55 protein-coding genes (1 of these 55 only partly in view) are annotated in these 57,168 nt (G+C 45.9%); 24 read left to right on the top strand and 31 right to left on the bottom strand.

Annotated features, from left to right (window positions below; all coding sequences use genetic code 11):
- The 7 genes from atpB to mioC form a co-directional block, all read right to left on the bottom strand.
- Positions 1-671: the 5' portion of a F0F1 ATP synthase subunit A gene (atpB, locus tag Q4Q52_RS17185; protein WP_106648792.1), read on the bottom strand. 124 nt of this gene lie to the left of the window's left edge; 671 of the gene's 795 nt are visible here — the first part of the coding sequence; the start codon lies at positions 669-671; its stop codon lies beyond the left edge, outside the window.
- 12 nt (positions 672-683) lie between these two features.
- Positions 684-1,067 (bottom strand): ATP synthase subunit I, encoded by a 384-nt coding sequence (locus tag Q4Q52_RS17180; protein ID WP_126493379.1) that lies wholly within the window; start codon positions 1,065-1,067, stop codon positions 684-686.
- A gap of 225 nt (positions 1,068-1,292) precedes the next feature.
- Positions 1,293-2,171: a ParB/RepB/Spo0J family partition protein gene (locus Q4Q52_RS17175; RefSeq protein ID WP_006084765.1), complete on the bottom strand. Its 879-nt coding sequence runs from the start codon at positions 2,169-2,171 to the stop codon at positions 1,293-1,295.
- 9 nt (positions 2,172-2,180) lie between these two features.
- On the bottom strand, positions 2,181-2,969 hold the full coding sequence (locus Q4Q52_RS17170) for a ParA family protein (RefSeq protein WP_006083836.1): 789 nt from the start codon (positions 2,967-2,969) through the stop codon (positions 2,181-2,183).
- A 73-nt stretch (positions 2,970-3,042) separates the two neighbouring features.
- Positions 3,043-3,663 (bottom strand): 16S rRNA (guanine(527)-N(7))-methyltransferase RsmG, encoded by a 621-nt coding sequence (gene rsmG, locus Q4Q52_RS17165; RefSeq protein ID WP_006083835.1) that lies wholly within the window; start codon positions 3,661-3,663, stop codon positions 3,043-3,045.
- 117 nt (positions 3,664-3,780) lie between these two features.
- Positions 3,781-5,670, bottom strand: coding sequence for a tRNA uridine-5-carboxymethylaminomethyl(34) synthesis enzyme MnmG (mnmG, locus tag Q4Q52_RS17160; protein ID WP_311989230.1), 1,890 nt, complete (start codon positions 5,668-5,670; stop codon positions 3,781-3,783).
- A 439-nt stretch (positions 5,671-6,109) separates the two neighbouring features.
- Complete coding sequence (gene mioC / locus Q4Q52_RS17155; RefSeq protein WP_261273093.1) at positions 6,110-6,550, bottom strand: FMN-binding protein MioC; 441 nt, start codon at positions 6,548-6,550, stop codon at positions 6,110-6,112.
- 250 nt (positions 6,551-6,800) lie between these two features.
- On the opposite strand from mioC, the gene Q4Q52_RS17150 reads away from it, so the two are divergent.
- On the top strand, positions 6,801-8,354 hold the full coding sequence (locus Q4Q52_RS17150) for an oligopeptide:H+ symporter (RefSeq protein ID WP_311991185.1): 1,554 nt from the start codon (positions 6,801-6,803) through the stop codon (positions 8,352-8,354).
- Positions 8,355-8,435: 81 nt separating this feature from the next.
- Here the strand turns inward: Q4Q52_RS17150 and mnmE are convergent, their stop codons facing one another.
- The 5 genes from mnmE to rpmH form a co-directional block, all read right to left on the bottom strand.
- On the bottom strand, positions 8,436-9,797 hold the full coding sequence (mnmE, locus tag Q4Q52_RS17145) for a tRNA uridine-5-carboxymethylaminomethyl(34) synthesis GTPase MnmE (protein ID WP_012588973.1): 1,362 nt from the start codon (positions 9,795-9,797) through the stop codon (positions 8,436-8,438).
- 127 nt (positions 9,798-9,924) lie between these two features.
- Positions 9,925-11,550, bottom strand: coding sequence for a membrane protein insertase YidC (yidC, locus tag Q4Q52_RS17140; RefSeq protein WP_311891285.1), 1,626 nt, complete (start codon positions 11,548-11,550; stop codon positions 9,925-9,927).
- Positions 11,551-11,553: 3 nt separating this feature from the next.
- Positions 11,554-11,808, bottom strand: coding sequence for a membrane protein insertion efficiency factor YidD (gene yidD, locus Q4Q52_RS17135; RefSeq protein WP_006083829.1), 255 nt, complete (start codon positions 11,806-11,808; stop codon positions 11,554-11,556).
- The gene (rnpA, locus tag Q4Q52_RS17130) at positions 11,775-12,131 is read right to left on the bottom strand and encodes a ribonuclease P protein component (protein WP_006083828.1); all 357 of its coding nucleotides are present in this window, start codon (positions 12,129-12,131) and stop codon (positions 11,775-11,777) included. Before rnpA ends, yidD begins: the two co-directional genes overlap by 34 nt.
- 15 nt (positions 12,132-12,146) lie before the next feature.
- Positions 12,147-12,284 (bottom strand): 50S ribosomal protein L34, encoded by a 138-nt coding sequence (gene rpmH, locus Q4Q52_RS17125; RefSeq protein WP_006083827.1) that lies wholly within the window; start codon positions 12,282-12,284, stop codon positions 12,147-12,149.
- Between the two features lie 446 nt (positions 12,285-12,730).
- On the opposite strand from rpmH, the gene dnaA reads away from it, so the two are divergent.
- The 4 genes from dnaA to gyrB all read left to right on the top strand — a co-directional run bounded on the left by dnaA (position 12,731) and on the right by gyrB (position 18,957).
- Positions 12,731-14,119 (top strand): chromosomal replication initiator protein DnaA, encoded by a 1,389-nt coding sequence (dnaA, locus tag Q4Q52_RS17120; protein ID WP_006083826.1) that lies wholly within the window; start codon positions 12,731-12,733, stop codon positions 14,117-14,119.
- 19 nt (positions 14,120-14,138) lie between these two features.
- Complete coding sequence (gene dnaN, locus Q4Q52_RS17115) at positions 14,139-15,239, top strand: DNA polymerase III subunit beta (RefSeq protein WP_006083825.1); 1,101 nt, start codon at positions 14,139-14,141, stop codon at positions 15,237-15,239.
- 201 nt (positions 15,240-15,440) lie between these two features.
- Entirely contained in the window at positions 15,441-16,523 is a 1,083-nt protein-coding gene (gene recF, locus Q4Q52_RS17110) for a DNA replication/repair protein RecF (protein WP_311991184.1), read from the top strand.
- A gap of 16 nt (positions 16,524-16,539) precedes the next feature.
- Positions 16,540-18,957, top strand: coding sequence for a DNA topoisomerase (ATP-hydrolyzing) subunit B (gyrB, locus tag Q4Q52_RS17105; RefSeq protein ID WP_220776523.1), 2,418 nt, complete (start codon positions 16,540-16,542; stop codon positions 18,955-18,957).
- A gap of 81 nt (positions 18,958-19,038) precedes the next feature.
- Here gyrB and Q4Q52_RS17100 read toward each other — a convergent pair whose 3' ends face one another.
- Positions 19,039-19,701, bottom strand: a complete 663-nt coding sequence (locus Q4Q52_RS17100; protein WP_311991183.1) for a glutathione S-transferase family protein — start codon at positions 19,699-19,701, stop codon at positions 19,039-19,041.
- Between the two features lie 240 nt (positions 19,702-19,941).
- Here Q4Q52_RS17100 and Q4Q52_RS17095 point away from each other — a divergent pair, with 240 nt between their 5' ends.
- Genes Q4Q52_RS17095 through Q4Q52_RS17080 form a run of 4 tightly spaced genes read left to right on the top strand, consistent with a single transcriptional unit; the run spans position 19,942 to position 22,187 of the window.
- The gene (locus Q4Q52_RS17095) at positions 19,942-20,244 is read left to right on the top strand and encodes a cytochrome c (RefSeq protein ID WP_006084774.1); all 303 of its coding nucleotides are present in this window, start codon (positions 19,942-19,944) and stop codon (positions 20,242-20,244) included.
- Between the two features lies 1 nt (position 20,245).
- A complete protein-coding gene (locus Q4Q52_RS17090) occupies positions 20,246-21,472 on the top strand; it encodes a sulfite oxidase (protein WP_311991182.1) in 1,227 nt (408 codons plus the stop codon).
- Positions 21,472-21,855: a cytochrome C gene (locus Q4Q52_RS17085; RefSeq protein ID WP_311991181.1), complete on the top strand. Its 384-nt coding sequence runs from the start codon at positions 21,472-21,474 to the stop codon at positions 21,853-21,855. Before Q4Q52_RS17090 ends, Q4Q52_RS17085 begins: the two co-directional genes overlap by 1 nt.
- Positions 21,852-22,187: a c-type cytochrome gene (locus Q4Q52_RS17080; protein ID WP_311991180.1), complete on the top strand. Its 336-nt coding sequence runs from the start codon at positions 21,852-21,854 to the stop codon at positions 22,185-22,187. Before Q4Q52_RS17085 ends, Q4Q52_RS17080 begins: the two co-directional genes overlap by 4 nt.
- An 80-nt stretch (positions 22,188-22,267) precedes the next feature.
- Here Q4Q52_RS17080 and Q4Q52_RS17075 read toward each other — a convergent pair whose 3' ends face one another.
- Positions 22,268-23,188, bottom strand: a complete 921-nt coding sequence (locus tag Q4Q52_RS17075) for a biotin-dependent carboxyltransferase family protein (RefSeq protein ID WP_311991179.1) — start codon at positions 23,186-23,188, stop codon at positions 22,268-22,270.
- 334 nt (positions 23,189-23,522) lie between these two features.
- On the opposite strand from Q4Q52_RS17075, the gene Q4Q52_RS17070 reads away from it, so the two are divergent.
- Positions 23,523-24,563 (top strand): HDOD domain-containing protein, encoded by a 1,041-nt coding sequence (locus Q4Q52_RS17070; RefSeq protein ID WP_311991178.1) that lies wholly within the window; start codon positions 23,523-23,525, stop codon positions 24,561-24,563.
- A gap of 87 nt (positions 24,564-24,650) precedes the next feature.
- Here the strand turns inward: Q4Q52_RS17070 and glyS are convergent, their stop codons facing one another.
- Together glyS and glyQ are read right to left on the bottom strand one after the other, a co-directional pair.
- Complete coding sequence (gene glyS, locus Q4Q52_RS17065) at positions 24,651-26,720, bottom strand: glycine--tRNA ligase subunit beta (RefSeq protein WP_311991177.1); 2,070 nt, start codon at positions 26,718-26,720, stop codon at positions 24,651-24,653.
- Between the two features lie 10 nt (positions 26,721-26,730).
- Positions 26,731-27,636, bottom strand: coding sequence for a glycine--tRNA ligase subunit alpha (gene glyQ, locus Q4Q52_RS17060; protein ID WP_006083814.1), 906 nt, complete (start codon positions 27,634-27,636; stop codon positions 26,731-26,733).
- A 117-nt stretch (positions 27,637-27,753) separates the two neighbouring features.
- Between glyQ and Q4Q52_RS17055 the strand changes: the two genes are divergently transcribed.
- Entirely contained in the window at positions 27,754-28,356 is a 603-nt protein-coding gene (locus tag Q4Q52_RS17055) for a DNA-3-methyladenine glycosylase I (RefSeq protein WP_311991176.1), read from the top strand.
- A 202-nt stretch (positions 28,357-28,558) separates the two neighbouring features.
- Here the strand turns inward: Q4Q52_RS17055 and Q4Q52_RS17050 are convergent, their stop codons facing one another.
- From Q4Q52_RS17050 to fadB, 7 genes are all read right to left on the bottom strand, one after another.
- A complete protein-coding gene (locus Q4Q52_RS17050; protein WP_311991175.1) occupies positions 28,559-31,747 on the bottom strand; it encodes an amidohydrolase family protein in 3,189 nt (1,062 codons plus the stop codon).
- A gap of 263 nt (positions 31,748-32,010) precedes the next feature.
- Positions 32,011-32,457 carry an MOSC domain-containing protein gene (locus tag Q4Q52_RS17045; RefSeq protein WP_107403092.1) on the bottom strand — a complete coding sequence of 149 codons (447 nt, stop codon included), beginning with the start codon at positions 32,455-32,457 and terminating at the stop codon, positions 32,011-32,013.
- A gap of 48 nt (positions 32,458-32,505) precedes the next feature.
- Positions 32,506-32,751: a sulfurtransferase TusA gene (tusA, locus tag Q4Q52_RS17040; protein ID WP_006083810.1), complete on the bottom strand. Its 246-nt coding sequence runs from the start codon at positions 32,749-32,751 to the stop codon at positions 32,506-32,508.
- 170 nt (positions 32,752-32,921) lie between these two features.
- Positions 32,922-33,614, bottom strand: coding sequence for a GGDEF domain-containing protein (locus tag Q4Q52_RS17035; RefSeq protein WP_311991174.1), 693 nt, complete (start codon positions 33,612-33,614; stop codon positions 32,922-32,924).
- Entirely contained in the window at positions 33,565-34,083 is a 519-nt protein-coding gene (locus Q4Q52_RS17030; protein WP_311991173.1) for a protoglobin domain-containing protein, read from the bottom strand. Before Q4Q52_RS17030 ends, Q4Q52_RS17035 begins: the two co-directional genes overlap by 50 nt.
- A gap of 242 nt (positions 34,084-34,325) precedes the next feature.
- The gene (fadA, locus tag Q4Q52_RS17025; protein ID WP_014609502.1) at positions 34,326-35,489 is read right to left on the bottom strand and encodes an acetyl-CoA C-acyltransferase FadA; all 1,164 of its coding nucleotides are present in this window, start codon (positions 35,487-35,489) and stop codon (positions 34,326-34,328) included.
- Between the two features lie 22 nt (positions 35,490-35,511).
- Positions 35,512-37,662, bottom strand: coding sequence for a fatty acid oxidation complex subunit alpha FadB (gene fadB, locus Q4Q52_RS17020; RefSeq protein WP_063883865.1), 2,151 nt, complete (start codon positions 37,660-37,662; stop codon positions 35,512-35,514).
- A gap of 490 nt (positions 37,663-38,152) precedes the next feature.
- On the opposite strand from fadB, the gene pepQ reads away from it, so the two are divergent.
- From pepQ to hemG (Q4Q52_RS17000), 4 genes are all read left to right on the top strand, one after another.
- A complete protein-coding gene (gene pepQ / locus Q4Q52_RS17015) occupies positions 38,153-39,475 on the top strand; it encodes a Xaa-Pro dipeptidase (protein WP_311991172.1) in 1,323 nt (440 codons plus the stop codon).
- A gap of 27 nt (positions 39,476-39,502) precedes the next feature.
- Positions 39,503-40,117: a YigZ family protein gene (locus Q4Q52_RS17010; RefSeq protein ID WP_071939879.1), complete on the top strand. Its 615-nt coding sequence runs from the start codon at positions 39,503-39,505 to the stop codon at positions 40,115-40,117.
- Between the two features lie 77 nt (positions 40,118-40,194).
- Positions 40,195-41,652 carry a TrkH family potassium uptake protein gene (locus Q4Q52_RS17005; RefSeq protein ID WP_006083804.1) on the top strand — a complete coding sequence of 486 codons (1,458 nt, stop codon included), beginning with the start codon at positions 40,195-40,197 and terminating at the stop codon, positions 41,650-41,652.
- A gap of 2 nt (positions 41,653-41,654) precedes the next feature.
- Positions 41,655-42,179, top strand: a complete 525-nt coding sequence (gene hemG / locus Q4Q52_RS17000; protein WP_011981997.1) for a menaquinone-dependent protoporphyrinogen IX dehydrogenase — start codon at positions 41,655-41,657, stop codon at positions 42,177-42,179.
- A gap of 63 nt (positions 42,180-42,242) precedes the next feature.
- Here the strand turns inward: hemG (Q4Q52_RS17000) and Q4Q52_RS16995 are convergent, their stop codons facing one another.
- Positions 42,243-42,551 carry an ArsR/SmtB family transcription factor gene (locus Q4Q52_RS16995; protein WP_006083802.1) on the bottom strand — a complete coding sequence of 103 codons (309 nt, stop codon included), beginning with the start codon at positions 42,549-42,551 and terminating at the stop codon, positions 42,243-42,245.
- A gap of 200 nt (positions 42,552-42,751) precedes the next feature.
- Between Q4Q52_RS16995 and hemG (Q4Q52_RS16990) the strand changes: the two genes are divergently transcribed.
- The gene (gene hemG, locus Q4Q52_RS16990) at positions 42,752-43,303 is read left to right on the top strand and encodes a menaquinone-dependent protoporphyrinogen IX dehydrogenase (protein ID WP_311991171.1); all 552 of its coding nucleotides are present in this window, start codon (positions 42,752-42,754) and stop codon (positions 43,301-43,303) included.
- Between the two features lie 75 nt (positions 43,304-43,378).
- On the opposite strand, the gene Q4Q52_RS16985 is transcribed toward hemG (Q4Q52_RS16990), so the two are convergent.
- From Q4Q52_RS16985 to def, 5 genes are read right to left on the bottom strand one after another with little or no spacing between them, the layout of a single operon-like run.
- A complete protein-coding gene (locus tag Q4Q52_RS16985; protein WP_300482294.1) occupies positions 43,379-44,821 on the bottom strand; it encodes a TrkH family potassium uptake protein in 1,443 nt (480 codons plus the stop codon).
- 19 nt (positions 44,822-44,840) lie between these two features.
- Complete coding sequence (gene trkA, locus Q4Q52_RS16980; protein ID WP_006083799.1) at positions 44,841-46,250, bottom strand: Trk system potassium transporter TrkA; 1,410 nt, start codon at positions 46,248-46,250, stop codon at positions 44,841-44,843.
- A gap of 15 nt (positions 46,251-46,265) precedes the next feature.
- Positions 46,266-47,552 (bottom strand): 16S rRNA (cytosine(967)-C(5))-methyltransferase RsmB, encoded by a 1,287-nt coding sequence (rsmB, locus tag Q4Q52_RS16975; protein ID WP_311991170.1) that lies wholly within the window; start codon positions 47,550-47,552, stop codon positions 46,266-46,268.
- A gap of 1 nt (position 47,553) precedes the next feature.
- Complete coding sequence (fmt, locus tag Q4Q52_RS16970; protein WP_311991169.1) at positions 47,554-48,510, bottom strand: methionyl-tRNA formyltransferase; 957 nt, start codon at positions 48,508-48,510, stop codon at positions 47,554-47,556.
- An 8-nt stretch (positions 48,511-48,518) separates the two neighbouring features.
- The gene (gene def, locus Q4Q52_RS16965) at positions 48,519-49,031 is read right to left on the bottom strand and encodes a peptide deformylase (protein WP_311991168.1); all 513 of its coding nucleotides are present in this window, start codon (positions 49,029-49,031) and stop codon (positions 48,519-48,521) included.
- 125 nt (positions 49,032-49,156) lie between these two features.
- On the opposite strand from def, the gene Q4Q52_RS16960 reads away from it, so the two are divergent.
- The 6 genes from Q4Q52_RS16960 to hemF all read left to right on the top strand — a co-directional run bounded on the left by Q4Q52_RS16960 (position 49,157) and on the right by hemF (position 54,173).
- Positions 49,157-50,287, top strand: a complete 1,131-nt coding sequence (locus tag Q4Q52_RS16960; RefSeq protein ID WP_006084796.1) for a LysM peptidoglycan-binding domain-containing protein — start codon at positions 49,157-49,159, stop codon at positions 50,285-50,287.
- Positions 50,288-50,370: 83 nt separating this feature from the next.
- Entirely contained in the window at positions 50,371-51,387 is a 1,017-nt protein-coding gene (gene dprA / locus Q4Q52_RS16955; RefSeq protein WP_012586345.1) for a DNA-processing protein DprA, read from the top strand.
- 2 nt (positions 51,388-51,389) lie between these two features.
- Positions 51,390-51,863 (top strand): DUF494 family protein, encoded by a 474-nt coding sequence (locus Q4Q52_RS16950; RefSeq protein ID WP_006083793.1) that lies wholly within the window; start codon positions 51,390-51,392, stop codon positions 51,861-51,863.
- Positions 51,864-51,982: 119 nt separating this feature from the next.
- Positions 51,983-52,546, top strand: a complete 564-nt coding sequence (locus Q4Q52_RS16945; protein ID WP_311991167.1) for a topoisomerase DNA-binding C4 zinc finger domain-containing protein — start codon at positions 51,983-51,985, stop codon at positions 52,544-52,546.
- Between the two features lie 126 nt (positions 52,547-52,672).
- Positions 52,673-53,239: an L-threonylcarbamoyladenylate synthase gene (locus Q4Q52_RS16940; protein ID WP_311991166.1), complete on the top strand. Its 567-nt coding sequence runs from the start codon at positions 52,673-52,675 to the stop codon at positions 53,237-53,239.
- Positions 53,240-53,264: 25 nt separating this feature from the next.
- Positions 53,265-54,173, top strand: coding sequence for an oxygen-dependent coproporphyrinogen oxidase (gene hemF / locus Q4Q52_RS16935; RefSeq protein ID WP_259583129.1), 909 nt, complete (start codon positions 53,265-53,267; stop codon positions 54,171-54,173).
- A gap of 34 nt (positions 54,174-54,207) precedes the next feature.
- Here the strand turns inward: hemF and Q4Q52_RS16930 are convergent, their stop codons facing one another.
- Positions 54,208-54,642, bottom strand: coding sequence for a group II truncated hemoglobin (locus Q4Q52_RS16930; RefSeq protein ID WP_259583128.1), 435 nt, complete (start codon positions 54,640-54,642; stop codon positions 54,208-54,210).
- Positions 54,643-54,794: 152 nt separating this feature from the next.
- Here Q4Q52_RS16930 and aroE point away from each other — a divergent pair, with 152 nt between their 5' ends.
- Positions 54,795-55,643, top strand: coding sequence for a shikimate dehydrogenase (aroE, locus tag Q4Q52_RS16925; RefSeq protein ID WP_311991189.1), 849 nt, complete (start codon positions 54,795-54,797; stop codon positions 55,641-55,643).
- 5 nt (positions 55,644-55,648) lie between these two features.
- Positions 55,649-55,924 (top strand): DUF1488 domain-containing protein, encoded by a 276-nt coding sequence (locus tag Q4Q52_RS16920; protein ID WP_006083787.1) that lies wholly within the window; start codon positions 55,649-55,651, stop codon positions 55,922-55,924.
- A 119-nt stretch (positions 55,925-56,043) separates the two neighbouring features.
- Here Q4Q52_RS16920 and Q4Q52_RS16915 read toward each other — a convergent pair whose 3' ends face one another.
- On the bottom strand, positions 56,044-56,592 hold the full coding sequence (locus Q4Q52_RS16915; protein ID WP_311991165.1) for a gamma carbonic anhydrase family protein: 549 nt from the start codon (positions 56,590-56,592) through the stop codon (positions 56,044-56,046).
- Positions 56,593-57,168 lie beyond the last annotated feature (576 nt).

Here is a 57,168-nt window from a genome sequence, read left to right as displayed (position 1 = left end):
GATAATAACAAGTTGGTACCATACATCAGCGCAATAAGGATGAAGATCAACTCACCTGCGTACAAATTACCAAAGAGTCGCAATGCCAATGAAATTGGCTTAGCTATCAAAGTAACTGTCTCTAATAGGAGGTTGACGGGTATCATTGCCTTATGGTTAAAGGGCTGTAGTGTCAGTTCTTTAACAAACCCAGACACACCTTTGACCTTAATGCTGTAGAAAATAATCAGCACGAACACACCAATAGCTAAGCTAAAGGTAATGTTAACGTCAGTCGTCGGAACCGCTTTAAGATATGGAATACCCATTAAACTTGCTGCGTGAGGCAGCCAATCTACCGGGATCATATCCATGAAGTTCATCATGAATACCCATACAAAAATGGTCAGAGCTAAAGGTGCGATCAGAGCATTGCGACCATGAAAACTTTCTTTCACGCTGTTATTTACGAACTCAACGATCATCTCAACAAAACATTGCAGTTTGCCAGGAACACCGGAAGTCGCTTTTTTACCAACGCTGCGGAAAATCCACAGGAACAGAACACCAAGACCAACCGAAAAGAACAACGAATCAATGTGCCATGTCCAAAAGCCTTCACCAACACTTAAGTTGGTAAGGTGATGTTGGATATAGCCCTGCGGTGTTAACGCTTCACCAGTTGCAGCCATGATTCATCCCACTTAACTTTGCTTGAAGTATAAAGGAGCTGTCCAATGCACGATTAGCGTCAGCACATAACAAACAAAAAGCGGCATAAAAGCGACCTTAATATTGATAAATACAAACGAAAACATTGCGATGGTTAACAGCAACTTTACCGCTTCCCCCCAGTAAAAAGTCTTTATGACTTTTGCAGCTGAACTTGCTCCCGTGTGGGAGAAAGCGAGGGTTGCGAATACAAAATTAGGGAGCACAGCGATTGAACCACCTGCTAACGCAGAATAGCCAAACTGAACTCCCCACACGGCGAAAAAGAGAATTGAAGCACCCCCAGCGACCGCCGCCTGCATCATCACCAATTTATAGGCTGACCACCGGCCACGACGCGCTAAAACCTTACTCAATTCATCCTCTCCGCATTCATACTTTTTGTTTCGATGACCGGATGACAAATACCCGTATTTATGTCGATGCACAAAAAGCTTGCGAAAGTATACCTTTTCACGCCTTCATTGCAACTTTGAGATAAGGAAAAACAACACTTTTAACGTGATCTAGCGCCAAACGAGTTAAAATGTAAGATTAGCATCTGTCACAAATTTACATTAAAAACTGTTAATCTACAGACATTAATGAATTTTACTAAGAATTCCGTCTAATTCAGCCAGATTCTGATAGTTAATTACAATTTTACCTGTGCCCTTACTGCTATGAGCGATAGAAACCTTGGCACCTAATCTTTCAATTAACTGCTGCTCTAAACGACAAACATCTTGATCTTTAGTCGTAGTTTCGGCTTGTTTAGGCGGATTTAAGGTTTGATTAATTAATCGTTCAGTTTCGCGAACGGTTAATTCCTTAGCGGCCACTAATCTCGCAAGATTTGTTTGTTCTTCTCCCTCAATTGCTAACAAAGCGCGAGCATGACCCATATCGATGTCGCCATACTCGAGTAGACGTTTTACTGGCTCATTTAAGCCGTTTAAACGTAACAAGTTAGATACACTCGCTCTGGATTTTCCCACAACATCGGCAACCTGTTGGTGAGTCAGTTCAAATTCTTGCATTAAACGTTGTAATGCTATGGCTTCTTCCATGGCATTTAAATCTTCACGCTGGATGTTTTCAATCAAAGCGATAGCAACGGCGGCCTCATCGGGTACTTGTTTGACTATGCAGGGAATTTTATTTAAGCCAGCAAGTTGAGAAGCACGCCAGCGACGTTCACCCGCAATGATCTCATACATGTCGTTTGCCACTTGTCTTACAACGATGGGCTGAATAATGCCTTGGTTGCGGATAGAATGCGCCAGTTCTTCCAACGCTTCGGGAGACATGTCTTTACGAGGTTGATACTTACCCGGTTGTAATAAGTCTAAATCGAGATGGATAAGCTCTTCTTTTTTATCGACAACATTAGCTTCGTCAGTGTGTTTTTTACTGGCGGCATGGCTGTTACTCAGTAGGGCATCTAACCCTTTGCCTAATCCTCTTTTCTTTAACGTCATGGTGATCCTTTACGCTTGCTTAGCCTGAGTTTGTTGTTCTGAACGACGGATCATTTCACCCGCAAGCGCTAGATACGCCTTAGCGCCGGCACTCGATTTATCGTAATACATAGCAGGCGCACCAAAACTTGGCGCCTCAGCCAGCCTCACATTACGTGGGATCACAGTACGATATACCTTGTCACCAAAATGCTGTTTTAGCTGATCGGACACATCATTAGATAAACGATTACGCGGATCGTACATAGTGCGTAAAATGCCTTCAATGCCAAGCCCTGGGTTAACCATAGCGGCAAGTTTAGTGATGGTATCAATCAGCGCCGTTAAGCCTTCTAGGGCATAGTATTCGCACTGCATAGGCACGAGCACAGAGTCAGCCGCTGACATAGCGTTCACAGTCAACATGTTCAATGAAGGAGGGCAGTCGATAAAGATATAATCATATTGATCTTTTATCGGTGCGAGCGCGTTACGCAAACGGATCTCACGCGCAAAAAACTCCATCAGTTTGATCTCTGCCGCTGTCACATCACCGTTACTGGCGATCAGATCATACTTACCCGCAGTGTTTTTAATGACGATCTCGTCGAAGGTTTTTTCTTCGACCAATAATTCGTAGGCCGTATTTTCGACCTCGTATTTATCGACACCACTACCCATAGTGGCATTACCTTGGGGATCGAGATCGATCAATAATACTTTACGTTTTGTTGCTGCTAACGAAGCGGCGAGGTTAACGCAAGTAGTTGTTTTTCCTACGCCACCTTTCTGGTTAGCCACGGCAATCACTTTACCCACAATATCACCCTGTATGTAAATGCTGGTTTATTGCCCTTACTTAAAAATGATTTATTCATCACTTTTAAGCCTGTTATTCTTTGATTATTTTCAATAAATGTCTTTGTTCATCGAGTTTAGGTACCTTAAGTTCGATGACTTCTTTCACTGCAAATCCACTTGGAATATGTTGCATTTCTTCATCATTTAACTGGCCTTTAAGCGCATAAAACTGCCCATGTTCGGCGGGTAAATGATGGCACCAAGTGAGCATATCTTGGATTGAAGCAAATGCACGACTTAATACGCCGTCGAATTTTTGCTCAGGTTGATAAGCTTCTACGCGGCTTTCAACTGAGCTGATGTTATGAATGCCTAATTCAAAGGACACTTGTTTTTGAAAACGAATGCGTTTACCTAAGCTGTCCAATAACACAAATTGTTTATCGGGATTCATAATCGCTAACGGGATCCCAGGTAAACCGGGTCCTGTGCCCACATCGATAAAACGTTCACCTTGTAGATGTTTTGAAACTACTAAGCTGTCCATGATATGGCGGATCAACATGGCTTCGGGATCTCTCACCGATGTCAGGTTATAGGCTTTATTCCATTTGTTGAGCATGCCAACAAAATCAATTAGTTGTTTTTTTTGCTCGGCGGTTGCGGGCAAATTAATTTCGGCTAAATAAGCCTCTAACTGGGCAGATAACACTGAGCAACCTCAACAAAGATACGATTATGAACGCGAAGGCTATTATGAAGCCCGAAAACGATGAAGGGAAGCCTGAATGCTTCCCTTCTATGACCTAAGCAGCGATTAAGCTAGCTTTTACGCACTCTTACGTAATAAGCCACGCTTTTTAAGGTGAACCAACAAAATTGAAATAGCCGCAGGGGTAATACCAGAGATCCGTGACGCTTGGCCTATAGTTTCTGGTTTGTGGTTATTTAACTTAGCAATCACTTCGTTCGACAAGCCCGGTACTTCTTTGTAATCGAGCGTCAAAGGTAAACCTGTGTTCTCATTACGCACGGCTTTGTTGATCTCTTCCTGCTGGCGTTGAATATAACCAGAGTACTTCACTTGGATCTGAACTTGTTCAGCTGCTTGTGGATCTTCAAGCCCAGGACCAAAACCTTCAATCTGCATTAACTTGCTGTAATCCATTTCTGGACGACGCAGTAACTCTTCAAATGACGCTTCGCGCGAGATCGGCGTATTCAAATGTGGATTCAACGCATGGATCAAAGGTGAATTTGGATGCACCCATTGGCCACGCAGTCTTTGCAGTTCAAGTTCAATGGATTCTAACTTCTCACTAAATGCTGCCCAGCGAGCGTCGTCGACTAAACCGAGTTCGCGACCTTTTGCCGTTAAGCGAATGTCGGCGTTATCTTCACGGAGTAACAAACGGTATTCGGCACGGCTAGTAAACATGCGGTACGGTTCTTTGGTACCCAGAGTCGACAGATCGTCAACCAGTACTCCAAGATACGCTTCATCGCGACGTGGACACCAAGCTTCTTTGCCTTGCACTTGCAAAGACGCATTCATGCCCGCTAATAAACCTTGAGCACCGGCTTCTTCATAACCTGTAGTACCGTTTATTTGGCCAGCAAAGAATAACCCGTTGATCGTTTTGGTTTCTAGTGAGTTTTTCAGATCCCTTGGATCGAAATAATCATATTCGATCGCATAACCTGGACGCACTATTTCGGCGTTTTCCATACCTTGGATCGAACGCACTAAATTCAACTGTACATCGAAAGGTAAACTAGTTGAGATCCCGTTAGGGTAGATCTCATTGGTATTTAAGCCTTCAGGTTCGATGAAGATCTGATGCGAAGATTTGTCCGCAAAGCGGTGGATCTTGTCTTCAATCGATGGGCAGTAACGTGGGCCTATACCCTCGATTACGCCAGAATACATTGGACTTCTATCTAAACCACCCCGAATAATTTCATGGGTTTTCTCATTGGTATGAGTAATCCAGCAAGAAATTTGCTTTGGATGGTGACTGACATCGCCCATAAACGACATCACAGGCAATGGAGAATCGCCTTTCTGTTCAGCCATTTGAGAAAAATCAATCGTGTTTGCATCGATACGTGGTGGGGTACCCGTTTTTAAACGGCCTACACGGATCGGTAATTCACGTAAACGATTGGCTAAAGCAATGGCTGGTGGATCGCCAGCACGGCCACCGCTGTAGTTCTCTAATCCTATGTGGATTTTGCCGCTTAAGAATGTACCAGTTGTTAGTACAACGGCTGGAGATTCAAAAGCTAATCCCATTTGAGTCACTACGCCAACAACTTGATTATTTTCAACAATTAAGTCATCAACGGCTTGTTGGAAAATACGTAAATTAGGTTGGTTTTGTAATATGTTTTGGATCTTTTGACGATACAAGGCACGGTCAGCTTGTGCACGTGTTGCTCGTACGGCAGGGCCTTTGCTTGAATTCAAGGTTCTAAATTGGATCCCTGCATAATCGGTTGCGATCGCCATTGCACCACCTAAGGCGTCAATTTCTTTCACTAGGTGGCCTTTGCCTATGCCACCGATCGCTGGATTACATGACATTTGTCCTAACGTATCGATATTGTGCGTTAGTAATAATGTTTTTGATCCCATTCTTGCTGCAGCCAACGCGGCTTCAGTTCCGGCATGACCACCACCAACAACAATAACATCAAACCGTTCATGAAAATGCATGCCACTACCTTCAATTGCTAAGAGACTCAGTACGAGCCGAGTATTTTAGCATTTGCTTTGCGCTAGGTGAATGATCATTTTACCTTGATCGATCGAGACGATCCGGACTAATAGATCTTAAGATCTTTATATAGATCTTCTTATTATGTTTACTATTAAGATCGCATTTTTCTGTGTATAACCCAAATTAAGTATATAAATCATTAATTAGCGCGATCTTGATCCTGTGATCTGATCGCGATCTAACGCCATTAAACATGGGGATAGATCGCCTACTTATCCACAAGGCGGATCATTAAGCAGATCGGACTGTGAATAGTACAGAGGTTGATCAGATCTAAATAATACCTTATCCACATGTTTATACTTTAAATAAGTAAATTGTGGATAAATAGGATCTAAACTGTACATAGATCTCGACCTTATCCAATAAGCGATCTTAAATATCCTGTTGCCATTGTGCTAACCATGCAAGCGCTGGGTCTTCTGGCACAGGATCAAGTTGTACATCGATCTGGATCTTATCCACAAAGGCTTTTGCATCGCAGTCTTGAATCGCTGAAATGAGTTTTTCAGGGCCTTGGCAAAAGGTGTCATAACTTGAGTCGCCAATTGCACATAAGGCAAAGTTCACTTGGCTGAGATCCGGTTTTTGTTCGGTAATTTCGTTGAAAAAGGGCTGGATATTATCTGGAAGATCACCCGCGCCGTGGGTAGATGACACGATAATCCATAGTGCATGGGTGTCGATTTCGCACAGTGTTGGAGTTAAATGCACTTGAACTTGGTGCCCTTGATCCGTTAATTGCGCCATCATTTCGTCAGCAACATACTCTGCACTGCCCAATGTTGTGCCAACTATTACTTCAATCTTTGCCATTATGATTTCTCAGTGTGTTGTTGTTTTTAAAACAAATTTCAATTAAATAGATAGCTCAATGGCTATTATTATGTTCATCATAAAGGAAATGTGGATCGGACCACAGAAGCAATACGTGATTTTTGCAGTTTTTGCATCCTTTATATAATGTTGGTTTGGCTTACATGTTACCTTTAGCTTCTTGATACAAAATTAATATATTTACCAATTTAATTTCATTTTAAATCAAATAATTATAATAGGATGTTCTATGACAACACCCGTAAATGCGCCCCAGTGGCCACGGCAAATTCCTTACATCATCGCCAGTGAAGCTTGTGAACGTTTTAGCTTTTACGGTATGCGGAATATTCTTACCCCATTCTTGATTACAGCACTTTTGTTGTCTATTCCAGAAGAACTACGTGGAACTATGGCTAAGGATGTGTTCCATTCCTTTGTCATTGGAGTGTACTTTTTCCCATTACTCGGTGGTTGGATTGCTGATCGTTTTTTCGGTAAATACAATACTATCTTATGGTTAAGCTTAATTTACTGTGTTGGTCATGCGTTTCTCGCTATTTTTGAACACAGCATTCAAGGGTTTTATACGGGATTATTTTTAATTGCGCTCGGATCGGGTGGGATTAAGCCCTTGGTTTCTTCCTTTATGGGAGATCAATTTGATCAAACCAATAAAACATTGGCGCAGAAAGCGTTTGATCTTTTTTATTTTACGATTAATTTTGGCTCCTTCTTTGCCTCGTTATCTATGCCATTACTATTGAAATATTATGGTGCTGCGGTCGCATTTGGGATCCCTGGTGTCTTGATGTTTATTGCAACTGTGTTCTTCTGGTTAGGCCGCAAACGTTATGTGCATATGCCACCCGAACCGAAAAATCCCCATGGTTTTTTACCCGTTATTCGTACCGCATTGCTCACTAAAATCGCTGGCCAAGCCAACATAGGTTTAGTGTTAGCTTTAGTTGGGATCATTTCTGCAGCGTATGCCTTAGTCAATATTCCAACCTTAGGTATCGTTGCTGGTTTGTGCTGTGCGTTAGTGCTTGTGATGGGATTTGTTGGCGCAGGGGCTTCATTGCAACTCGAACGGGCTAGGGGGATCCATCCGGATATCGCCGTTGATGGTGTGCGTTCAGTTCTACGGATCTTAATCTTATTTGCGTTAGTGACTCCCTTTTGGTCTTTGTTCGATCAGAAAGCGTCCACTTGGATATTGCAAGCCAATGACATGTCAAAACCGGCATGGTTTGAACCTGCCATGATGCAAGCGTTAAACCCATTATTAGTTATGTTACTGATCCCATTTAATAACTTTGTGTTATATCCGGCGATTGAGCGCATGGGGGTAAAGTTAACTGCTTTGCGTAAAATGGGGGCTGGGATTGCCATCACGGGAGTGAGTTGGATAGTCGTTGGTAGCATTCAATTGGTGATGGATGGCGGCTCGGCATTATCAATATTTTGGCAGATTGTGCCCTATGCTTTGCTCACCTTTGGTGAAGTATTAGTTTCAGCCACAGGGCTAGAGTTTGCCTACAGTCAAGCGCCTAAAGCTATGAAAGGCACTATCATGAGTTTTTGGACCTTATCTGTGACCGTCGGTAACTTATGGGTGTTATTGGCGAACGTCAGTGTGAAAAGCCCTGCTGTGACCGAACAGATTGCCCAAACTGGGATCAGTATTACCGCATTTCAGATGTTTTTCTTCGCAGGTTTTGCCATCTTGGCAGCATTGATGTTTGCGCTTTATGCAAGATCCTATCAAATGCAAGATCATTACCGCCACGTCGAATCATGAAGATGGGTGGAAATATTCGGTTGTAGATAAAAAATCAGCCCATATTGTATGGGCTGATTTATATGGAACTAATAATGTTAGTTACTTCCCGATACAGAAGGAGCTGAAAATCTTGCCGAGTAGGTCGTCAGAAGTGAAGCGGCCAGTGATCTCTGATAGTGCTAATTGGCACATGCGTAGCTCTTCCGCCAGTAGTTCTCCTGCAAGGTAAACCTCTAACTGCTCTTTACCCAATTGCAGGTGTCCTGCGGCTAATTCAAGGGCTTCTAAGTGACGACGACGGGCGATAAAGCCACCTTCGAGATTACTCTGATAACCCATAAGTGACTTCAAGTGTTGCTTTAATTCTTCAACACCTAAGCCTGTTTTTGCCGAGATCCGGTAGACGCTATAACCTTGTTCTTCGGTCATCATTAAGTCTTCGCCAGTAAGATCGGCTTTATTACGGATCACTGTTACACCTAAATTGGAGGGAAGGCGATCGACAAAGTCTGGCCAAATCGCATGGGGATCGACGGCGGCGGTTGTCGTGCCGTCCACCATAAATAGCACACGATCGGCGCTGTTTATTTCATTCCATGCGCGTTCAATACCAATTTGTTCTACGGTATCAGTGGTATCACGCAGGCCTGCGGTATCAATAATGTGCAGCGGCATACCATCTAAATGGATATGTTCACGTAATACGTCGCGTGTTGTGCCAGCAATTTCAGTCACAATGGCCGACTCTTTACCCGCTAATGCATTTAATAAGCTTGATTTTCCGGCATTGGGGCGACCGGCTATCACTACTTTCATCCCTTCACGAATGATAGAACCTTGCTTGGCGCTGGCTTGCACTAGGTCGAGTTTGTCGATGATTTTATAGAGAGCATTGGCAATCTTGCCGTCACTTAAAAAGTCGACTTCTTCATCGGGGAAATCAATTGCGGCTTCAACGTATAAACGCAGGTTAGTGACTTGGTCCACCAGCTCATGGACTTCCTTAGAAAACTCACCTTGTAGCGATTGTAGTGCGCTTTTAGCGGCTTGCTCACTGGTTGCGTCGATAAGGTCGGCAATCGCTTCGGCTTGGGTTAAGTCGAGTTTATCGTTCATAAAGGCTTGTTCGCTAAATTCACCCGGTTTAGCGATACGAATGCCACCGACTTCCATTACCCGTTTGATCAGCATATCGAGGACGATTTGGCCGCCGTGGCCTTGAAGTTCCAGTACATCTTCGCCAGTAAAGGAATTAGGTCCTTTAAAGAATAGCGCTATGCCTTGGTCTATCACTTGGCCCGATGCACTTTTAAAATCGCAATAATCGGCATATCGGGTTTTAGGAAGATGACCTAATACGGCCATAGCGACATCACTGGCTTTGTCGCCTGAAATTCGAATGATGCCTACGCCGCCACGTCCGGGCGCGGTGGCTTGAGCCACAATAGTGTCAGTTGTCATGGAAATACCCACCAAACTAATATCTACTAAATCATGTAAAGGAAAAGGCGGCCAATTAAGCCGCCTTTTAGTGTCATGCGTTCACATTAATCTGTAACGATGCGCTAGAGTCTTGGAAATCTTAGGCTTATTTTAAGCCTTTTTTCTCAAGACCTGCATAAATAATCTTCTGCTGCGTGATAGCAACTATGTTACCCACTAACCAGTACAGTACTAGACCTGCTGGGAACCAGAGGAAGAATACGGTAAAGATTACTGGCATCCACTGCATCATTTTCACTTGCATAGGGTCCATAGTCGGTGCAATAGGCTGCATCTTCTGCATCACAAACATAGATACGCCCATCAATAATGGCAGAATGTAGTAAGGATCTTGTACCGATAAATCGTGGATCCACAACATAAAGGGTGCGTGACGTAATTCGAAGCTTTCTAACAATACCCAGTACAAGGCAATGAAGATTGGCATCTGTAAAATAATAGGTAAACAGCCACCCATAGGGTTAACTTTTTCTTTCTTATACAGTTCCATCATGGCCTGACCCATCTTTTGACGGTCATCACCAAAGCGTTCTTTCAAGTCAGTCAGTTTAGGTTGCAGGTTACGCATTTTCGCCATTGAGGTGTACTGCGCTTTTGTTAGCGGGAACAGTAAACCACGAACGGTTAAGGTGATCAGAATAATCGCCACACCCCAGTTACCGACGAATGATTGATAGAACATCAATAACCAGTGGATTGGTACGGCTAACCACCATAGGAAGCCGTAATCGACCACTAGGTTTAAGGTATCAGAGATGGCTGACAGTGCTTTTTGATCCTTAGGACCAACGTAGAACTGTGAGCTAATTTCTTGGGTCGCACCAGGTGCAATATCATATACCGCACCGCGGAAACCAATATTGGCTAAACCGCCCGCACTGACACTAGAGAAAATAGTGTTGCTGTCGGTAGCCGGTGGGATCCACGCCGAAACGAAGTAATGTTGTAGCATGGCAGCCCAACCACCCAACGTTGCTTGGTTCAGGTTGCTTTTCGCCATGTCATCAAATTTGTATTTCTCATAACGCACATCTTGCGTAGAGAATGCGCCGCCACGATAGGTAGGCATCATCATGCTGCTTTCAGATGGTTTAATCGTTTGTTTAATTTGACCGTACATCTGAACTTGCAGCGGAGCCGCTGAAGTGTTGTTGATTTTATAGTCAACATCGACGTTGAACTTACCGCGATGGAATACAAACACTTTAGTGTATGTCACGCCATTGTCGGCTACATAAGTTAACGGCACTTCTAAAGTGTCTTGACCTTCGGCTAAGGTATATTCAGTCGCTGCAGAGCTAAATGCGGCACGGCCTTTGGCGCTACTGTCGATACCATCGCGACCTATAAGACCGCTCTGGGCTATATAAGTGAAATCTTTCGTTTGCTCAAGCAACACGAAGGGTTGATCTTTATCCTGTTCCATTTTGTGCGAAACTAACGCAGCAAAAACAATGTCGCCACCGATTGGATTAATTTGAACATCCAACTGGTCGGTTTTCACGGTAATCAGTTTGCTGGTTGCTGTCACTGCTGCAGGAACACCTGTATCAGCTTCTGGAACATCGGCACTGTGTGAGTTTGCCGCGTTCGCCACTAAGGACGATTCGGTTGCAACTGGTTTAGGAGCTTTGTCTGCTTGCCACTGTTGCCACAGCAAAAAGCTGACAAACAGTAGTCCTATGAGCAATATATTGCGTTGAGATTCCATAGCCTATTTATTACACCTGTCATTTTTAGGGGGGACGGGATCACTACCGCCGGGATGTAAAGGGTGACATTTTAATATGCGTTTCAATGCAAACCAACAACCTTTCGCGGTTCCATGCACTTTTATTGCTTCAATAGCGTAGTGAGAGCAGGTGGGATTGAAACGGCATCGAGGGCCCAGTATAGGGCTTATGAATACTTGATAGCCACGAATTAACGTGGTCGCTAGCCATTGTAGCGGCGACTGAGTTTGCGCCATAGCTTTTCTATCAATTTGTTGATTTCAGCGTTTTCCATTTCCATCACGCCATTTCTGACAAGCACAACAATATCAAGATGAGGAATGTCGTGTTGATTTAAGCGAAAACTATCTCTGATCACACGCTTAATACGGTTACGTTGATTGGCGCGTTTTACAAAGCGTTTGGCAACAGTAAGGCCCATACGCGGATGTTGTTCCGTGTTAGGAATAGCGAGCAAGGTAATTTCAGCAGAAGATGCTTTGATGGGATTGGAAAATACAGATTTAAATTGCGCGGGAGTTAACAAACGTAACTCCCGCGAAAAGGTATAGCTAGTCAACTAGTTACCCACTTATTAAGCAGATAAACGAGCGCGACCTTTCGCACGACGACGTGCAAGCACCTTACGGCCGCCTACAGTAGCCATACGAGCGCGGAAGCCGTGAGAACGCTTGCGCTTCAGGTTGCTAGGTTGAAAAGTACGTTTACTCATGATGGCAATCCGTCTTTGTTAATTAGTGAACATATCCTTATCTCTAGGATAGAGGTAAGGGCAAAAAAGAGGCCGAATTGTAATCACAATACTTAGTCACGTCAACAACGAAAGTAAGTAAGTGCTTTATTTCTGCCAGCGTATCCTTTGATCAATCCCCAGAATACACCATAAGATGTGGATAACTCTGTGTACGGACACTACATATAGTAGTGCAGGGGATCTTCGAGCCGATCGAAGGGGCGCCATTATAGATCAATGTGGATCGCTTAATAAAGCAGGATTTGCGGATAGTGCAGAATAAAAGGATCGTTTTGGATCTTTGATGATCGAGGATATCCACACAGAATGATCTCGCTGGGGATAAATATTTTTTAAGGATAGCGATCCTTGAGATCTCGCTATAGAATACACCTCTTTTTTGATGATCTTTTGGGGATAACTAAGTGGCTGTTTCACTTTGGCAACAATGTATCGGACGATTGCAAGATGAGCTTTCTGCTCAGCAGTTCAGTATGTGGATCAGACCGTTACAAGCCGAAATGGATGGAGATACTCTGGTGCTTTATGCGCCCAACCGCTTCGTGCTTGATTGGGTCAGAGATAAGTACATCAATATCATTAATCAGTTCTTTACTGAGCAGATGGGCAGCGATGCACCTAAATTGCGTTTCGATATTGGTAGTCGTCCTTCGGCGAAAAAGCCAAGTGTGCCAGCACCTATAGCGCCAACTCGTGTAGCTAATACCCAAACTAAAGCGACAGTAGGCACGACGTTTAACGTCCAAGCCGAGCCGATGGCGAACGCGAATCACCGCAGTAACATCAATCCTAGCTACCAGTTTGATAACTTCGTAGAAGGTAAGTCGAACCAATTAGGTAAGGCTGCGGCGTTGCAAGTTGCTGAAAATCCAGGTGGTGCTTATAACCCATTATTCTTATATGGCGGAACAGGTCTAGGTAAGACTCACTTGTTGCACGCTGTCGGTAACGGGATCATTAAAAATAATCCGAATGCCAAAGTGGTTTACATGCATTCCGAGCGTTTTGTCCAAGACATGGTTAAAGCGCTGCAAAACAATGCGATCGAAGAATTTAAACGTTACTACCGTAGCGTCGATGCTTTGTTTATCGATGATATTCAATTTTTTGCCAATAAAGACAGATCCCAAGAGGAATTCTTCCATACCTTCAATGCCTTGCTTGAGGGGAATCACCAAATAATTTTGACTTCAGATCGTTATCCAAAAGAGATCGACGGTGTTGAAGACAGATTGAAATCTCGTTTTGGTTGGGGTTTAACCGTGGCGATTGAGCCACCAGAGTTAGAAACCCGCGTGGCGATTTTGATGCGTAAAGCCCAAGAGAGCGGCATTAACTTGCCCGATGAAGTGGCCTTCTTTATTGCTAAACGTTTACGTTCAAACGTGCGTGAGCTAGAAGGGGCGTTAAACCGCGTTATCGCTAACGCTAACTTTACTGGTCGACCAATTACCATTGATTTTGTTCGTGAAGCTTTACGTGACCTCTTGGCACTTCAAGAAAAATTAGTCACTATAGACAATATTCAGAAAACCGTAGCTGAATACTACAAGATCAAGATGGCTGATATGTTGTCTAAGCGCCGTTCACGCAGTGTCGCGCGGCCAAGACAAGTGGCAATGGCGTTATCCAAAGAATTAACTAACCAAAGCTTGCCGGAAATTGGTGATGCTTTTGGTGGTCGAGATCACACCACAGTGTTGCATGCCTGTCGTAAGATTGCTCAGCTACGGGAAGAGAGCCACGACATTAAAGAAGATTATGCTAATTTGATTAGAACCTTATCTTCTTAAAACAAGGAATTTGGACACTATGAAATTCTCAATTGATAGGGATGCCCTATTAAAGCCGTTGCAATTGGTGTGTGGTGCGGTAGAAAGACGCCATAATTTGCCCATTTTGTCTAACCTCCTTGTAGAAGTAAGTGGTCACTCACTTAAGCTGACCGGAACAGATTTAGAAGTCGAACTCGTGGGCCAAGTTGTGGTTCACGGTGATATCGAAGAAGGTCGTACTACGGTTCCGGCTAAAAAGCTGCTCGATATTGTTAAGTCTTTGCCAGAACAAAGCGAACTGAAAGTCGAACAACAAGACAATAAATGGTTGCTGCGTTCAGGCCGTAGCCGTTTTTCTTTAGCGACCTTGCCCGCAGAAGAATATCCCAACGTTGAAGCCTTCCAAGCTGAGATTGAATTTAGCTTGAAGCAGGGCGTGTTGAAGTCGATTATCGACTCAACGCAATTTTCTATGGCTAACCAAGATGTGCGTTATTACCTCAACGGTTTATTGTTTGAAACTGAAGGTAATGTGTTGCGCGCTATTGCGACCGACGGCCACCGTTTAGCCTTAAGTCACCGCACGATTGAAGCACAATTACCTGAAAAACAAGTCATTGTTCCACGCAAAGGCGTAATGGAAATGGCGCGTTTATTGGAGTCGGACGATCTCGATATCGCGATTGCCATTGGTGATAATGCCATTCGTGCCACTACGGCTAACACTGTATTTACCAGTAAATTAGTTGATGGCCGCTTCCCTGATTATCGCCGTGTATTGCCAAAGGGCGGTGATAAAATAGTGATTGCGAGTCGTAATCACCTGAAGCAAGCGCTGACCCGCGCATCGATTTTATCGAACGAAAAATTCCGTGGTGTGCGTATTCAACTCGAAAATGGTCTGCTCAAGATCACCGCTAACAATCCTGAACAGGAAGAAGCGGAAGAGATCATCGATGTGGAATACAACAACCAAGCCTTAGAAATTGGTTTTAACGTCAGTTATTTACTCGACGTGCTCAACAACCTTAAGTCCGATGATGTGCGTATCACGCTCATTGATGGTAACTCCAGCGCCTTAATCGAAAACCATTTGGAAGAAGATTCCATGTATGTGGTTATGCCGATGCGCTTATAAACCATCGATTTTTACGTTACCCGTGTTTGTAGCTCTGTCTTCGATGTCTATGCCGCTTAACGGCGGCACAGTGTTTAATACGCAGCATTGGCCATTCCTTCACTCATTTACCGATAGCCTTAGCCTGTGGCAGCGATTGAGTTGCCTGTTAAGTGTTATGAATCCTTGCCTTCGCCGTTTACGCGGCTTAATGAGTAATGCATGAGCCTAACCCGTCTCAATATCGAAGCGTTTCGCAACATTCAGTCCGCACAGTTAATCCCTGCACCTGGGATTAACTTGATTTATGGCCAAAATGGCAGCGGCAAAACCAGTATTCTTGAGGCGATTTATTTCCTCGGTATGGGGCGTTCGTTTCGCAGCCATTTATCCCAGCGAGTGATTAATACCGACGACGATAAGTTAACCCTGTTTGCGACCTTAAATTTAGCGCGCGGTGACAGTAAAATCGGTTTACGCCGATTTCGCAGTGGTGAGACTGAAGTAAGAATCGATGGTGAAAAAGTCAAACGTCTGTCGACTTTAGCCGAAACCTTACCTATCCAAGTGATCACGCCTGAAAGCTTTTCGCTGCTGTTTGAAGGCCCAAAATCCCGTCGACAATTTATCGATTGGGGCGCATTTCATGCTGACCCACAGTTTTATGGCGCTTGGACGAATGTTCGCCGCGTTCTTAAGCAAAGAAATCAATTACTTAGAAATGGTTCGGCTTACAGCCATATTCAATTTTGGGACCAAGAGTTTGTGCGTTATGCCGAGCAGGTTACTGAAATACGAAACCATTATGTAGACTCGTTAAATGAGCTACTTAAGGGTATAATCGGGGAGTTTTTACCGAGTGTAGATGTGAAGGTTTCATTTACCCGCGGCTGGGATAGTAAAACGGATTTTGCAGAACTACTCGAAAACCAATATTCCAGAGATTTGGCCACAGGTCATACCGTCAGCGGTCCCCATAAAGCTGACCTTAGACTTCGTGTAGGCACTTTGCCGGCGCAGGATGCCCTGTCCCGTGGTCAATTGAAATTATTAGTCTGTGCACTGCGTATTGCACAGGGAAAGTTGCTCAAACAACAAATAGATAAACACAGTATTTATCTTGTGGATGATCTTCCATCCGAGTTGGATGCACAGCATAGGCAGCTATTGCTAAAGCAGTTAGTGGATACAGGTGCACAAGTGTTTGTCACTGCCATTGAGCCTGCAGCAATAGTCGATTCGTTACACACACCTCCCAGTAGGATGTTTCATGTGGAACAGGGACGTGTAACGGTAATTGAATAACCATTGAGAGAATAATATGTCAGAGAATAGTTACGATTCTTCGAGTATTAAGGTCCTTAAGGGCCTTGATGCAGTACGTAAGAGACCTGGGATGTATATTGGTGACACCGACGACGGTACGGGTCTACATCATATGGTGTTCGAAGTAGTCGATAACTCTATCGATGAAGCCTTAGCCGGCCACTGCAGCGATATTACCATTACTATCCATGTCGATGGTTCGGTTTCTGTTAAAGATGACGGCCGTGGTATTCCGGTTTCTATCCATGAGGAAGAAGGCGTATCGGCTGCTGAAGTTATCATGACGGTATTGCATGCCGGTGGTAAGTTCGACGATAACTCTTATAAAGTGTCTGGCGGTCTCCACGGTGTGGGTGTCTCGGTTGTAAACGCTTTATCTAAAAAGCTGCAAATGACTATTCGCCGTGCGGGCAAAGTGTACGAGCAGTTTTATACCCACGGTGTGCCTGATGCGCCAATCAAAGAGATTGGTGATGCGACTAAAACGGGTACTGAAATCCGTTTTTGGCCAAGTGAAGATACCTTCAGCGATGTTGAGTTTCACTTTGAAATTTTGGCAAAACGCGTACGTGAATTGTCATTCCTGAACTCAGGCGTCGGTATTCGTTTAGTTGATGAACGTGACAACAAGAATGAATTCTTCAAATACGAAGGCGGTATTAGCGCATTCGTTGATTATTTGAACCGTAATAAAACTCCCGTCAATAAAGACGTATTCCACTTTATGCAAGAGCGTGAGGATGGTATTACCGTTGAAGTGGCGATGCAGTGGAATGATGGTTATCAAGAAAATATTTTCTGTTTTACCAACAATATTCCACAGCGTGATGGTGGTACTCACCTAGCGGGTTTCCGTGGCGCCTTAACGCGTAACTTAAACAACTACATGGAAAACGAAGGCTATAACAAGAAAGGCAAAACTAACGCGACAGGCGATGACGCCCGTGAAGGTTTGACCGCCGTTATCTCTGTTAAAGTGCCCGATCCTAAGTTCAGCTCACAAACTAAAGATAAGTTAGTTTCGAGTGAAGTGAAATCTGCGGTTGAACAAACCATGGGTGAGAAGCTGAACGATTATCTGCTGGAAAACCCAGCCGATGCTAAGTTGATTGTCGGTAAAATTGTCGATGCGGCCCGTGCCCGTGAAGCGGCGCGTAAAGCCCGTGAAATGACCCGTCGTAAAGGCGCGCTCGATTTAGGTGGTTTGCCAGGTAAGCTGGCCGATTGCCAAGAAAAAGATCCTGGTCTTTCAGAAATTTACATAGTGGAAGGTGACTCTGCTGGCGGTAGCGCTAAGCAGGGACGTAACCGTAAGAACCAAGCGATTCTGCCACTGAAAGGTAAAATTCTAAACGTTGAGAAAGCCCGCTTCGATAAGATGTTGTCTTCTCAAGAAGTGGCCACACTGATCACCGCTCTTGGCTGTGGTATTGGTCGTGACGAATACAATCCAGATAAGACGCGTTATCACAACATCATCATCATGACGGATGCTGACGTCGACGGCTCGCACATTCGTACCTTGCTGTTGACCTTCTTCTTCCGTCAAATGCCTGAATTGATTGAACGTGGTTATGTGTATATTGCTCAGCCACCACTATTTAAAGTGAAAAAGGGCAAGCAAGAACAGTATTTGAAAGACGAGCCTGCATTGACTCAATATCTCACGACTCAAGCGTTGGATGGCACTATTGTGTACCCAACGCAAGGTGCGATTGGTATGTCAGGTGAGCCGTTAGAGCGTTTAGTGACTCAGTATCGTGAAGTGGAAGCGATTGTTGCCCGTTTAGAGCAACGCTACCCAACGCACATTACTAACCGTATGCTTTACCACCCAATGATCACCAACGAGATGTTGGCCGATGAAGGCAAGATGAAAGAGTGGATCGATGCCTTTATCCATGAGCTGGTGGAAATGGAAAGCAGTGGCGTACTGTATTCTGCTGAGCCGATTCTCGATCCTGAGCGTAAAGTGTATTTGCCTAAGATCACTATTCGTAAACACGGTATCGATACTAACTATCTGTTTACTTATGACTTCTTCCAATCAAGTGACTATCAACGCATCGGCAAGTTAGGTGCGGCGTTAGATGGCATGATTGAAGAAGGCGGTTATGTGCAACGCGGCGAACGTGTGAAAGAAGTCGGCAGCTTCCTTGAAGCGCTAGATTGGACGATTTCTGAAGCGAAACGCGGTCTCTATATCCAACGTTATAAAGGATTGGGTGAGATGAACCCTGAGCAATTGTGGGAAACCACAATGGATCCTGAATCACGCCGTATGCTGCAAGTCACGATTGATGATGCCGTGGGTGCCGATCAGTTGTTCACTTGTTTGATGGGTGATCAAGTTGAACCTCGTCGTGAGTTCATCGAAGCGAACGCATTGAACGTGGCTAACTTAGACGTTTAATGCGCGTTAAGTGACTAGCAGTACGTAAATGATTAAGGGAAAGCCAAGGCTTTCCCTTTTTTATTTCTATGATTTATCCCTTTATCGATCAATACCCGCTTCATCCGCAGCAACAATTTCAGTCTCAGCTTTAGCCGCACTCATCCACGTCTGCATTTCCGGACAGCTGATCACATGCTGCATATAGGCACGGCTTGCCTGTGAGACTTCAACACCGTAGGTGAGAAAGCGCATGACCACAGGGGCAAACATCATGTCGGCAATCGACCATTGGCCAAATAACCAAGTACCTTCAGCATGTGATGGGGCAAACTCGGCCATTTGTGCTGACCAAATCGCATCGATGCGCTCAATGTCTTTGCGGACTGCATCAGTGAGCTCAACATAACGGCTCGCGCGTATGTTCATTGGTAGAGCGTTACGTACGGCATTAAAGCCAGAATGCATTTCACTGGCTATCGATCTAGCCTTGGCTTTTTGTTTAGGATCTTGCGGCCATGCGCTACCGGCAAGATAGGTGTCGTTGAGGTATTCACAAATTGAGAGTGAATCCCATACCGTGATATCGCCATCGACTAATGTCGGTACTTTTAACGTCGGCGAAATGGCTTTGAGTTGCTGATAAAAACTGTCGGTATCGAGTTGCAGTAATACTTCGTTGAACTGCACGCCAGATTTTGCGGCCATTAACCAAGCCCGCAGTGACCAGCTAGAGTAGTTTTTATTGCCAATATATAGATCCATTTTTTGTCCTTGAGTGAAATGCCGAATGTTTCTGCAAAGCTACTATATGGGCTCATTTCACCTATGACTAATGAATATTTTCCCCTTTCTACATCCGCTAATACGCGTCATTTCTCTTGAGCTTTCGAATCACTTTTATTGAATTTAAACGACTCACCGCATTGGGATAATTTAAGCATATCTTAATTACTTCGTTCGATGGAACTCGTCGGGATGAAGACTAACTGATGAGAACTGTGGATGTGGCTGCGAGTGATCTATCCGGCGAGCGTGCTGATATTAATGTTACCAGCTGTGGTAAACGCCGATGAGGCTAATAAGTTATTGAACATGTGTAAGGCCTGCCATGGCGAGTCTGGCATGAGTCGTTTTGAGCATATTCCTAATATTGGATGGCAAAACTCGGATTACCTGTTGAAGCAGCTTCGAGCCTTTAAGACGGGAAATCGCCAAGATCCCACTATGACCAAAGTCGCCCAATTGTTGAGTGAGGCTGATATGCAGCAGATGGCGGATTACTTTTACCTCGGAAAGGATAAATAACATGGATCTTAATCGTCGGGTTTTTATTAAAGGTGCGGTAGCGACGTCTGTGTTATCAGCTTTACCCGTTAAGTGGGTATTTGCCGATCTGCTTCCCGCAGCCGTCACTCCTCTGGATATATCAGCATTAACTTGGACTAAGGCAGAGGACTTGCCGAGTTATTTCAAAGTATTAAACACTCATCCACTGAATGCGTTTCCGCCTGAGCATAAACTTGCTCCTGCTGTGACACCAGCAGATGCCTCATTTATCCGCTGGAATGGCATAGTGCCTGATTTTAAGGTGCTGGATGCTAAGGCTTGGACTTTTAAAGTGGATGGCGAGTCCGTTGCTACCCCGAAAACCTACACAATCGATGAGCTCAAGCGCCGCTTTAAGCATTACACATTACAGTTACTGATTGAATGTGGTGGCAATAGTCGTTCAGGCTTCTTTCCTAGTACTAAAGGTAATCAATGGAATAATGCTGGGGTATTTTGCTCCGAGTGGACGGGTGTCTTGGTGAGCGACGTGCTTAAGGATTGCGGTATTAAAGCTGATGCTGTTTATACGGGTCATCACGGTGTTGATCGGCATTTGAGCGGTAAAGGTGAGGCTATTTCACGCGGTGTGCCAATAAAGGCGGCGCTCGAAGAGCTTGGACTCATTGCATGGTCGATGAACGGTGAGGACATTCCTTATCTACATGGATATCCCTTGCGTATTGTGTTTGGTGGCCGGCCGGGATCCGTTTCGCAAAAAGCCGCGACGGGGATCAGTGTGCGCAATAAAGTGCATGATGGACATAAAATGGAAGCGCCAGCATATCAACTCCCTAAGTATCCCATAGCGCCAGGTGAGTCCGTTGACAATAAGGACTACCGAATCATTGAAGAAATGATAGTGAAGTCCTTGATTACCGAGCCTCAATCCGGAACCGAATTAGCTGTGGGTCAAAAGATGGTTATCGCAGGCCATACTTGGGCGGGATTGCGGGAAGTCGTTAAAGTGGAAGTGAGTTATGACTATGGAACCCGCTGGTTTACCGCTGAGTTAGAAAAACCTAAAAACGTAGCGGCATGGCAGCAGTGGAAGATTGAATTGCAATTACCGTCGCAGGGATATTATGAAATCTGGGCCAAAGCGACCGATAGTGAAGGTGATAGTCAGCCTGTCGTACAACCGCAATGGAATCCTAAGGGATATATGTTTAATGGTTGCCATCGTATTGCCGTTAGAGTGGTGTAATGAGAGTACTGAACAAGCTATTTATTTTTCTTGGGCTAGTGGCATCCAGTATTTCGCTGGCCGCTGAGTATCCAATGGACCCTAAATCGGGTTTGATCATGGCTCCTGGCTGGGAGTTAGTGAATTATCATTGTAATGCTTGCCATACCAGCATGATAGTCGTGCAAAATCATGGCGATAAAGCCTTTTGGAAAGAGACTCTGCAGTGGATGGTTGACACTCAAGGCCTGTGGGACTTGTCGGATACTTGGGAGCCGACCTTGAGTTATCTAAGCACTTATTATGGCCAAGTTGAAATGGATATGACGCTTTTTAGGCGTCTTCCCTTAGAACCTAGCCTGCAGCCTGCGCTCGTTAATTCTGTCTCTAAGGAAACTAAATGAAAGCTCTTATCATAAGTTTGATTGCGCTATGTGGCTTATCCGCAGAGGTCTTTGGAGAGGTTTATCAAGCAGATATAGAGCAAGGTCAGGCATTGGCTACGGCACAGTGTGAGTCATGCCATAGCAATGCGGTGATCGCTATGGCCAAACAATTCCCAAACTTAAAGGGACAGAAATTAGCTTATCTCAATAAACAGCTTGTCGATTTTAAAGCAGGTTTACGACTCGCTCCTTTGATGCAGTCGCAAGTCAGCGCGTTAAGCTCTGAGCAATTACAAGATGTGGCACGATTTTATAACCAGCAAGTTACACCGAACCTAAGTGTGAATTAGCATTATTGTGGGGACTATTTGAATGAAGTCGAATGTTGCTTGCTAGGAATACGGGGTGATGTTTCTTGGCAAGCGGCCTGTTAACCTAGACTGCGTTGTAAGCGATAGAAGTAGTCATGCCATTCTGCTTGCGCCGTTGCGGCTTGTTCATCGTCGACTAATTCGAATTTAACTGTTTGCCCTGGGCGAGTTTGGGCAAGCTTCCAAAGATCGGCTTCAATAATTACGGCTATTTGCGGATGACTGCTGGTGGTCTGCGCATCGGCAAGTAACACGAGTGGTTGCCCTGAAGCGGAGACTTGAACCACTCCGGGCGTGACTGTGTGTGATTGCACAGGGAATGGTTTTGCCAATGTTAACGTATCACCTTTGAGTATTGCACTCGCACGATCACTTTCAGCTGAAAGTTGCCACTGTGTTTGCCAGAATGTTTGCTGAGATTTCAACGAGAAGGCTTGAGTGTGCTTGGTCGCGAGTGCGCGAATATGCCCATCCCAACTTTTTTGAATTGCGCCAACTTGCCTTCTTAGTGGATGAGCTGAACCTAAGGTCAGGCGATCGCCCGCTTCTAATGCGCGGCCATGAAATCCACCGATACCTGAGGTTAAATCGGTAGCGGCAGAATCCATCACTAGCGGCACTTTAACGCCGCCATCAACGGCAATATAAGCACGCATGCCTTTATTTCCCCCTCTAAGGCTGAGTTTTTGTCCTGCCTTAATGGAGTAACGCCAGCCGCAAACTATGGGCTTATTGTCTATACGAGCATCGAAATCGGCACCCGTTAAGGCAATCCAAGCGTCGCGTTTAAACAAAAAAATCGATTGGCCGAAGGTTAATTCCAATACGGGTGTATTGTCTGGGTTTGATAATAGGCGGTTTGCTAAACACAGGGCAGGTCTATCTAAGGCGCCAGCTTGGGTTACACCTAAATGTCGGTATCCCATGCGTCCGAGATCTTGAACTGTAGTGAGTGCACCTGCTTTTATTACCTCGATCATCAAATGTTCCGTCGTTAGCTGGCAAGTATGTCGTGAATGGCTTAAAGGGAGACGAAATACGTATCACTTTATAAAGGCTGGACATATTGTCAGTTAAATGATGCTGAAATGTAAGTTTTTTGAGGTTTCAAGTTGTAACCAAGATTGTCCTAATAGAGGCTACAATCATGGGATTGCTGGCGTCAGAAATGAATTGAATATGTTAGACTTAAGCGAGCCATTAGCATGTCTGTAACGTGTTTATGTATCGCTTAAGCTTGATCAAAATGGATTTGAGATGGGCAATATTTAACTGACTTTTTAACAATTATCTATAATGACAGGTTGATGCTTCTTGATTAAATCACTTTTTAATAAGCTCTTTAATATTCGTGATTCGGCGACGGTAGAGAGACCCAAAAGTTTTTCAACGACGGACTTAGGTAAGTCGTTTGAACCTGCGCGAAAGCCAGCTAAGCCTCTCGAAGATATTAGCGTGGTATCTGTTGATTTATCTGCTCTCTTTTATAGTTTGTTATTTCCGACACGGGTTAAGGACACTGGCGGCGTAGCCAATAATCTTGAACGTCGAGTCATGGCGGAGATAGAGCAGGCTTTGGCATCACCACAAGTGATCGCCGAGAAAGTGTTAAAGCTACCGTCAAAAGTATTGGAATTAGATCGTAAACTGGCCGATCCACAATTTGATATTAAGGACCTATTAGCGCTCATCGAGCAAGATCCTTTACTGAGTATTGAGGTGCTTAAGTTATGTAATTCCCCTGCATTTAAACGTAGCGATAGGGATATCACCAGTTTGCAGCAGGCTTTGGTACAGCTTGGTCGTGAACAGTTGAGAAAGTTTGTTACCACTTGTCTAGTGCGTGAAATGTTGGATATCAAGCCAATCTATTTCCGTCGTTTTGGGGCTGAAATTTGGCGCCATTCGATGCAGGTTGCTTTTCTTGCCAGTGAGTTAAGCGATGAAGATCAAGATACGGCTTTTTTATTGGGTTTATTACACGATGTCGGCAAGCTGGCCATTTTTAAAATGCTTCTCGATGCATTTGTACAGGCAGAGCCGGGAGAACAGCCTAATTCTGGTTTATTTAGACAAGTGATGACGACGAAATCGTTAACCTTAAGTTCATTGCTCGCTAAGCATTGGCAGTTACCCAATACCTTTGAAACAGAATTAGACAAGCTCGCCAGTGTGAACTCGCGCCCGCAAGCTGGGCTCGCCGCTGTGATATGGCGGGCGAATGTGATCAGCGAGATTTCTATGCTGCATCAAGCAGGGCAATTGTCTCCTGAAATACTGGCGAATTTACTGCAGCAAGTTAACTTAGATCAAACTCAATTTGATGGCTTACATCAAAAACTGACGCAGTTCTGATTGGGTGGCTTATGAAATCAGGACAATAAAAAACGCGCTATTTAGCGCGTTTTTTATAAAGCGATAATTTTAAAAGCTTTAGTATCATTATTGCAGTAGTGATATATCCGCGACGTGCAGGAACTGCTCGCGTAGATTATTCAACAATGCTAAACGATTGTTTTTCAACGCTTCATCATCTGCCATTACCATCACATCTTCGAAGAACTGATCCACGCTTTCACGTAGGCCAGCTAACAAGGTTAAGGCTTGTTGGTAATCGGCATTGGCAAACAATGGTGCCAGCAGTGGTTGTAGCTCGTTCAACTTGGCCGCTAATGCTTGTTCTGCGGCTTCGGTTAACAGACTCGCATTGATCGTTGTCGGTAAAGCACCTTCAACCTTAGCCAGAATGTTCGATACACGTTTGTTCGCTGCCGCAAGTGCGCTAGAAGCTTCTAGGCTTCTAAAGTGTGATACCGCATTGATACGGCTATCAAAATCAGCTGGGCGTGTTGGGCGACGTGCTAGCACGGCTAAGATCACATCAACACCAATGCCTTTATCTTGATACCAAGCGCGAAAACGTGCCATTAAGAACTCTAACACTTCATCGCTTGCATTGGCGTTGCTTAAGTTAGTGCCATGTAGAGCTTGTGCTTTAGCAATAAGATCAACTAAATCAAGTGGTAGCTTGTTTTCTACTATGATACGTAGCACGCCAATTGCTGCGCGGCGTAGGGCAAAGGGATCGGCTGCGCCTTTAGGAGCTTGGCCAATACCAAAGATACCGACTAAAGTATCGAGCTTATCTGCTAATGCGACAGCGCAAGATACGCCAGCACTTGGCACTGTATCGCCAGAGAACTTAGGCTTGTATTGCTCTTCCATCGCAACTGCAACGGCTTCGGTTTCACCATCGAGGCGGGCGTAATGCATGCCCATAGTGCCTTGAGTGTCGGTAAATTCCATCACCATATTGGTCATCAAATCGGTTTTAGATAACAAACCTGCACGGGCTGCATCAACCGCATTCGCACCAGTTTGCTCGGCAATAAAGGCGGCTAGGGCAGATATACGATTTACTTTGTCTTTTAATGTACCCAGCTGCTGTTGGAACAATACTGTTTCTAAGCTAGGTAAACGTGATTCCAGCGTGTGTTTTTTATCGGTATTAAAGAAGAATTCTGCGTCGGCAAGACGTGGACGAACGACTTTCTCGTTACCAGAGATAATTTGCGCAGGATCTTTAGATTCTATGTTGGTCACAAAGATAAAGTTTGGCAGTAACTTGCCCGCGTCATCAAAGACTGGGAAGTATTTTTGATCGCCCTTCATGGTGTAGACCAAAGCTTCAGACGGTACGGCTAAGAATTTTTCTTCGAAGCTGGCGGTCAATACCACTGGCCATTCAACCAAAGAGGCGACTTCTTCAAGTAGGCTATCTTCGATATCGGCTGTACCACCAATCTTAGCGGCGGCTTTTTCGGCATCGGCTTTGATCAATGCTTTACGGCTTTCGTAATCGGCGATGACTTTGCCTTTTTCTTTTAGGTCGGCAAGGTAGTGATCAGCGTGCGCTAATTCAAACTGCTTGAGTCCCATAAAGCGGTGACCGCGAACAGTGCGTGCCGATTTGATACCCAGCAATTCCCCTTCAATCAACTCACTGCCTAACAACATAGTCGCGGTGTGCACAGGGCGAATAAATTGGGTTTTATTATTACCCCAACGCATTGGCTTAGGAATGGGCAATTTATCGAGTGCACGTTGAGCCATAGCAGCGATCAAACTTTTTGTTTCGACGCCTTCTACTTTAGCGTTATGGACTAACCATTCGCCTTTATCTGTCACTAAACGTTCGGCTTGTTCAACAGTAATACCATTACCACGTGCCCAACCTTCGGCGGCTTTCGTCGGTTTGCCTTCAGCATCGAAGGCTGAACTCACGGCGGGGCCGCGTTTCTCAACCACTTTGTCGGCTTGTGCAAGGGCCAGTTCAGTGACGTTAATTGCCAGACGACGTGGCGCTGCGTACCAAACGGTTGAGCTAAATGCTAAATCGGCTTTGCTGAGTTCTTCGGTAAAGTTAGCTAAAAAGGATTCAGCCAGTTTACGCAGTGACTTAGGTGGTAACTCTTCTGTACCTAACTCTATGAGTAAGTTTTCAAAATTCATGTTTTTACCTCTACTTACACATTGGGAAGCCAAGCGCTTCGCGTGCCTGATAATAAGATTCTGCGACCGCTTTCGCCATAGTACGAACGCGTAAGATATAGCGTTGGCGCTCGGTCACTGAAATGGCATGGCGGGCATCGAGTAAGTTGAAGGCGTGCGAGGCTTTCATCACTTGCTCGTAAGCGGGCAGAGGTAAAGGTTTTTCCAGTGACAATAAATGCTGACACATTTTTTCGCACTGATCGAACAGGGTGAACATAAAGTCCACATCGGCGTGTTCGAAGTTATAGGTCGATTGTTCGACTTCGTTTTGATGGAACACATCGCCATAGGTGATGCGACCCAGTGGACCATCGGTCCAAACGAGATCATAAACGCTATCAACACCTTGGATATACATAGCCAGACGTTCTAGACCATAGGTGATTTCACCTGTGACTGGGCTGCATTCGATGCCGCCAACCTGTTGGAAGTAAGTAAACTGAGTTACTTCCATACCGTTTAGCCAGATTTCCCAGCCTAAGCCCCAAGCACCTAGTGTTGGTGATTCCCAGTTATCTTCTACAAAGCGGATATCGTGGATTTGAGTATCGATACCCAGCGCTTGCAGTGAGCCTAAATACAGCTCTTGAATATTGTCAGGTGAAGGCTTCAACACGACTTGGAATTGGTAGTAGTGCTGCAGACGGTTAGGGTTTTCACCGTAACGACCGTCCGTAGGGCGGCGCGATGGCTGCACATAGGCACTGCTCATAGGTTCTGGCCCTAAAGAACGTAGGAAAGTTTGTGGGTGGAATGTTCCAGCGCCGACTTCCATATCTAGAGGTTGAACGATTGCACAGCCTTGCTGTGCCCAATATTCCTGCAGGGTAAGAATGAAACCCTGAAATGTTTTTACGTCGTGTTTTGTCGTCATGTCTACTTGTCTACTGCCGTCAGCCTGAATAGAAAATGGGTTCGATTATACCTTGTAGATATCTGCTTATGTAGGTTATTTTTTACCTTCTTAATTAAAACAATAAGGTTATATACCATGGAAGAGATCCGTTGTGGCTGGGTAAGTGATGATCCCTTGTATCGTGAGTATCATGACAAAGTGTGGGGGCGGCCGGTTTATGATCCTAAGGAGCTGTTTGCTAAGTTGTGTTTAGATGGTCAACAGGCTGGATTATCGTGGATTACGATCCTGAAGAAACAACAAAACTATGAGCAGGCCTTTGCCAATTTTGAACCAGAAGCGATTGCTGGCTTTGATGAGGCGAAAGTGGAGGAACTTATGTTGAATCCCGGCATAGTGCGCAATCGCTTGAAGGTGAACTCTATTATCAAGAATGCCAAAGGATATTTGGCCTATACTGCCGATGGGAAGGATTTCTCTGCATTCTTATGGAGCTTTGTGGGCGGTAAACCCATAGTTAATCAGATTAGGGCAATGTCGCAGGTTCCGGCACAAACGCCAGAATCTGAAGCCATGTCAAAAGCGTTGAAGAAACTCGGATTCAATTTTGTGGGTCCAACCATTTGTTACGCCTTTATGCAGGCTGTGGGTATGGTGAACGATCACCTTGTCGAGTGTATTGCTTATCAGGCCTGTGTTGATTCCTGTGCCGGTCAGCATCACCGCGAACATCAGTAATCGCTGACCTTGCTGATGTGATGTAGGAGTACTCATAGCTATATTCGAGTTCTTGTATATATGCACAGTAAACAATGCACAAAATGTAAAAAAGCATGTTCCACGTGGAACATGCTTTTATCTTCATTGGTGATATCTGGTTAAACCAAATAATTAAAACAGGAAAGCGAATCTACGATTCTAGCCTTGAGGATAGTAGAGTTTAGATTTTCTCAAAGAAAAATTGCTTACGTTTTTCCTTATCCCCATTAAGCTCATTCATCGTCTCAGCATTAAAAAGTTTACCGTTGACCATGGTATAAGTGACTTTATCTGTAACGCGAATATCGGTTAATGGATCACCATCAATAACGATTAAGTCTGCGAGCTTACCTTCTTTAATCGAGCCAAGCTGTTGTTCCATACCAAAGGTCGTCGCCGGATTAATGGTGGCCGTTTTCAATACCTCCATATTGCTCATGCCGCCTTGGGCGAACATCCACATTTCCCAATGTGCCGCTAAACCTTCACGCTGACCGTGGGCGCCAAGATTAGGGTGGACCCCTAACTTATTGAGCTCGTTAGCGACTTTTGCAACATTGAAATGATTATAGTGGCCATCTGGAGCATGGGGGCGTCGCATTGATCTCGCCTGTAATATATCGGCGGGGACATACATGGACAGGCGTGGATGCGCCCACACATCGGTTTTATCGTACCAGTAGTTTTCGCCTGAAATACCGCCATAGGCGACCACTAAGGTTGGGGTGTAACCGACTTTAGTTTGGCTCCAGAATTGTTTGATATCGCTATAAATCGCTGCCACTGGCAGAGAGTGCTCAACCGTTGTGTGGCCATCGGCGACCATAGTGAGATTGTGTTGCAGCAAGCTGCCACCCTCAGGCACGACCATCATTTCAAGTTCACGTGCGGCAGCGATGACTTGCTGCCTCTGGTTACGTCGCGGCTGGTTGTAGCTTTTTACGCTAAACGCCCCGACTTTTTTCAGACGTTCAAGATGAAACTTGGCATCATCGAGTGAGTCTATGTGCGATGTGTAACCTGGCGCATTGGCACCATACAATATGGTACCAGTAGAGAAAATACGCGGGCCAACTATGTGTCCTGCTTTTTGTTGTTCGGAAGCGGCAAAAATCTCTGTCGTGTCATTCGAGGGATCGTGAATAGTGGTGACACCCAAAGATAAACCAGAATAAAGTGCCCAGTTCTGTTGTGGCACAATTTCATCATCTGCTTGCGGTCCATGGGCGTGGGCATCGAATAGCCCTGGCATGATCGATTTTCCTTTGATGTCGATGATCTGTGCATCTTTTGGAATCGCGATATTGGCATCACCTACGGCGACAATATGATTGTCTTTGACTATGACCACGCCATTATCTATGACTTGGTCATTTTCCATCGTAATCACTTTGCCACCGACGAAGGCGATTGTTCCACGTGGAACATCGGCCTTTTCGGTAAAGCCTAAATTGATAATACTTGGTTGAGCCTTTTCATCTTTATTGAGATATTGAGTATCAACCTTGGCTTGATAAAGTTCGGGGCCAAGCGTCCAATACAGTTGGTTGCTTTTACTGTTCCAACTGATACTTTCACCGGCGCGGACACTCAATTGACTTACGGGTAGATTGTTGGCATTGGGTCCAATCTCAACGGTTTCACCGTGTTTAGCAAAAGGCGTCACCCAAACCTTAAAGCGTTCTGCGAAGGCGAGCTGCTCACCATCGGGTGAAACCCTAAACTCAGTCGCATGCTTACTGCTGTAATGAACTCGCTTATCGAAGCCATCTAAGTTGATAGATGATAACTGTGGCGTTTCATCTTCGGCGCTATTCATAAAAAAGACGCGTTTGCCATTGGCACCAAATTGAGCTTGGTAGCCATCGGCACTGATTTTCTTATTTTGTTTGCCTTTGATATCGACTTTATATAGTCCAGGCTCCTGCGACCAAGTTCTTGGTGTGAGGTTACCGCCTTGGGTTTTGCGATACACCACAAGTTCACCATCCGGTGAAAAGGTGGGTTCAACGTACTTTCCAGGCTCAGATGTTAGCTGCTTAGGTTTGCCACCTTTAGCGCTAATGACTTGCACTGTTCCTTGGTCTTGGTCATTCCAAGTGGTGAAAACAATATTTTTGCCATCGCGGGACCATTGGGGATACAGTTCTTCTATCCCATTATTGAGTTCAGTTAAGCGCGACATTTTTCCATCGGGTAATGATTTTAACCAAATCTTCCCTAGTGCTTCGAAGGCGACTTTACTGCCATCGGGAGAGACCTGCGCCATACGTAGCATTTTGACATCGAAAACATCTTTATCTATATCTTGCTTAAAGCGCACTGAGGGTTGTACAGCTAACTCAGTTTTTACGCTGAAGGGGATATCTGTGAGTGTTTTACTGGCAACATTCAGACGATTAATCTTTCCCTTCGCCCAGAAGAAAATATCCTTGTTATCTTGAGTCCACGCCATTGTCGGATAGACGCCATGAATCGCCCAAGTCTCTTGCATATCACGGTCTAGTTCGCCAAACAGTTTAGTGGTTTCACCAGACTTGAGGTCGAGCAAGTAGAGTGATGAATTAAAATCATCGCGCTTTATATAGGCGAGCTTAGTGCCATCAGGACTTGGTGTTGGTCGAATTGCGCCACCGGTACCTTCAATCAAAATTTCAATGTCACCGGTTTGGGTATCATAACGTTTGATTTTGTAGATACCGTTAACTGAGTCCTTTGAATAGTGGAATGTTTTGCCTGGCGTATCATCTTGGCTAAAGTAGATATAACGACCATCGGGCGAGTACGCGGGTTCGCCTAAATCTTTCTGATCATTTGGGCGTTCAGTTAGTTTGACGCCTTCGCCGCCCGCTACGTGGTATAGCCACACTTCACCCGCACCTAAACTGCGGCTGGCGGTAAAATGCTTACGGGCAACAAGATACTGAGAGTCAGGGCTCCAAGCGGGACTGTTTAGCAGCCTGAATGTTTCTTGGGTGACAGTTCGTGGATTGCTGCCATCGGCATCCATGATCCAAATGTTGTCGCCGCCATCGCCATCCGAGGTAAATGCGATGTGTTTGCCATCTGGGCTATAGACGGGCTGCATCTGCCAAGCAATGCCTTGGGCTAATGGCTTAGCTTCACCGCCGGTTACTGGGATTTGGTAAATGTCGCCGAGTAAGTCGAAGACGATATGCTTGCCATCTGGACTGACACTAAGGTTCATCCAAGTGCCTTCATTAACGTCAATTTTGACTTGCTCTAAGGGGGCATTCGCTGGAGCGTTAACATTCCATTCGGCCTCCTTAGTTTCTGCTGCGTTAACGGCGAGGGTATTCATCCCTAGAGCGAGGGCGATATAAAGCGGAGTAAGTTTAGATTTCAACATGTCACTTCCTGTTATCGTTCTTATGGACTGCTTGAGTGGTATTAATTTTAAGATGAACTTTTGTTAATACTTAGTCTAGTTATCGCATAAATAGGGAAGAAGGAACACGTAAATACTGTTTCAATTGATGACCGAGTGAAGGATAAGTCATGGCGATATGGATAAGAGAGCTGGCATAGCAGAAATAGAACCAAGTCACTTGGTTCTATTTACTGAGGAGTATGGAGAATTAACTAAGAGTGGTCGACTAGCTGGGAATAAAATTAGCTTGGATTAACCAGAGTGATCTCATCGCCTAAGTGGATCATGGCATCATTTAATACTCGGCAGGTTACACCACCTCGCCAATCTGGCGTGAGCGCGGCTTCTAAACCGACATGCGCTATTTCCATCTTTTTACAGGGATCGGTTTCACCCGTGATTTCAAGTCGTAACTCACCGATATGTAAATGTTTACCAACATCGGCACAGCTAAATACGAGATCATCCACCAGCAGATTTGCTCTGCGAGTCGTCCAAGGTAAATCTGCCTCGATACTATGGCAGGCCTGTTGCCACTGAATTTTAGAAAGCACAGTGACTTGGCGTTTGCCTGGGCGACCAAACACATCTTTCTCTACGCCACTGAGTTGGGTGACATTGGCACAGAGAACTTCATTCATTGGGCCGCGTTTTACAGTTTTATAGGCAATCGCCAGCAGTTTTGGCATAGTTTCTCACATCCGTTGTTTTATGATTAAGTCGTTAACGGATACGACTTAAAGTCCTTTTTTGATCAAATATTGATATGGCGTTTGCGTGGTTTCACTGGCAATTAAGGTGTGATCCATAAACTCACAAAAGCTCGGAATATCGCGCGTCGTCGCAGGGTCATCGGCAATGATCAGCAGTGTCTCGCCAGCAGCCATTTGTCTTACCGTTTTACGCACCATCATTACAGGCTCTGGGCAGCGTAAACCAAGAGCATCGAGTCTATGCTGTGCGGTTGAGAAAGCGTCGTTCATATTACCTCTACTGAACGGTTAAGCAGAATTAGCTAATGTTACTCCAGCCCCCATGATAAACCAAGTTGGCGGTTTCAATTTGTGATCTGGTTTTATTGATGTGTTCTATCAATACGAATGTTAGATATTTAATGTTCCACGTGGAACATGATGACGAATGGGTTTAAAAATTACTCGACGGCTTTATTAACGCTTTGAGATTGAGAGATTGAATGGACATCAGCGGTACTATTCTCAGGTACTAAATCATTTGCTGCCGCCATAGTTTGTTGCTGCTGTTTGGACGCACGTTTGTAGCTATACATTCGCTGATCGGCTTTATGAATTAAGCTATTGGCTTCTTCATATTCGTAGGGCCCTGTATCAATAATGCCAAAGCTTAAGGAAATATTGTTTAAACTGAGTTTTATTTTTTGATTGAATCGAGTGATGAAATTATCCCGAGCTTGTTCTTCACGGCAGTTAGGCATGATGATACAGAACTCATCTCCACCATATCGAAAGCAATGGTCCTCGGCCCGAGTGATTTCTTTAATCGCTTTTGCTACAGCACGGAGTACTTCATCCCCAGATCTATGGCCTTGGGTGTCGTTGAATGACTTAAAATCATCTACGTCTAAGTAGATCACGCTGACTGGTTCGGCACGCCTTTGGGCAGCCCTGAGTATGCGCGTTGCCGTTTCTTGTAAGTGCCTAACGTTGAGCAGGCCTGTTAAGGGATCGGTTTGCGATAGTTCTTCTAACTGCTGTGTCCGCTCTTTGACTTTGCTTTCCATGCTTTGGGCATATTTTTCGGCTTTATCCTTAGCGTTCTCAATCTCGGATACTAAGCTGCGAATAAGTATCAAATACCAGCGTGACATCAAACAGCACCAGTTTATCAATCGCGACACGGATACATTCGCCTTGATGTGTATCTTGCACTGAACAGTTGATCACGGCGTAGATAAGCTCTTTTAGCGTGTGTACCGCAGATAGGTAAAGCTTAGGCTCAACACCAATGCGTTTATGGACCAACCCAATCCGCAGGCGATTGTTTACGTACTCAAGATCATAAACACCATTAAATAAATCAAGCACATACCTTCTCTGTGCGGTACGTAAGCGGGCAAGGGTGTCTGAGTCTCCGATCAGCAGCGCAATTTCTGACACGCTGGTTTGTAAGCCATAAAAGTCATCGACGATTTTATCGATGTTTTCTTCAATGATGGGCTTAAAGGATTGCAGGGCCTTTACGTCCGCCCCAGTAAAAGAGAAGAGCGCCTTACGAGACTCGATCTCCAGCTCAGTGATCCGCATTTGTTCGAAAAGGGTCTGTTCCGTTTGTAGCATCAGGCATTCCTCTTGTAAAACAACGAATTGCATCCTTGCACTACACTGCCTAGATTTGGCTGATGATTGCTTGCCTGTTGTCGTCCACAATAGCCAGTGATGCCCTTGTAGTTAAGTTGATAACGGACTGATTTTCAAATGAACAGCAGAAGAAATGAGAAATATTAATATTTACGCTGGCAGAAAATTTGGTATAAAAAAGCCGGAACAAGTTCCGGCTTTGAAATTATTCGAGTAACGAATTAAACGCGTTCGAATACAGTGGCGATACCTTGGCCTAAACCAATACACATGGTCGCTAACCCTAAGGTCGCGTCTTTGTCTTCCATTAAGTTGATCAGCGTCGTAGAGATACGAGCGCCTGAACAACCCAGTGGGTGACCTAGTGCAATCGCGCCGCCGTTGAGGTTGATTTTGTCATCAACCACATCTGCTAAACCTAAATCTTTCACACAAGGTAAAGACTGAGCAGCAAACGCTTCGTTAAGTTCAATCACATCTAAATCGGCAACGGTAATACCGGCACGAGCCAGTGCTTTTTGCGTGGCTGGCACTGGGCCGTAACCCATGATAGCCGCGTCACAACCTGCAACCGCCATGGAGCGAATGCGTGCTCGAATTGGCAAGCCAAGTGCGCGCGCTTTAGATTCTTCCATGATCAACATGGCTGAAGCGCCATCAGACAGTGCAGAAGAAGTACCAGCAGTCACAGTACCGTTGACTGGATCAAACACGGGGCGCAGTGCAGCCAAAGATTCCATTGTGGTTTCTGGGCGGATCACTTCGTCTTGCAGGACTTTAATTAAGGCACCATTAGCATCGTGACCTTCAATGCCATAGATTTCTTTGGCAAAGCGGCCTTCAATCGTCGCTGCATAAGCACGTTGATGTGAACGTACCGCAAACGCATCTTGCTGTTCACGGGTAATACCGTGCAGTTTACCCAGCATTTCAGCCGTTAAACCCATCATGCCAGAGGCTTTTGCCACGTTGTTAGCAAGACCTGGGTGGAAGTCGACACCATGGCTCATTGGCACGTGGCCCATGTGTTCTACGCCACCAATAATAAAGGTGTCGCCCATGCCAGTCATAATCGCACGCGCAGCTTGATGGATAGCATCCATTGATGAACCACATAGGCGGTTAACCGTCACAGCGCCAGCAGTCTTTGGAATGCCCGCTAATAGCGAAGCGTTACGGGCGATGTTGAAGCCTTGCTCTAGGGTTTGTTGCACACAACCCCAAATCACGTCTTCAATCAGGTTTGGGTCGAGTTGTGGGTTACGCAGCAACAGACCTTTCATTAATTCGGCAGACAGAGTTTCTGCACGCACATTACGAAATACGCCAGCCTTTGAGCGGCCCATCGGAGTACGGATGCAGTCTACGATAACAGCTTGTTTCATGATTAAATTCCTTTCCCGCTAATTAGGCTTGGTAGTAGCTACCGTTATTGGCTGCTAATGTGCGCATCGCATCTGTGACTTGATACAGACCGCCCAAGTGAGCGTATTTGTCTGCTAAGGCCACAAAGTTTGCGACACCCATGGTATCCAAGTAACGGAACACGCCGCCTCTGAATGGCGGGAATCCTAAGCCATAAACTAGGCCCATATCCGCTTCGGCAGGCGATGCGACAATACCTTCTTCTAAACAGCGCACGGTTTCGATGATCATAGGGATCATAGTACGGGCAATAATGTCATCGGCTTCAAAGGCTTTTAACTCGCCAAAGGCATCTTTCAATAGACCGTAGCTTGTTGGATCGACATCTTTCTTCGGCTTGCCACGGCTATCGACTGAATAGACATAGAAACCTTTGCCATTTTTCTGGCCAAGACGTTTGTTCTCAAACATCACATCAATCGCGTCAGTACCTGATTTACCCATGCGATCAGGGAAACCTTCAGCCATAACGGCTTGGGCGTGATGACCTGTGTCTAAACCGACTACGTCGAGCAGGTAAGCTGGACCCATTGGCCAACCGAATTGTTTTTCCATCACTTTGTCGATTGCAGCAAAGTCGCCACCTTCGGCAAGTAAGCCGTTAAAGCCTGCAAAGTAAGGGAAGAGTACGCGGTTAACGAAGAAGCCTGGGCAATCATTAACAACGATTGGGGTCTTGCCCATTTTGCTGGCATAAGCCACAACAGAGGCGATGGTTTCTTCAGAGCTGTGCTCGCCACGGATAACTTCGACCAACGGCATTTTGTGCACTGGGTTAAAGAAATGCATACCGCAGAAACGTTCAGGTTTCTTCATGCTCTTAGCGAGCAAGTTGATTGAAATCGTTGAAGTGTTTGACGCGATAATTGCATCTTCACTCACATAGCCTTCAACTTCGGCTAAAACCTGTGCTTTGATTTTTGGATGTTCAACAACGGCTTCAACGACGACATCACTGTGTTTAATCGCGGCATAATCTAATGAAGGCGTGATGTTGTTCAGCACTTTGGCCATTTTTTCTGGCGTTGAACGGCCACGGGCGACTTGGGCAGACAGCAGTTTAGCGGCTTCATTGAGGCCTAAATCTAATGCTGGCTGGGCAATGTCTTTCATGACAATCGGTGTGCCTTTGCTGGCGCTTTGGTAAGCGATGCCGCCGCCCATAATGCCTGCGCCTAATACGGCCGCGTTGTTGACTTCTTTCGCTAACTTGCCGGCTTTCTTCGCTTTACCTTTAACAAATTGATCATTAAGGAAAATACCGATAAGTGCCTTGGCAACGTCGGTTTTAGCTAGCTTGATAAAGGCTTGATGTTCGATTTGTAATGCTTCAGCACGACCTTTAGTCGATGCTTGCTCAATCACGCTTACAGCAGCCATTGGTGCAGGGTAGTGTTTACCCGCAACCGCAAACACCATGCCTTTGGCTGTGGTGAATGACATCATAGCTTCAAGTTTTGGCAGTGTTAGCGCAGACAGTTTACGGTTACGACGTGCTTGCCAATCCAGCTTTTCAGCAACGGCGTCTTTGAGCATTTGAATCGCAGCAGCTTCTAACGCTTGTGGTGCAACCACGGCATCAACAGCGCCGACTTTCAGTGCATCTTCAGCGCGTTGGTCTTTACCGGTCGTGATCCACTCAAGTGCGTTATCTGCACCAATCACACGTGGCAGACGAACTGTGCCGCCAAAACCTGGGATGATGCCGAGTTTAGTTTCAGGTAAACCGATTTTGGCTGTGGTGTCTGCGATACGGAAATCGGTTGCCAGAATGGTTTCACAGCCGCCACCTAAGGCAAAGCCTTTGATTGCTGATGCGGTTGGGAAAGGCAAGTCTTCGAGTTTGTTGAAGACTGCGTTGGCTTGTTCAACCCAAGAGAGCAATACGGCGTCATCTTGTGCGAACAGGCCTAAAAATTCGGTAATGTCGGCGCCCACAATAAAGGTATCTTTACTTGAGGTCAGCACTAACGCTTTGATATTGGAATCTTGCTTGATGCTGTCTAATGCCGCATCGAGCGAGGCGAGGGTTTCTCTGTCGAATTTGTTCACCGAACCGGGTGCGTTAAAGCACAGCTTGGCAATATTATCCTCGAGTAACTCAACCTGAATTGTAGGACTTTGGTAGATCATTGCTTGCTTCCTTTTGGCTTAAAAGTGATACCCACCATTATGTGTTGGTGCTAGTACGACTCTCTATCTCACAGCAGCTTCGGCCATCATTTGACCAGTTGTGTGCCAGTGTGCTTCGAAATTCGATAAATTACAACACCCAATTTAAACGACTGTTTAATTTCTTGTCGGCTAGAGTGATTTTTCACCTTTGTGATACACTGCACAGAGTGTAGAACACCTAGAATGCGTTAAATCACTTTGCGGATAAATAGGTCTTTGTGGCTGTTTACCTTAGACGTTTAAACGCTGCAGCCATGCTAGGGTTGAACATAACTCTTAAAGATAATCATGACGTTATTGCTTTAATGTTCTTTGTTCAGCGGCCATGTATTTTAGATTGAGTGACAGTTTAGTGTTTTGATTGAATCTGTTGTTCATGATCAGATTAAGAATATGTGAGCAAATTCGGCTCATATTATTAACTTTTATTCATTGCAGGAGATGACAAATGGATCAGTTGGCTCATCACTATCGTGCCCATATTGCCGAGTTAAACCGTCGAGTCGCAGAGATTTTGTCTCGAGAAGCCTTGTCTGGTTTAGTGATCCATTCGGGTCAGCCGCATCGGATGTTTTTAGATGATATCAATTATCCCTTTAAGGCAAACCCGCACTTCAAGGCATGGTTGCCTGTGCTAGATAATCCGAATTGCTGGTTAGTGATTAACGGCCGTGATAAGCCGCAGCTGATTTTTTATCGTCCTGTGGATTTTTGGCACAAAGTGTCTGATGTGCCTGATATATTTTGGACTGAGTATTTCGATATTAAGCTGCTAACTAAGGCTGATAAGGTCGCTGAGTTTTTACCGACAGATATCGCTAATTGGGCTTATTTAGGTGAGCATTTAGATGTAGCTGAAGTGCTTGGTTTTACCAGTCGTAATCCCGATGCTGTGATGAGTTATCTGCATTACCATAGAACCACTAAAACCGAATATGAGCTGGAATGTATGCGCCGCGCGAATCAAATTGCGGTGCAGGGACATTTGGCGGCTAAAAATGCCTTTTATAATGGTGCGAGCGAGTTCGAAATCCAGCAGCACTATTTATCTGCCGTAGGCCAGAGCGAGAATGAAGTGCCCTATGGCAATATCATCGCCCTTAACCAAAATGCGGCGATTTTGCATTACACCGCACTTGAACACCAAAGCCCTGCGAAACGTTTGTCATTTCTTATCGATGCCGGCGCGAGTTACTTTGGCTATGCCTCTGATATCACCAGAACCTATGCATTCGAGAAGAATCGTTTCGATGAATTGATCTCTGCGATGAACAAGGCACAGCTAGAGCTTATCGATATGATGCGTCCGGGTGTGCGTTATCCCGATTTACACTTGGCCACCCATGCTAAAGTCGCGCAAATGCTATTGGATTTTGATTTAGCCACAGGTGATGTCCAAGGTTTGGTCGATCAAGGCATAACCAGTGCTTTCTTCCCCCATGGCTTAGGTCACATGTTAGGCCTACAAGTGCATGATGTTGGCGGCTTTTCCCACGATGAACGCGGTACTCATATCGCGGCGCCAGAGGCCCATCCATTCCTACGTTGCACCCGCATTTTAGCGCCAAACCAAGTGCTGACCATGGAACCTGGGTTATACATTATCGATACTTTACTTAATGAGCTTAAACAAGATAGTCGTGGCCAACAGATCAACTGGCAAACGGTTGATGAGTTAAGACCTTTTGGTGGTATTCGCATCGAAGATAACGTCATAGTGCATCAAGATAGAAACGAGAACATGACCCGTGAACTCGGCTTGACTGATTGATCATAGGGTAAAGATTAGGGCGGATGTGTGCTCGAAAGTTATAGCGTTCCCTGTGAAGATATCGTGATTGAAGAAGAGATAAAGCATAGCCGCTTTATCTCTTTTCTCTTTCATTGCGATAGCTTTGATAAATTTAAGTTAGTACTCACTGACATAAAGCGTGACTATCCCGGCGCAAGCCATTATTGCTCTGCTTTTGTGGCTGGCGCACCGGATGATAGCGTCTTGATTGGTTCGAGTGATGACGGTGAGCCAGCAGGTAGTGCTGGTCGCCCTATGTTAGCTGTGTTGCAAGGGGCGAATATCGGCGAAGTAGGTGCTGTTGTGGTGCGTTATTATGGCGGCACTAAGCTAGGCGTTGGTGGACTGGTTCGGGCTTATACGTCGGGCTTACGGCAAGGTTTGGTTCAATTACCGACGCGACTTAAACAGTTACGTTATCCCGCCAAGTTGCATTGTGATTATGCGCAGTTGCGCGATGTTGAGCATCTATTACAGCAAGTCGATGCCGTGATAATCGATAAGCAATTTGCCGAAGCGGTCGATATTGTGTTCGAGATAGGCAGGCAGCAACAGGCATTACTGTGTGAGTCGCTGGCGACGCTCAGTCAGGGAAGTTTGAGGCCTGAGTTTGAGCTGTGATGCCTGCGTAAATTATGCCAAAATAGCCCAAATGCTGAAAATACCTTTGCAGCCAATGGAATGATTGAACTCGCTTAATGCAATATAAAACCATAATACGAATCATAGGCCTGCTGATTGGCTTATTTTCAATCACTATGCTGCCACCAGCACTGATCGCTGTTTGGTATAACGATGGCGGCGGCACGGCGTTTATGCAGGCATTCTTTGTCAGCCTATTTATTGGTTTCTGGCTCTGGTATCCCAATCGCCACTGTAAAGAAGAATTGCGTACCCGAGAGGGTTTCTTGATTGTGGTCCTGTTCTGGACCGTATTGGGTTCTATCGGTGCTTTACCGTTTATCTTCTCGAGTCAACCCGACCTCAGCTGGACCGATAGTTTCTTCGAATCTTTCTCTGCGTTAACCACCACCGGAGCCACAGTGATTGTCGGGCTCGACTTCTTACCTAAAGCCATTCTGTTTTATCGCCATATGCTGCAATGGCTCGGCGGTATGGGGATTATTGTGCTCGCCGTGGCGATTTTACCTGTGCTTGGCGTAGGGGGAATGCAGCTCTATCGCGCTGAAATTCCGGGGCCAGTGAAAGACAGTAAGATGACCCCGCGGATCGCCGAAACCGCTAAGGCACTGTGGTATATCTATTTATTGCTAACTATTTCCTGTGCGACCGCCTATTGGCTGGCGGGCATGAGTGTGTTCGATGCGGTTTGCCATTCATTTTCAACTATCGCTATTGGCGGTTTTTCGACCCACGATGCTAGCATGGGGTATTTCGATAGCTCAGTGATTAACCTTATTTGTGTGTTCTTTTTAATCGTTTCTGCAGTTAACTTTAGCGTGCATTTTGCGGCATTTTCGCGGCGAGGAATTAACGTTAGAGTGTATTTTAAAGATGCCGAATTTAAGATGCTGGTGGCGATTCAACTCATTCTTACCGCGATTTGTTTCCTCACGCTTTATCATTCGGGCATTTATGATTCGCCGGAAGAAACCTTAGACCATGCCTTATTTCAGGCGGTTTCCGTGGCCACTACCGCAGGGTTTGGTACTGAAAGCTTCCACATGTGGCCGCTGTTTTTACCTATTCTATTGATATTTTCGAGCTTTATCGGTGGCTGTGGTGGCTCAACTGCGGGTGGGATTAAGGTGATTCGGGTCATTTTGCTGCTGTTACAGGGCTCGCGCGAATTAAAGCGACTGGTTCATCCTAAGGCGATGTTCTCTATCCGTATCGGTTCTAAAGCTTTGCCCGATCGCGTTGTCGATGCCGTGTGGGGATTCTTCTCTGCCTATGCGCTGGTGTTTGTGATCTGTATGCTTGCACTCATGGCGATGGGATTAGATGATATTACTGCTTTTAGTGCCACCGCGGCTTGCTTAAACAACTTAGGCCCAGGCTTAGGCGCGGTAGCCAGTAACTACGCCAGTATTGGCGATGGCGCCAAATGGGTATTGGTCGCGGCTATGCTGTTTGGTCGCCTCGAAGTATTTACCTTACTGATTTTGTTTACGCCAACTTTTTGGAAGAATTAATCATGCAGACGTTAATAATCTATTCGACGATTGATGGCCAAACATTGGCAATTTGCCAAAAAATGAAGACGATTGCAGAGCAGGCGGGAGAGCAGGTTTCGCTGGTCACATTAGAGCAGGCTGATGCGTTGAGCTTAGCTGATTTTGATAAAGTGCTGATCGGCGCCAGTATTCGTTATGGTAAGCATAGACCTGAACTTTACCAGTTTGTGAACCGCCACCATGCGGTGCTCGATACTAAGATTAATGGCTTTTTTACCGTTAATGTCGTGGCGCGCAAACCCTTAAAGAATACGCCTGAAACCAATCCTTATATGCAAAAGTTTTTGCAGCTTTCACTGTGGCAACCTCAGCAGTTAGAAGTGTTTGCGGGCAAGATTGATTATCCTAAATACGGTTTCTTCGATCGCACTATGATACGTTTCATCATGTGGATGACTAAAGGGCCAACCGATATCACAGGCACCTTTGAGTTTACCGATTGGGAAAAAGTCGACGCCTTCGGTAACCGCTTTAGCCAGCACTAAAAACCATTAAGCCCTAATCACTTGCAAGCGATTAGGGCTTAAATTTAAGCTAGCTTTACCGTGTTACACTGCGCAGTAGCGGCTATGCAGAATCGAAATCACTTGGGTGACTTGTTCGTTCTTGAGCTTGTAGTAAACAATTTGCGAGCTCTTACGGGTATCCACCAGATCTTCAGCGCGTAATACGGCTAAATGCTGGGATAGTGCCGACTGGCTTAATGGCACAGTGGCATTGAGTTCAGTTACGCTCAACTCTTTGTCTAGTAATAGGCATAAAATCATTAGGCGATAAGGGTTCGCTATGGCCTTAAGCCATTTAGCCGCACTTTCCGCATTAGTTACCATTGCAGCTACATCTATGTCATTTTGCATAAGGTCACTCACTTCATCGCTTTTGATTAGATAATTCTAATTGAACACCTGTGTTTACGCAATCATACTGCTCAGCCATGCAGATCTCAATTTTTGCATCTCAGAATATGAGATACGGCTGATTTGTGATCCTATCAGAGGTTTATTTAACGTAATCTTGCCACAATGGTGACATTAACTCAGTGGATCGGTAATTCCCTATGACACGCGTTCTCGTACTTTATTTTACCCGTGGTGGCCACACGGCCAAGATTGCCAATGCAATTGCCGACCAATTAACCTTTCGTGGCGCTAAGGTCGACCTTGTCGATATCAACAGTGCTGCCGCGACTTGTATCAATTGGCCCGATTACGAGGTCGTCGCCTTAGGTGCCTGCGTACTCTATGGCACCTATGATAAGAGTGTGTTCAAGTTTATCGAGCAGCATGCAGAGGCTTTGGGTGCATTGCCAAACAGTTTCTTCTGCGTCAACGTGGTGGCGAGAAATCCAGAAAAACGTATTCCTGAGAATAATAAATATCTGCAAAAGTTCATCGCCTTATCGCCGTGGACGCCAGCCGATCTTAAAATTATTGCGGGGAAAGTGGATTATCCTTCATGGCCTTGGTACGACAGGTGGATGATCCAGTTGATTATGAAGATGACCAAAGGCCCAACCGATCCTAAGTCGGTTATTGATTACACCGACTGGGCAGATGTGAAGGTCTATGCCGATCATCTGTTGGAATTGGCCGAAGTTACCGCTATTTAGGACGAGTCAGGCTTAATAAAAAAGGCGCTTAACGAGTTAAGTTAAGCGCCTTTTTAGTATTCAAGCTCTACTGCATTAATACTTCCAAAAACTCGGGTGGAATAACACTGCTACGGTCAGAATCTCTAAACGGCCGAGGAGCATACCGAGTGACAAGGCCCATTTTGCTACGTCGGGCAGAGTTGAAAAGTTACCCGCAGGGCCAATAATTGGGCCTAAACCTGGGCCTACGTTGGTGACCGCCGTGATAGCGCCAGTAAAACTGGTCATAGGGTCGAGCCCTGTGAGCACTAAAATTACCGACAAGCCAACAATCACCATCACAAACAACAGCACGAAAGTGATCAGCGAGCGCACGATATCTTCACTGATGATGCGATTGTTGTAGCGTTCCCTAAAGATACCGTTTGGATGACATTGCTGTTTCAATTGCTCGCGCATAATGGCGCCAGCGATTTGAAAACGGAAGATTTTAATCCCGCCCGAGGTTGAGCCTGAGCAGCTACCGACAAACATTAAAAACAGGAAAGCGATGTTGGCAAAGGCGCCCCAAGCACCGTAATCCGTTAAGCCATAACCTGTGGTGGTCACCACAGAAACCACGTTAAAGCTAGATAAACGCAGTGCATCGAGGAGTTCAATGTCGCGGGTTTGCCACAGCCAAAAGCCAATAGAACAAGACACGAAGGTCAGGAAAAACAAGAAGCCTTTGACCTGAGCATCGTTCCAAATGCGCAGATCCCTTTGCTGTATGGTGTGCACAAACATGAGTAGTGGTAAGCCACCCGCCGCCATAAAGAACACGCCAACCCAGTGAGCTGAGTGCGAAAACGCGGCCATTGAGCTATCAGATGTTGAGTAGCCGCCGGTCGATAGGGTGGTCATGGCATGGTTTATGGCTTGAAACCACGTCATTCCCGCCAGATGATAAGCAACGCAGCAGGCAACAGTCAGCAAAATATAAATAAAGAATAAGTACTTAGCCATACTTTGGGTGCGTGGTACGGCTTTATCGCTCCAATCCGAAGATTCAGTGCGGAACAGCCGCATACCACCGACGTTCAAGAAGGGCAGAATGGCCACCGCCATCACGATAAAACCAATCCCACCTAGCCACTGCAATAAAGAACGCCAGATTAAAATGCTGTGATCCATGGTATCCAACCCCGAGAGCACAGTAGAACCTGTGGTCGTGATGCCGGACATAGTCTCAAAGAAGGCGTCGGTATAGCCAATCCCGTGATACAGGGTAAAGGGCATGGCCGCAAACAGGCTTACGATCAACCACGTTAGGCTGGTCAGCAGGAACATATCGCGGATATTGAGGTTAATGGTTTTACTCTGGCCATTGTGTAAACACAAGCTGGCACTAATGCCTGTCACTAACGCCGACAGCATGAAAGAGCCTACGGTTTCCTCGGCATTGAATACGGCGAGGAGCAGTGGGATCAACATGAAGGCTGTCAGCATGGACAAAAACAGCCCTAAAATAAACAATAGTGGTCTAAAGTTCAGCATAAGTTGGCTTACTTAGGTTTTAGAAGAAGAAAGCACTTGGTTGGAAAAGCTTCTCGACTTCGCCGACAAACTTTTTATTCACTAGGAATAAGATCACGTGATCCCCTTGTTCTATCACGGTTTTGTCGTGAGCCATTAATACTTCGTCGTTGCGGACAATAGCACCAATGGTGGTTCCCGGTGGCAACTTAATATCGCCAATGGCTTTGCCAACCACTTTAGACGTGCTGGCATCCCCGTGGGCAATCGCTTCAATTGCCTCGGCGGCGCCGCGACGTAGGGAGTAAACGTTACAGATATCACCCTGACGGATATGGGTTAACAGTGCCGAAATGGTGGCTTGTTGGGGTGAGATAGCAATATCGATGTTAGCTTCTTGGACGATATCGACATAGGCTTCGCGCTGGATCAGCACCATGACCTTTTTTGCGCCCATACGTTTTGCCAGTAATGCTGACATAATGTTGGCTTCGTCGTCATTGGTCACCGCAATAAATACGTCGGTTTGATCTATGTGTTCTTCGAGCAGTAATTCTTGATCTGAAGCGTCACCGCAGAACACGGTAGTATTTTCCAGTTGCTCCGATAGGGCTTCAGCGCGCTCATACTTATGCTCAATCAGTTTAACTGAGTGGGTACGCTCAAGGCGTTTGGCTAAACCTAAGCCTATGTTACCGCCACCGGCGATCATAATGTTGCGGTAGGAGTTATCGAGCTTCTGCATTTCGCTCATCACAGCGCGAATGTGGCGACTGTCGGCGACGAAGAAGACTTCATCATCGGCTTCGATAATCGTGGTACCGCGAGGCATGATAGGGCGGCCTTGGCGGAAAATCGCCGCAACCCGGGTATCAATATTCGGCATGTGTTCGCGCAGTGCCGCTAACGCATTCCCCACCAGTGGACCACCATAATAGGCACGAACGGCCACTAGGCTTAGCCGTCCTTCGGCAAATTCGAGTACTTGTAGCGCGCCGGGATATTCAACGAGTCGCTGAATGTAAGCGGTCACTAACTGTTCAGGGGCGATTAATTCATCGATCACGAAGCCGCCGCGGGGGCGACCGTCGCTATTTTTGGTTTCACTGTCGATAAAGAGTTTATCGCGCATCGCCAGATAGGGTTCTGAGCGAATACGGGCAATTTTTGTTGGCGTGCCGAAAAGAGTGTAAGCAATCTGACAGGCGGCCATGTTGCATTCATCGCTATTGGTTACCGCGATCAGCATGTCGGCATCTTCTGCGCCCGCTTCTCTGAGCACATCAGGGTGGGCTGCATGGCCCGCCACAACGCGAAGGTCATATTTATCTTGCAGGGCGCGTAGTCTGGATTTGTCATGATCGACTATGGTGATGTCATTATTCTCACCTACCAAATTCTCGGCCAAGGTTCCCCCGACTTGACCCGCACCTAATATGATAATTTTCATGGCCTTGCTTACTTCCTAATCGGTCGCTTTTAATAAACGGGCGTAATAGAACCCATCCATATTGTCTTGTCCTGGCGTGATTTGCCAACCTATATCCTGTGGCGAATTTTGCTGGGAGAGTGTGTCTAGCTTAGCATCTGCCGTTCTCTCTAAAAACGCACTGATCTGGTCGCGATTTTCCTGCGGTAAAATCGAGCAAGTGGCATAAAGAAGCGTGCCACCGGGTTTGAGCCACTTCCAGCAATGATCGATAATTTGCTGTTGTAGTTCAGCCAGTTCTTCGATGTCATGGTTTTTGCGTAACCATTTAATATCGGGATGGCGGCGGATCACTCCCGTGGCCGAGCATGGCGCGTCCAGTAAGATACGATCAAATTGTCCACCTTGCCACCATGAGTCAATATTGGCCGCATCGCCATGGATAAGCTCCGCTTTTAATGACAAGCGGTCAAGGTTCTGTTGTACGCGCTCGAGGCGTTTGGCATCAAAGTCGACGGCAACCAGTTTAATGCTTGGTTCAAGTTCAAGTAGATGACAGCTTTTACCGCCGGGCGCCGCGCAGGCATCGAGGATTAACTCATTCGCTTGTGGCGCCAGTAATGTCGCCGCCCATTGCGCCGCGCCATCTTGCACAGATGCTGCGCCTTCATGGAAGCGTGGCAGTGTGGCGACATCCTTTGGATGCGCTAAAAGAATTGCATCGGCACTGCTGCCTTCGCTCGCTTCAATCTCGAGTTCGGCTAAGGCGGCGAGGTATTCGGTACGGCTCTGGGATAAGCGATTGTTACGCAGCCACATAGGTGGGCGTTCATGGCTTTGTTGAATGATGTCTTGCCACTGCTCGGGATAGGCTTCTTTCAAGCGCTTAATCAACCAAGCGGGCGTGTTGTAGCTTAAGGTATCTGACTCAGTGCTTAGCGGCGAAAGCTGACGCTGAATGTTGCGCAGTACACCGTTAACGACCTTGACCATGCCTTCAAATTTTAACTGGCGACAGGCTTCGGCGGTTTCTGAAATCGCGGCGTGGCTTGGAATGCGAGTGAAGTAAAGTTGATAGCAACCTATGATAAGCAGCTGGTGGATAATCCTTTGCTTACCTTTGAGTGGTTTCGCTAGGCATTCACTGATGCGTTTCTCTATTTGCGGCAGAGTGCGCATCACGCCGTAACAGAGCTCGGCGAGTAGGGCTTTATCTTTGCCACTGGCAAGGTGCTTTTGTTGATCGGGCAATGCCACTGAGAGTGACACGCCTTTTTCTAATACTTCGAAGATGGCTTTCGCAGCCAGCGCGCGCAAGTTCATACTATTGTGCCTCGTTTGCGAGGCGAGTATTCGGGCTAAACCATTCACCTCGAGCATTGAGAATATCGGCAATATTGAGCGGCTTTTTCCCTGGCAGCTGCATATTCAGCAGGGTTAACACGCCGTCGGCGGTGGCGACTTCTATGCCTTTTTTGCTGGCGCTGATAATAGTGCCCGGAGCGGCTGTGCTGGTGGTTTCGCTAACTTGGGTCTGCCACACTTTAATGGTATTGCCTTGATGCTCAAAGTAACTCACTGGCCAAGGATTAAAGGCACGGACTTCTTGCCAGAGTTGCTGGGCAGATTTATTCCAATCGAGTCTGGCTTCTTCTTTACTGAGTTTTTCTGCGTAGTTCGCTAAGGCTTCATCTTGTTTTTCAGCGGCTAAGGTGCCGTTTGCTAGACCTTCGAGGGCTTGCAATAGGGCAACAGGACCTTGTTCCGCCAGTTTCTCGTAAAGGCTGGCTGAGGTGTCGCTATCTTCAATCGGCAGAGTGGTTTTCAGTAGCATATCGCCGGTATCTAAACCCACATCCATCTGCATAACGGTCACGCCGGTTTCTTTGTCGCCGGCCCAAAGCGCGCGTTGGATCGGTGCGGCACCACGCCAGCGTGGCAAAATAGAACCGTGAACGTTAATACAACCTAGACGCGGCGTATCTAATACGACTTTTGGCAGGATCAGACCGTAGGCAACCACCACCATGATATCGGCATTCAGCGCGGCAAGTTCTTGTTGCGCGGGTTCTTTACGTAATGAACCGGGTTGATACACAGGAATGTTGTTGGCGACGGCGAGTTCTTTTACTGGGCTGGCGGTCAGTTTCTTGCCGCGGCCAGCGGGTCTATCGGGCTGAGTGTAAACGCCAATCACATTATGGTGTGAGTTCAACAGTGCTTGTAAGTGGCGAGCGGCAAAATCCGGTGTTCCGGCAAAGATGATGTTGAGTGGTTTCAAATCTGATCCTATGCTTCTTTGGCGTCCAATCGGGCCGCTTTTTCAAGTTTTTGTTTGATCCGCTGACGTTTTAGCGGCGACAGATAATCGACAAACAATTTGCCTTTGAGGTGATCCATTTCGTGTTGAATACAGATAGCAAAAAGCTCATCGGCCTCAACAATAAATTCGTTGCCGTGCCTGTCTAAGGCTTTTACCGTAACAAATTCGGCGCGATCGACTTTGGCATAAATGCCCGGCACCGACAGACAACCTTCTTCATTGCAGAAGTCGCCGCGGCTGGCGATAATTTCGGGATTAATAAACACTTTCGGTCGCTCGACTTCATCTTGTAAGTCCATGACAATAAGTTGTTTATGGTAATCCACTTGGGTCGCGGCCAGACCGATACCTTTTTCTTGGTACATGGTTTCGAACATATCATCAATTTGAGTTTGCAGCTCGGCATTAAACTCTGTGATGGGTGTGGCTTGTGTCCGCAATCTTTCGTCAGGAAATTGTAATACTTTTAATTGTGCCATACATAAACTCTTAACAAGTCTGTCAAATCTCTGCCAGTTAGTTATACTGACTGATGCTAATGGGTTAATTTTAATCTTTAGTGCCTATCAATAACAGTAAAAGCTCAAACTAAGAGCCAAACAACATGGAAATACCCATGAAACGGTTAATTTTACTCGCGTTAATGACATTCAATTGCACGTTTGTTGCCGCCGATACCCTTACGCTGAAAGCGGGGCATCCTGAGTCATATGTGGTGAAAAAGGGCGATACTCTTTGGGATATCTCCGCAGCGTTTCTAAATGATCCATGGAAATGGCCACGTCTTTGGGATGTAAACCCACAGATTGCCAATCCCCATCTTATTTATCCTGGCGATCAACTCACACTCGTGTTTGTCGATGGTCAGCCTCGGTTAGTGCGCAATGGCGACATGGTCGACAGTGCTAAACCCCATGTAAAGAAGAGTCCTGAAGGACGGATCATTGCTAAGAGTAATGCCATTCCTGCCGTCGACTTGGCCTTGATTGAACAGTATTTAGTGCAGAATCGCGTTGTCGCAACCGACTGGCTTGCCGAGCAACCTATGGTATTGGCAGGCGAAAGCCCATCGCGTCACCATATTGTGGGTGATGTGATTTATATCGATGCTGAACTGCCGATGAATCAAAAATACGGTGTTTACGAACGTGGTCGCGAGTTTTTCAATAAAGCCTCAGGCGAAGCGATAGGACAAGAGGCCATTTTAGCCTCAACTGGGCAAGTGGTGGAGTCTGGTAAGGTTTCAAAAATTAAGTTGTTAACCAGCTTTCGTGAAACTAAAGCGGGTTTCAGAGTCATGCCGATGGAAAGTGATTCCTTGATGTCAGCTTACTTTACGCCAAAACCGGCAGAGTTAAAGACGCCAGCCGTCGTGCTTGCTATCGAATCAAAGATGCGTGAAGCGGGTAAGTTGGATGTGGTGTATTTAGATAAAGGCACCCAGGATGGGGTTGAGCCCGGAGTCGTGTTCTCTATTTACCGTGATGGCGAAGTCATCGTCATCAACAATGATGGTATGCCAGTGCCTGCCACTGAGCGCACCGCCTACGATAACTTAATGGCATCTGTCTCATCGGATCGCGCTATTCAAATGCCAGATATCTATCATGGCAAATTGTTGGTGTTCAAAGTATTCGACAAAGCGAGCTTAGGTTTGATTGTCTCCACCGAGCGGCCTGTGCGTGTCGACGATAAGTTAATTGCCCCTGAGTCTTTAGCCTTAAGAGGTCAGTAATATCTGAACATTTGGTCGATTGGTTAGTTGTTTGCGCTGTATCTGGGCTGGGACCCGCTCGGATCCAACAATTATTAACGCACATGGAAGTGGACGACCTCAGGCAAAGGTTAGAGCACGAGAGAGAAGCGCTACCTTTATCTGACCATCTGCTCCATAGTCTTGCTATTGATTATCAAAAAGTCGATGTCGCCCTCGAATGGCAGCAACAAGCCGCTGACCATCATCTCGTTTGTTTCTCCGATCCGCTTTATCCGCCGTTATTAAAACAACTCTCAGATCCGCCCGCCGTCCTGTTCGTTAAAGGTTGTTTGGAGGCGTTAGCCCTTCCTTATCTTGCAATTGTTGGCAGTCGTAATGCTTCTCCAGGTGGATTGCAGGTCGCTTATCAGCTGGCTGCGGAGATGTCCTCAATGGGATTTGGTATCTGTAGCGGTATGGCGATGGGGATTGATGGCGCTGCCCATAAAGCCTGTGTTGAACATCAAGGGCGAACCATTGCTGTGCTCGGGACTGGCATTGAGACTGTTTATCCACGAAAACATCGGCAGCTTTATCATGATATTCAGCAACAAGGCTGTATACTTAGCGAGTTTTGGCCAGATGTCGGTCCCTTTGCGGGGAATTTCCCGAAACGAAATCGGATTATTAGCGGTCTTTCTTTAGGGACACTTGTGGTTGAAGCCTGTCGTAAAAGCGGTTCTTTAATCACAGCGAGGTTGGCGATGGAGCAAGGGCGTGAGGTGTTTGCCGTTCCGGGCTCAATCTTGGGCGGTTACCATCAAGGCTGTCATGATTTATTACGTGATGGGGCAAAACTTGTGGAAACAGCCGCCGATATAGTGGAGGAGTTGGCAAGTTTAACCGCTTACCACCTTGAAGAATTGAAGTTATGCCACCATATACAGCAAGGCGAGATTTGTAATTTGCCATTTTCGTCTCTGTTAGCTAGTGTAGGTTATGAAACTACATCCATTGATGCAGTCGTTGAACATAGTGGGAAAACGATAGATCTGGTGTTAGAACAAATGCTTGAACTTGAGTTGCAAGGTTGGGTGATTGCAGTACCCGGTGGTTACGTCAGAGTAAAGAGGAGCTAGCCATGTTTGATATCCTCATGTATCTATTTGAAAACTATGTTCACAGTGAAGTTGAACTACTAGTTGATGAAGACGAGTTAACCAAGGAACTCACTCGTGCCGGATTTCATCAATCCGAGATTTTAAAAGCGTTAACTTGGTTAGAGCGCTTAGCTGAATTACAAGAAGGGGATAAACCTTATCTTTGTAATCACGATCAGCATTCGTTTCGTATCTATACAAAGGACGAAATGGACAAGCTGGATGTGGAATCCCGCGGTTTCTTGCTGTTTTTAGAGCAAGTTAAAGTGCTGAATGTCGAAACCCGTGAAATGGTGATCGATAGAGTCATGGAGTTGGATGAGCCAACCCTGATTTTAGAAGATCTCAAATGGGTTATCTTAATGGTGCTGTTTAATGCTCCTGGCCATGAGTCCGCTTATGAGCAAATGGAAGATTTGATCTTCGAACAGCCTGAAGGCCGACTGCATTCTTAATTGTTGTGAAAGATGAATTATGAGAGAAAGGAGGCTAAGACCTCCTTTTTTGATGCCATAAATTCCTTGATGGCACTGCGCTTGATATCCTAATGCGCTACGACAGGTGGTGAATGATTATGTCTAAGATTGATGAACAATTATTTAGTGCCCACGAACACGCACTGGAAAAAGAATACGAACTTTGTCCTGAATGTGGCAGCGAGTTATCGGTCAAACACAGTAAGCACGGTGGTTTTATTGGCTGTAATAATTACCCTAGCTGTAATTACACTCGACCCTTAGTGCAGCACGAATCTATTGAAACTCAAGTGATTGAAGGTTCTGTATGCCCTGAATGCGGTCACGAACTGGCGGTAAAGTCAGGGCGCTTTGGGATCTTTATTGGGTGTACTCAATATCCTAGCTGCACGCATATTGAAAAACAGGATCAAGCGAGTGACAAGCCTGACATTCCTTGCCCTGAATGCAAAGCGGGTAAGCTTGAGCACAGAACGAGTCGCTTCGGAAAGAGTTTTTATGCCTGCAGTGCTTACCCTAAGTGTAAGTTTATTGTGAATTATCCTCCGGTTGCTGAAGCTTGCCCGAGTTGTGGTTTTGGGATCTTAGTCGAGCGTAAAGGTGCGGCTGGGATGCGTTTAGAATGTCCGCAAAAAACCTGCAAGTACAAGCGCCCCTTGTAGCGAGGCCATTGCATAATATTTGTTGCCTTAGTGCGGCTTGAGTATAATCCCCAACCGGCCGTTAGATGGGGCGGCGAAGATTCGGGTAATGACAAAAACTGATAAGACGCATAAGGTGATTTGATAATGTTGCAGCTACACCCATCCGATATAAAAGACATCATTCTTGACGGTGGCGTTATCGCTTATCCAACTGAGGCGGTTTATGGCCTAGGTTGCGACCCTGATAACGACACTGCTATCCAAAAGTTATTGGCGGTAAAACAGCGCCCATGGCAGAAAGGATTGATTTTAGTCGCCAGTGATTTTCGGCAGCTTTTAGCCTATGTTGATGAGTCACAATTAACTGCTGAGCAGCTCGAGTTTGCATTTTCCAAGTGGCCGGGGCCTTTTACCTTTGTCATGCCAATCAAAGCGCATGTTTCAAAATACCTCTGTGGCGAATTTGACTCTATTGCAGTGCGAGTGTCGGCCCATGCTGGGGTACAAACCCTGTGCCGCGCGCTTAATAAACCTTTAGTGTCGACCAGCGCTAACCTTGCAGGTGAAGATCCCGCATTAACTGCCGCTGAAATCCTCGCTGATTTTACCGGTAAAATCGATGCACTGGTATTAGGCGAACTCGGCGAACAACGTCAGCCCTCGACCATTATCGATGCACGAAGCGGCAAAATTTTACGAAATGGACAATGAGCAAACCAATAATAAGGATAACAAGATGAGTGTGCCTGATGCTGCAGTGGTAAAAGCGTTTTTACTCGATTTACAAAACCGAATTTGTGCCGGTTTACAGGCTCTGGATGGCCAAGCAACGTTTGCCGCCGATTCATGGACCCGCGACGAAGGCGGTGGTGGCACGAGCCGAGTATTAACCCAAGGTGCAGTATTCGAGCAAGCTGGAGTTAACTTTTCCCATGTGACTGGCGCCGCTATGCCGGCGTCAGCTACGGCGCATCGCCCAGAATTGGCGGGTCGCAGTTTTGAGGCTATGGGTGTGTCTTTAGTGATCCATCCTAACAATCCGTATATCCCGACGACTCACGCCAATGTGCGCTTCTTTATCGCGCAAAAAGAAGGTGCCGATCCTGTGTGGTGGTTTGGCGGTGGTTTTGACTTAACACCTTATTATCCATTTGAGGAAGATGTGCGCGAGTGGCACCAGACGTCTAAGGATATTTGTGCGCCTTTCGGGGATGAGGTTTATCCCAAGTATAAGAAATGGTGCGATGAGTATTTCTTCCTGCCGCATCGTAATGAAACCCGCGGCGTAGGCGGACTGTTTTTCGATGACTTGAATCAAGCAGGATTTGATCAAAGCTTTAGCTTTATGCAAGCCGTGGGCAATGGCTTCTTAACGGCTTATGCGCCGATTGTTGAGCGTCGTAAGGATACTGAGTTCGGTGAGCGTGAGCGTCAGTTCCAACTCTATCGCCGTGGTCGTTATGTTGAGTTTAACTTAGTCTACGACAGAGGCACTTTATTTGGTCTGCAGACGGGTGGACGTACCGAGTCTATCTTAATGTCGATGCCGCCATTAGTGCGTTGGCAATATGCTTATACGCCAGAGGCGGGAAGCCCAGAGGCAGATTTGTACGATAACTACCTCAAACCACGCGACTGGGTTTAGCCGTTAATCTTAAAAAGTGGATGCCATATCCACTTTATTGATTACGCATATGATCGGCCAGAGTTGAAATCGCCTCAAAGATGGCGGCTCGATGCTCTGGCTTTTTAATATTCTCTTCAATCGCAAACTTCATACAAAATAGCCATTGATCGCGCATTGCCTCATCAATATCGACATGCATGTGTCGTGCACGCAATGCGGGATGACCATATTTTTGCTGATAAAGCTGCGGTCCGCCGAGCCAACCACTTAAAAATTCAAACAACTTTTGTTCAGACTCCGCAATGGGCGCCCTATGAATGGCAAGCAGTGTTGTCGTTTCTGTTGAGCTTGCCATCTTCTGATAAAAACATTTAGTGATCGCGCGGATCACTTTTTCGCCGCCGATTAAGTCATAGGCGTTAGATTGACTCGGATCGCGATCATCCTGCGGAGTGTGTTTACTAAAAATCTTTTTAAGCCAGTTCATTGGAATAGTCGTTCACTAAATAGAGTGTATTGAGCCGATGGCGCATTATAGCGTGAAACCTAGCGTGAAATTTAGTTGAGCATAATTCGTCTTGCATGGGCTCAAAAGCGCGGTAGACTGCAAAGCCATTGAACCTAAAATTTCATATCGCTATGACAGACAGATACGCAGTGTTTGGCAATCCAATTAGCCACAGTAAATCGCCGTTCATCCATGGACAATTTGCCGCGCCCACCCAAGAGTCATTAACCTATGAAGCCATTCTCGCTCCGGTCGATGGTTTTGAAGCCTCATTGACGGCGTTTTTCAATGCGGGCGGTAAGGGCGCCAATGTGACAGTGCCTTTTAAGGAGCAAGCTTTTGCGCTGTGTGACAGTCTCAGCCCAGAGGCCAAGCTCGCTGGCGCGGTAAACACCTTAAGTTTATTGGTCGATGGCACCATTCGCGGTGATAACACCGACGGCTTAGGGCTGGTGGCCGATCTCATCGCTAACTTAGGCAGCTTGCAAGATAAGCGCGTGTTACTTATTGGTGCTGGTGGCGCGGCGCGCGGTTGTGTTCTGCCGTTATTAAATGCGGGAATTGCGCAACTGACCATCAGCAATCGCACCCACACTAAGGCGCAGCTTTTGGTCGATATCTTTACTTCTGTGGATAACGGCGCTTACGCGAGTAAAGTCACCGCCGTAGAAATGAGTGAGCTTGCGGGCGAGTTCGATATCATTATTAATTCAACCTCTGCTAGCCTTGCGGGCGAGTTGCCACCTTTGCCAGCACATATCATCACCACCCAAACCGTTTGTTATGACATGATGTATGGCGCCTCGGTCACCGCGTTTAACCAATGGGCACTCTCCCAAGGTGCAGCGAAAGTCATTGATGGGCTAGGTATGTTAGTCGGACAAGCGGCCAAGAGTTTTACCTTATGGCGAGGTATTGAGCCCGACACCCAAGTGGTGTTGACGCTTTTGCGGGACAAACTAATGGCAGAGCCTAAGTAGGAAGCATGAATCAAAGTATTCTTTTCCCCGATCTGCAATATTGGGACGATGCCCAAGGGCAAATCTGTTTTATGGCGCAATCGCAGGGGATGAACATCAAGTGCTATATCAGTGCCGCCAAATTACGTGAGCTGAATGATTTCTCTGAACAGCCGAGTACCGATGAAGCGGCTGCTATGCTGGCATTGTTTGATGCGGTGAGATTTGACGCCGAAGAAATGGCTGAAGACTTAATCGAAGCCGAAGAGTTTGATGAGTTTGGCGCAGTACGCCTAGGCTAGCTTGATAGCGAGTTTCAGTGGATAGATTTTGAATCAATAAATAGCAAAAGGCGGCAGAGACTGAATGAGTCTCTGCCGCCTTTCTTATATAGCGATACTAAGCGACTAACGCTAACTGACTAGATGTTTTGTAACTCAACTAAGTACTCGTTTTTCAGTCTGACATAGTTGTCGGCAGATTCTGGCAAAAAGGCCATTTCGGCAGGTGTTAATGGACGAGTCTGCTTAGCTGGGCTGCCTACATATAAATAGCCGCTCTGTAATACCTTGCCCGGTGGCACTAAAGAGCCCGCACCTAAGATCACATCATCTTCTAAAATCGCACCGTCGAGAATAATTGCACCCATACCCACTAATACTCGATTACCGACTTTGCAACCATGAAGCATCGCCTTGTGACCAATAGTCACATCATCACCAATAATCAGTGGATGACCATCGGGACGAGCAGCTGACTTACGCGTTACATGCAATATGCTACCGTCTTGCACGTTCGAGCGCTTACCAATACGAATATGGTTAACATCACCACGCGCCGCCACCATAGGCCAAATACTGGCATCAGTATCTAGTGCAATATCACCAACAAGCACCGAAGCTTCATCTACATACACATTATTGCCTAATTGAGGATGAATACCTTGGTAAGTTCTGAGTGGCCCTGACATAAAAAAGTCCCTAATTGAGTGGTTTTTTGCATTATAAAGGTTAAAAACTAGCTGGTCAGGTCAAATATCCAACGAACAGTGAGAAAATGACAATTATCTTAAAAATAGGGGTTGCGCACTTTCTCAATCTCCCTATAATGCGCATCCACTGACACGGCAGACAGCGAAAGCCAGCTGACGAGTTAGGTTGAATTGAATGGCTTACTCTCTGTTGAGAATGGCACTTAATTCAAGCGCAGCAAGAAGTTGTAAAAAACTCCTTGACGCGAAACGGGAAATGCGTAGAATACGCAGCCCTAGCCACCTGGAAGCGTTCGGCGCTCAGTGTGGTACTCAAGTCCTCTTACGGATATTGAGTTGCTCTTTAACAAGATAAAACAAGAAATCTGTGTGGACACTCACAGGTGTTGAGTTAATCGAAACTGCTTAACCTTCGGGTTGGCAGTCAAAAATTTAAATCAATGTAACAATGAGTGTTCATAGCAATATGTACAGTTTGTTTTAGCCCTTCTTTTATAGGGAGTGCTAGAAACAAAAAATCAGAATTCATTGAGCCGCTGATTCCTTCGGGATGAA

It is taken from the genome of Shewanella sp. SP1S2-4 (genome assembly GCF_031932075.1).
GTDB classification, from domain to species: Bacteria; Pseudomonadota; Gammaproteobacteria; order Enterobacterales; family Shewanellaceae; genus Shewanella; species Shewanella baltica.
The sequence above is the reverse complement of the archived record's forward strand: the minus strand, read 5'-3'. Positions and strand labels throughout refer to the sequence as shown.

What these genes read in the sequence shown, in the direction of transcription:
- Q4Q52_RS17175 (WP_006084765.1), bottom strand. Translation starts at nt 2,171, where the DNA reads ATGACGTTAAAGAAAAGAGGATTAGGCAAAGGGTTAGATGCCCTACTG.
- mnmG (WP_311989230.1), bottom strand. Translation starts at nt 5,670, where the DNA reads ATGCATTTTCATGAACGGTTTGATGTTATTGTTGTTGGTGGTGGTCAT.
- mioC (WP_261273093.1), bottom strand. Translation starts at nt 6,550, where the DNA reads ATGGCAAAGATTGAAGTAATAGTTGGCACAACATTGGGCAGTGCAGAG.
- Q4Q52_RS17150 (WP_311991185.1), top strand. Translation starts at nt 6,801, where the DNA reads ATGACAACACCCGTAAATGCGCCCCAGTGGCCACGGCAAATTCCTTAC.
- mnmE (WP_012588973.1), bottom strand. Translation starts at nt 9,797, where the DNA reads ATGACAACTGACACTATTGTGGCTCAAGCCACCGCGCCCGGACGTGGC.
- yidC (WP_311891285.1), bottom strand. Translation starts at nt 11,550, where the DNA reads ATGGAATCTCAACGCAATATATTGCTCATAGGACTACTGTTTGTCAGC.
- yidD (WP_006083829.1), bottom strand. Translation starts at nt 11,808, where the DNA reads ATGGCGCAAACTCAGTCGCCGCTACAATGGCTAGCGACCACGTTAATT.
- rpmH (WP_006083827.1), bottom strand. Translation starts at nt 12,284, where the DNA reads ATGAGTAAACGTACTTTTCAACCTAGCAACCTGAAGCGCAAGCGTTCT.
- dnaN (WP_006083825.1), top strand. Translation starts at nt 14,139, where the DNA reads ATGAAATTCTCAATTGATAGGGATGCCCTATTAAAGCCGTTGCAATTG.
- recF (WP_311991184.1), top strand. Translation starts at nt 15,441, where the DNA reads ATGAGCCTAACCCGTCTCAATATCGAAGCGTTTCGCAACATTCAGTCC.
- gyrB (WP_220776523.1), top strand. Translation starts at nt 16,540, where the DNA reads ATGTCAGAGAATAGTTACGATTCTTCGAGTATTAAGGTCCTTAAGGGC.
- Q4Q52_RS17100 (WP_311991183.1), bottom strand. Translation starts at nt 19,701, where the DNA reads ATGGATCTATATATTGGCAATAAAAACTACTCTAGCTGGTCACTGCGG.
- Q4Q52_RS17095 (WP_006084774.1), top strand. Translation starts at nt 19,942, where the DNA reads ATGTGGCTGCGAGTGATCTATCCGGCGAGCGTGCTGATATTAATGTTA.
- Q4Q52_RS17090 (WP_311991182.1), top strand. Translation starts at nt 20,246, where the DNA reads ATGGATCTTAATCGTCGGGTTTTTATTAAAGGTGCGGTAGCGACGTCT.
- Q4Q52_RS17085 (WP_311991181.1), top strand. Translation starts at nt 21,472, where the DNA reads ATGAGAGTACTGAACAAGCTATTTATTTTTCTTGGGCTAGTGGCATCC.
- Q4Q52_RS17080 (WP_311991180.1), top strand. Translation starts at nt 21,852, where the DNA reads ATGAAAGCTCTTATCATAAGTTTGATTGCGCTATGTGGCTTATCCGCA.
- Q4Q52_RS17075 (WP_311991179.1), bottom strand. Translation starts at nt 23,188, where the DNA reads ATGATCGAGGTAATAAAAGCAGGTGCACTCACTACAGTTCAAGATCTC.
- glyS (WP_311991177.1), bottom strand. Translation starts at nt 26,720, where the DNA reads ATGAATTTTGAAAACTTACTCATAGAGTTAGGTACAGAAGAGTTACCA.
- glyQ (WP_006083814.1), bottom strand. Translation starts at nt 27,636, where the DNA reads ATGACGACAAAACACGACGTAAAAACATTTCAGGGTTTCATTCTTACC.
- Q4Q52_RS17055 (WP_311991176.1), top strand. Translation starts at nt 27,754, where the DNA reads ATGGAAGAGATCCGTTGTGGCTGGGTAAGTGATGATCCCTTGTATCGT.
- Q4Q52_RS17050 (WP_311991175.1), bottom strand. Translation starts at nt 31,747, where the DNA reads ATGTTGAAATCTAAACTTACTCCGCTTTATATCGCCCTCGCTCTAGGG.
- Q4Q52_RS17045 (WP_107403092.1), bottom strand. Translation starts at nt 32,457, where the DNA reads ATGCCAAAACTGCTGGCGATTGCCTATAAAACTGTAAAACGCGGCCCA.
- tusA (WP_006083810.1), bottom strand. Translation starts at nt 32,751, where the DNA reads ATGAACGACGCTTTCTCAACCGCACAGCATAGACTCGATGCTCTTGGT.
- Q4Q52_RS17035 (WP_311991174.1), bottom strand. Translation starts at nt 33,614, where the DNA reads ATGTCACGCTGGTATTTGATACTTATTCGCAGCTTAGTATCCGAGATT.
- Q4Q52_RS17030 (WP_311991173.1), bottom strand. Translation starts at nt 34,083, where the DNA reads ATGCTACAAACGGAACAGACCCTTTTCGAACAAATGCGGATCACTGAG.
- fadA (WP_014609502.1), bottom strand. Translation starts at nt 35,489, where the DNA reads ATGAAACAAGCTGTTATCGTAGACTGCATCCGTACTCCGATGGGCCGC.
- fadB (WP_063883865.1), bottom strand. Translation starts at nt 37,662, where the DNA reads ATGATCTACCAAAGTCCTACAATTCAGGTTGAGTTACTCGAGGATAAT.
- pepQ (WP_311991172.1), top strand. Translation starts at nt 38,153, where the DNA reads ATGGATCAGTTGGCTCATCACTATCGTGCCCATATTGCCGAGTTAAAC.
- Q4Q52_RS17005 (WP_006083804.1), top strand. Translation starts at nt 40,195, where the DNA reads ATGCAATATAAAACCATAATACGAATCATAGGCCTGCTGATTGGCTTA.
- hemG (WP_011981997.1), top strand. Translation starts at nt 41,655, where the DNA reads ATGCAGACGTTAATAATCTATTCGACGATTGATGGCCAAACATTGGCA.
- Q4Q52_RS16995 (WP_006083802.1), bottom strand. Translation starts at nt 42,551, where the DNA reads ATGCAAAATGACATAGATGTAGCTGCAATGGTAACTAATGCGGAAAGT.
- hemG (WP_311991171.1), top strand. Translation starts at nt 42,752, where the DNA reads ATGACACGCGTTCTCGTACTTTATTTTACCCGTGGTGGCCACACGGCC.
- Q4Q52_RS16985 (WP_300482294.1), bottom strand. Translation starts at nt 44,821, where the DNA reads ATGCTGAACTTTAGACCACTATTGTTTATTTTAGGGCTGTTTTTGTCC.
- trkA (WP_006083799.1), bottom strand. Translation starts at nt 46,250, where the DNA reads ATGAAAATTATCATATTAGGTGCGGGTCAAGTCGGGGGAACCTTGGCC.
- rsmB (WP_311991170.1), bottom strand. Translation starts at nt 47,552, where the DNA reads ATGAACTTGCGCGCGCTGGCTGCGAAAGCCATCTTCGAAGTATTAGAA.
- def (WP_311991168.1), bottom strand. Translation starts at nt 49,031, where the DNA reads ATGGCACAATTAAAAGTATTACAATTTCCTGACGAAAGATTGCGGACA.
- Q4Q52_RS16960 (WP_006084796.1), top strand. Translation starts at nt 49,157, where the DNA reads ATGGAAATACCCATGAAACGGTTAATTTTACTCGCGTTAATGACATTC.
- dprA (WP_012586345.1), top strand. Translation starts at nt 50,371, where the DNA reads ATGGAAGTGGACGACCTCAGGCAAAGGTTAGAGCACGAGAGAGAAGCG.
- Q4Q52_RS16950 (WP_006083793.1), top strand. Translation starts at nt 51,390, where the DNA reads ATGTTTGATATCCTCATGTATCTATTTGAAAACTATGTTCACAGTGAA.
- Q4Q52_RS16945 (WP_311991167.1), top strand. Translation starts at nt 51,983, where the DNA reads ATGTCTAAGATTGATGAACAATTATTTAGTGCCCACGAACACGCACTG.
- Q4Q52_RS16940 (WP_311991166.1), top strand. Translation starts at nt 52,673, where the DNA reads ATGTTGCAGCTACACCCATCCGATATAAAAGACATCATTCTTGACGGT.
- hemF (WP_259583129.1), top strand. Translation starts at nt 53,265, where the DNA reads ATGAGTGTGCCTGATGCTGCAGTGGTAAAAGCGTTTTTACTCGATTTA.
- Q4Q52_RS16930 (WP_259583128.1), bottom strand. Translation starts at nt 54,642, where the DNA reads ATGAACTGGCTTAAAAAGATTTTTAGTAAACACACTCCGCAGGATGAT.
- aroE (WP_311991189.1), top strand. Translation starts at nt 54,795, where the DNA reads ATGACAGACAGATACGCAGTGTTTGGCAATCCAATTAGCCACAGTAAA.
- Q4Q52_RS16920 (WP_006083787.1), top strand. Translation starts at nt 55,649, where the DNA reads ATGAATCAAAGTATTCTTTTCCCCGATCTGCAATATTGGGACGATGCC.
- Q4Q52_RS16915 (WP_311991165.1), bottom strand. Translation starts at nt 56,592, where the DNA reads ATGTCAGGGCCACTCAGAACTTACCAAGGTATTCATCCTCAATTAGGC.